51 protein-coding genes and 2 pseudogenes (2 of these 53 cut by a window edge) are annotated in these 56,927 nt (G+C 60.4%); 11 read left to right on the top strand and 42 right to left on the bottom strand.

Annotation, left to right across the window (positions count from 1 at the left end; genetic code table 11):
* The 24 genes and pseudogenes from ureC to cbiE all read right to left on the bottom strand — a co-directional run.
* Positions 1-972, bottom strand: partial view of an urease subunit alpha gene (gene ureC, locus BK662_RS14590; RefSeq protein WP_123358642.1) — the 5' portion only. Its footprint begins 729 nt before the window's first position; only the first 972 of its 1,701 coding nucleotides appear in the window; its start codon is at positions 970-972; its stop codon lies beyond the left edge, outside the window.
* Between the two features lie 163 nt (positions 973-1,135).
* A complete protein-coding gene (locus tag BK662_RS14585; protein WP_008011171.1) occupies positions 1,136-1,444 on the bottom strand; it encodes an urease subunit beta in 309 nt (102 codons plus the stop codon).
* On the bottom strand, positions 1,444-1,977 hold the full coding sequence (locus BK662_RS14580; protein WP_123358641.1) for a GNAT family N-acetyltransferase: 534 nt from the start codon (positions 1,975-1,977) through the stop codon (positions 1,444-1,446). The genes BK662_RS14585 and BK662_RS14580 overlap by 1 nt, the downstream gene beginning before the upstream one ends.
* Positions 1,978-1,982: 5 nt before the next feature.
* A complete protein-coding gene (locus BK662_RS14575) occupies positions 1,983-2,516 on the bottom strand; it encodes a GNAT family N-acetyltransferase (RefSeq protein ID WP_123358640.1) in 534 nt (177 codons plus the stop codon).
* A gap of 9 nt (positions 2,517-2,525) precedes the next feature.
* Complete coding sequence (gene ureA / locus BK662_RS14570; RefSeq protein WP_007937143.1) at positions 2,526-2,828, bottom strand: urease subunit gamma; 303 nt, start codon at positions 2,826-2,828, stop codon at positions 2,526-2,528.
* Positions 2,829-2,986: 158 nt separating this feature from the next.
* On the bottom strand, positions 2,987-3,826 hold the full coding sequence (locus tag BK662_RS14565; protein WP_123358639.1) for an urease accessory protein UreD: 840 nt from the start codon (positions 3,824-3,826) through the stop codon (positions 2,987-2,989).
* A 30-nt stretch (positions 3,827-3,856) separates the two neighbouring features.
* On the bottom strand, positions 3,857-4,555 hold the full coding sequence (urtE, locus tag BK662_RS14560) for an urea ABC transporter ATP-binding subunit UrtE (RefSeq protein ID WP_123358638.1): 699 nt from the start codon (positions 4,553-4,555) through the stop codon (positions 3,857-3,859).
* 131 nt (positions 4,556-4,686) lie between these two features.
* Entirely contained in the window at positions 4,687-5,559 is an 873-nt protein-coding gene (urtD, locus tag BK662_RS14550) for an urea ABC transporter ATP-binding protein UrtD (protein WP_123358637.1), read from the bottom strand.
* A complete protein-coding gene (gene urtC / locus BK662_RS14545; protein ID WP_123358636.1) occupies positions 5,556-6,635 on the bottom strand; it encodes an urea ABC transporter permease subunit UrtC in 1,080 nt (359 codons plus the stop codon). Before urtC ends, urtD begins: the two co-directional genes overlap by 4 nt.
* Positions 6,635-8,137 carry an urea ABC transporter permease subunit UrtB gene (gene urtB / locus BK662_RS14540; RefSeq protein ID WP_123358635.1) on the bottom strand — a complete coding sequence of 501 codons (1,503 nt, stop codon included), beginning with the start codon at positions 8,135-8,137 and terminating at the stop codon, positions 6,635-6,637. The genes urtC and urtB overlap by 1 nt, the downstream gene beginning before the upstream one ends.
* Before the next feature lie 164 nt (positions 8,138-8,301).
* On the bottom strand, positions 8,302-9,567 hold the full coding sequence (gene urtA / locus BK662_RS14535; RefSeq protein ID WP_007907378.1) for an urea ABC transporter substrate-binding protein: 1,266 nt from the start codon (positions 9,565-9,567) through the stop codon (positions 8,302-8,304).
* Between the two features lie 650 nt (positions 9,568-10,217).
* Positions 10,218-10,466: pseudogene (locus BK662_RS14530) on the bottom strand (DUF6124 family protein); the annotation flags it as partial.
* A gap of 572 nt (positions 10,467-11,038) precedes the next feature.
* Entirely contained in the window at positions 11,039-12,049 is a 1,011-nt protein-coding gene (locus tag BK662_RS14525) for a FecCD family ABC transporter permease (RefSeq protein WP_123358634.1), read from the bottom strand.
* On the bottom strand, positions 12,046-13,005 hold the full coding sequence (locus BK662_RS14520; protein ID WP_123358633.1) for an ABC transporter substrate-binding protein: 960 nt from the start codon (positions 13,003-13,005) through the stop codon (positions 12,046-12,048). The genes BK662_RS14525 and BK662_RS14520 overlap by 4 nt, the downstream gene beginning before the upstream one ends.
* A complete protein-coding gene (locus BK662_RS14515) occupies positions 13,002-13,790 on the bottom strand; it encodes an ABC transporter ATP-binding protein (RefSeq protein ID WP_123358632.1) in 789 nt (262 codons plus the stop codon). Before BK662_RS14515 ends, BK662_RS14520 begins: the two co-directional genes overlap by 4 nt.
* A 220-nt stretch (positions 13,791-14,010) precedes the next feature.
* On the bottom strand, positions 14,011-15,390 hold the full coding sequence (locus BK662_RS14510; protein WP_123358631.1) for a PepSY-associated TM helix domain-containing protein: 1,380 nt from the start codon (positions 15,388-15,390) through the stop codon (positions 14,011-14,013).
* A gap of 124 nt (positions 15,391-15,514) precedes the next feature.
* A complete protein-coding gene (locus BK662_RS14505; protein WP_123358630.1) occupies positions 15,515-17,632 on the bottom strand; it encodes a TonB-dependent copper receptor in 2,118 nt (705 codons plus the stop codon).
* Between the two features lie 84 nt (positions 17,633-17,716).
* A complete protein-coding gene (locus BK662_RS14500; RefSeq protein WP_123358629.1) occupies positions 17,717-18,166 on the bottom strand; it encodes a DUF2946 domain-containing protein in 450 nt (149 codons plus the stop codon).
* 21 nt (positions 18,167-18,187) lie between these two features.
* The gene (locus tag BK662_RS14495) at positions 18,188-18,667 is read right to left on the bottom strand and encodes a copper chaperone PCu(A)C (RefSeq protein WP_123358628.1); all 480 of its coding nucleotides are present in this window, start codon (positions 18,665-18,667) and stop codon (positions 18,188-18,190) included.
* A 48-nt stretch (positions 18,668-18,715) separates the two neighbouring features.
* A complete protein-coding gene (locus tag BK662_RS14490; protein ID WP_123358627.1) occupies positions 18,716-19,114 on the bottom strand; it encodes a DUF2946 domain-containing protein in 399 nt (132 codons plus the stop codon).
* A gap of 49 nt (positions 19,115-19,163) precedes the next feature.
* Positions 19,164-19,475: a hypothetical protein gene (locus BK662_RS14485; RefSeq protein WP_123358626.1), complete on the bottom strand. Its 312-nt coding sequence runs from the start codon at positions 19,473-19,475 to the stop codon at positions 19,164-19,166.
* Positions 19,476-19,726: 251 nt separating this feature from the next.
* Positions 19,727-20,440 (bottom strand): cobalt-precorrin-6A reductase, encoded by a 714-nt coding sequence (locus BK662_RS14480; protein ID WP_123358625.1) that lies wholly within the window; start codon positions 20,438-20,440, stop codon positions 19,727-19,729.
* Positions 20,437-21,534 carry a cobalt-precorrin-5B (C(1))-methyltransferase gene (locus BK662_RS14475; RefSeq protein ID WP_095052942.1) on the bottom strand — a complete coding sequence of 366 codons (1,098 nt, stop codon included), beginning with the start codon at positions 21,532-21,534 and terminating at the stop codon, positions 20,437-20,439. Before BK662_RS14475 ends, BK662_RS14480 begins: the two co-directional genes overlap by 4 nt.
* On the bottom strand, positions 21,527-22,738 hold the full coding sequence (gene cbiE, locus BK662_RS14470) for a precorrin-6y C5,15-methyltransferase (decarboxylating) subunit CbiE (protein ID WP_123358624.1): 1,212 nt from the start codon (positions 22,736-22,738) through the stop codon (positions 21,527-21,529). Before cbiE ends, BK662_RS14475 begins: the two co-directional genes overlap by 8 nt.
* A gap of 145 nt (positions 22,739-22,883) precedes the next feature.
* Here cbiE and cobG point away from each other — a divergent pair, with 145 nt between their 5' ends.
* Genes cobG through cobJ form a run of 4 tightly spaced genes read left to right on the top strand, consistent with a single transcriptional unit; the run spans position 22,884 to position 27,244 of the window.
* Entirely contained in the window at positions 22,884-24,191 is a 1,308-nt protein-coding gene (cobG, locus tag BK662_RS14465) for a precorrin-3B synthase (RefSeq protein ID WP_123358623.1), read from the top strand.
* Entirely contained in the window at positions 24,184-24,810 is a 627-nt protein-coding gene (locus BK662_RS14460) for a precorrin-8X methylmutase (protein ID WP_019650629.1), read from the top strand. Before cobG ends, BK662_RS14460 begins: the two co-directional genes overlap by 8 nt.
* Positions 24,810-25,541 carry a precorrin-2 C(20)-methyltransferase gene (locus BK662_RS14455; RefSeq protein ID WP_030128260.1) on the top strand — a complete coding sequence of 244 codons (732 nt, stop codon included), beginning with the start codon at positions 24,810-24,812 and terminating at the stop codon, positions 25,539-25,541. The genes BK662_RS14460 and BK662_RS14455 overlap by 1 nt, the downstream gene beginning before the upstream one ends.
* Complete coding sequence (gene cobJ, locus BK662_RS14450; protein WP_123358622.1) at positions 25,541-27,244, top strand: precorrin-3B C(17)-methyltransferase; 1,704 nt, start codon at positions 25,541-25,543, stop codon at positions 27,242-27,244. Before BK662_RS14455 ends, cobJ begins: the two co-directional genes overlap by 1 nt.
* Before the next feature lie 86 nt (positions 27,245-27,330).
* On the opposite strand, the pseudogene BK662_RS14445 reads toward cobJ, so the two are convergent.
* Positions 27,331-27,639, bottom strand: a pseudogene (locus tag BK662_RS14445) (transposase); the annotation flags it as partial.
* A gap of 21 nt (positions 27,640-27,660) precedes the next feature.
* The gene (locus tag BK662_RS14440; protein ID WP_123358621.1) at positions 27,661-28,413 is read right to left on the bottom strand and encodes a hypothetical protein; all 753 of its coding nucleotides are present in this window, start codon (positions 28,411-28,413) and stop codon (positions 27,661-27,663) included.
* A 256-nt stretch (positions 28,414-28,669) separates the two neighbouring features.
* Between BK662_RS14440 and BK662_RS14435 the strand changes: the two genes are divergently transcribed.
* Positions 28,670-29,461 carry a hypothetical protein gene (locus BK662_RS14435; protein ID WP_123358620.1) on the top strand — a complete coding sequence of 264 codons (792 nt, stop codon included), beginning with the start codon at positions 28,670-28,672 and terminating at the stop codon, positions 29,459-29,461.
* Positions 29,462-29,514: 53 nt separating this feature from the next.
* Here BK662_RS14435 and tspR read toward each other — a convergent pair whose 3' ends face one another.
* The 14 genes from tspR to gcbA all read right to left on the bottom strand — a co-directional run bounded on the left by tspR (position 29,515) and on the right by gcbA (position 48,209).
* The gene (gene tspR, locus BK662_RS14430) at positions 29,515-30,111 is read right to left on the bottom strand and encodes a type III secretion system genes modulator TspR (protein ID WP_123358619.1); all 597 of its coding nucleotides are present in this window, start codon (positions 30,109-30,111) and stop codon (positions 29,515-29,517) included.
* A gap of 64 nt (positions 30,112-30,175) precedes the next feature.
* Positions 30,176-32,953 carry a hybrid sensor histidine kinase/response regulator gene (locus BK662_RS14425; RefSeq protein WP_123358618.1) on the bottom strand — a complete coding sequence of 926 codons (2,778 nt, stop codon included), beginning with the start codon at positions 32,951-32,953 and terminating at the stop codon, positions 30,176-30,178.
* 99 nt (positions 32,954-33,052) lie between these two features.
* Positions 33,053-34,348 (bottom strand): phosphoribosylamine--glycine ligase, encoded by a 1,296-nt coding sequence (purD, locus tag BK662_RS14420; protein WP_123358617.1) that lies wholly within the window; start codon positions 34,346-34,348, stop codon positions 33,053-33,055.
* Positions 34,349-34,500: 152 nt separating this feature from the next.
* The gene (purH, locus tag BK662_RS14415; protein ID WP_123358616.1) at positions 34,501-36,108 is read right to left on the bottom strand and encodes a bifunctional phosphoribosylaminoimidazolecarboxamide formyltransferase/IMP cyclohydrolase; all 1,608 of its coding nucleotides are present in this window, start codon (positions 36,106-36,108) and stop codon (positions 34,501-34,503) included.
* Between the two features lie 81 nt (positions 36,109-36,189).
* A complete protein-coding gene (fis, locus tag BK662_RS14410; protein ID WP_007907419.1) occupies positions 36,190-36,510 on the bottom strand; it encodes a DNA-binding transcriptional regulator Fis in 321 nt (106 codons plus the stop codon).
* Positions 36,507-37,517, bottom strand: a complete 1,011-nt coding sequence (gene dusB / locus BK662_RS14405; protein ID WP_123358615.1) for a tRNA dihydrouridine synthase DusB — start codon at positions 37,515-37,517, stop codon at positions 36,507-36,509. The genes fis and dusB overlap by 4 nt, the downstream gene beginning before the upstream one ends.
* Before the next feature lie 185 nt (positions 37,518-37,702).
* Positions 37,703-38,923, bottom strand: coding sequence for a DUF3426 domain-containing protein (locus tag BK662_RS14400; RefSeq protein WP_123358614.1), 1,221 nt, complete (start codon positions 38,921-38,923; stop codon positions 37,703-37,705).
* A gap of 30 nt (positions 38,924-38,953) precedes the next feature.
* Positions 38,954-39,832: a 50S ribosomal protein L11 methyltransferase gene (prmA, locus tag BK662_RS14395; protein WP_123358613.1), complete on the bottom strand. Its 879-nt coding sequence runs from the start codon at positions 39,830-39,832 to the stop codon at positions 38,954-38,956.
* 328 nt (positions 39,833-40,160) lie between these two features.
* Entirely contained in the window at positions 40,161-41,519 is a 1,359-nt protein-coding gene (gene accC / locus BK662_RS14385; RefSeq protein WP_048396183.1) for an acetyl-CoA carboxylase biotin carboxylase subunit, read from the bottom strand.
* 17 nt (positions 41,520-41,536) lie between these two features.
* Positions 41,537-41,998 (bottom strand): acetyl-CoA carboxylase biotin carboxyl carrier protein, encoded by a 462-nt coding sequence (accB, locus tag BK662_RS14380; RefSeq protein ID WP_038978781.1) that lies wholly within the window; start codon positions 41,996-41,998, stop codon positions 41,537-41,539.
* 46 nt (positions 41,999-42,044) lie between these two features.
* Entirely contained in the window at positions 42,045-42,497 is a 453-nt protein-coding gene (aroQ, locus tag BK662_RS14375) for a type II 3-dehydroquinate dehydratase (RefSeq protein WP_123358611.1), read from the bottom strand.
* A gap of 132 nt (positions 42,498-42,629) precedes the next feature.
* Positions 42,630-44,369 carry a protein-disulfide reductase DsbD gene (locus BK662_RS14370; RefSeq protein ID WP_123358610.1) on the bottom strand — a complete coding sequence of 580 codons (1,740 nt, stop codon included), beginning with the start codon at positions 44,367-44,369 and terminating at the stop codon, positions 42,630-42,632.
* A 171-nt stretch (positions 44,370-44,540) separates the two neighbouring features.
* Positions 44,541-46,487 carry a methyl-accepting chemotaxis protein gene (locus BK662_RS36020; protein ID WP_123358609.1) on the bottom strand — a complete coding sequence of 649 codons (1,947 nt, stop codon included), beginning with the start codon at positions 46,485-46,487 and terminating at the stop codon, positions 44,541-44,543.
* A 51-nt stretch (positions 46,488-46,538) separates the two neighbouring features.
* On the bottom strand, positions 46,539-48,209 hold the full coding sequence (gene gcbA / locus BK662_RS14360; RefSeq protein WP_123358608.1) for a diguanylate cyclase GcbA: 1,671 nt from the start codon (positions 48,207-48,209) through the stop codon (positions 46,539-46,541).
* Between the two features lie 290 nt (positions 48,210-48,499).
* Here gcbA and BK662_RS14355 point away from each other — a divergent pair, with 290 nt between their 5' ends.
* The 6 genes from BK662_RS14355 (at position 48,500) to BK662_RS14330 (ending at position 55,270) form a co-directional block, all read left to right on the top strand.
* Positions 48,500-49,567, top strand: a complete 1,068-nt coding sequence (locus tag BK662_RS14355; RefSeq protein WP_123358607.1) for a DUF2333 family protein — start codon at positions 48,500-48,502, stop codon at positions 49,565-49,567.
* 3 nt (positions 49,568-49,570) lie between these two features.
* On the top strand, positions 49,571-50,140 hold the full coding sequence (locus BK662_RS14350) for an NUDIX hydrolase (RefSeq protein WP_007907443.1): 570 nt from the start codon (positions 49,571-49,573) through the stop codon (positions 50,138-50,140).
* Positions 50,141-50,414: 274 nt separating this feature from the next.
* On the top strand, positions 50,415-50,786 hold the full coding sequence (locus BK662_RS14345) for a translation initiation factor Sui1 (RefSeq protein ID WP_007907444.1): 372 nt from the start codon (positions 50,415-50,417) through the stop codon (positions 50,784-50,786).
* Between the two features lie 220 nt (positions 50,787-51,006).
* Positions 51,007-52,920: an arginine decarboxylase gene (gene speA, locus BK662_RS14340; RefSeq protein ID WP_123358606.1), complete on the top strand. Its 1,914-nt coding sequence runs from the start codon at positions 51,007-51,009 to the stop codon at positions 52,918-52,920.
* Positions 52,921-53,153: 233 nt separating this feature from the next.
* Positions 53,154-54,476: a type VI secretion system Vgr family protein gene (locus BK662_RS14335; protein ID WP_123358605.1), complete on the top strand. Its 1,323-nt coding sequence runs from the start codon at positions 53,154-53,156 to the stop codon at positions 54,474-54,476.
* A complete protein-coding gene (locus tag BK662_RS14330) occupies positions 54,473-55,270 on the top strand; it encodes a DUF4123 domain-containing protein (protein ID WP_123358604.1) in 798 nt (265 codons plus the stop codon). The genes BK662_RS14335 and BK662_RS14330 overlap by 4 nt, the downstream gene beginning before the upstream one ends.
* 12 nt (positions 55,271-55,282) lie before the next feature.
* Here the strand turns inward: BK662_RS14330 and BK662_RS14325 are convergent, their stop codons facing one another.
* Together BK662_RS14325 and BK662_RS14315 are read right to left on the bottom strand one after the other, a co-directional pair.
* Entirely contained in the window at positions 55,283-56,623 is a 1,341-nt protein-coding gene (locus tag BK662_RS14325; protein WP_123358603.1) for an MATE family efflux transporter, read from the bottom strand.
* Positions 56,624-56,785: 162 nt separating this feature from the next.
* Positions 56,786-56,927, bottom strand: partial view of a hypothetical protein gene (locus tag BK662_RS14315; RefSeq protein WP_008011267.1) — the 3' end only. The gene runs 152 nt beyond the window's last position; only the last 142 of its 294 coding nucleotides appear in the window; its start codon lies off the right edge, out of view; its stop codon occupies positions 56,786-56,788.

Genomic DNA, 56,927 nt, shown 5'->3' with positions numbered 1-56,927 from the left:
GCTCGGGTCCAGGTGGTGGCAGACCATCAGCATGTCGAGGTGTTCGTCGATGGTGTTGCGGGTGAACGGCCGGGTCGGGTTGGTCGAGCTCGGCAGCACGTTGGCGAAACCGCAGGCCTTGATGATGTCCGGGGCATGACCGCCACCGGCACCTTCAGTGTGGTAGGTGTGGATGGTGCGGCCCTTGAAGGCGGCAAGGGTGGTTTCGACGAAGCCCGACTCGTTGAGGGTGTCGGTATGAATCGCCACTTGCACGTCGTACTGATCGGCGACGTTCAGGCAGTTGTCGATACTCGCCGGGGTGGTGCCCCAGTCTTCGTGCAGCTTGAGGCCGATGGCGCCGGCCTTGACCTGCTCGATCAGCGGTTCCGGCAGGCTGGCGTTGCCCTTGCCGGTGAAGCCGATGTTCATCGGGAAGGCATCGGCGGCCTGAAGCATGCGCGCCAGGTGCCATGGCCCGGAGGTGCAGGTGGTGGCGTTGGTACCGGTGGCCGGCCCGGTGCCGCCGCCGATCATGGTGGTGACGCCGCTCATCAACGCCTCTTCGATCTGCTGCGGGCAGATGAAGTGAATATGGGTATCGATGCCGCCGGCGGTGAGGATCATGCCTTCACCGGCGATCACTTCGGTGCTGGCGCCAACCGCGATGGTGACGTTGGGCTGGATGTCCGGGTTGCCGGCCTTGCCGATGGCCGCGATGCGCCCGTCCTTGAGGCCGACGTCGGCCTTGACGATGCCCCAGTGGTCGATGATCAGCGCGTTGGTGATCAGGGTGTCGACCACTTCCGCGGCTAGCAATTGGCTTTGGCCCTGGCCGTCGCGAATGACTTTGCCACCGCCAAATTTCACTTCTTCGCCGTAGGTGGTGAAGTCCTGCTCCACTTCGATCCACAGCTCGGTGTCGGCCAGACGGACCTTGTCACCGACGGTGGGGCCGAACATGTCGGCGTAGGCCTGACGGGAGATCTTCATTGGAATTCCTTGCACAAATCTATTGTGGCGAGGGGGCTTGCCCCCGTTCGAGTGCGAAGCGCTCGCAAATTGACTGATGCGCTTTACCTGATAAACCGAGGTGGCTGGTTTGCGACCGCTGCGCGGCCGAACGGGGGCAAGCCCCCTCGCCACAGGGACGGTGTCAGTCGAGATCACCCATGATCCGCCCGGCAAAGCCGAACACCCGGCGATGGCCGGCCAGGTCCACCAGCTCGACCTCGCGGCTCTGCCCCGGTTCGAAGCGCACGGCGGTGCCGGCGGGGATGTTCAGGCGCATGCCGCGGCTGGCGGCGCGGTCGAAGGTCAGGGCGTCGTTGGTTTCGAAGAAGTGATAATGCGAGCCGACCTGGATCGGCCGGTCACCGCTGTTGGCCACCTTCAAGCTGAGGGTGCGGCGGCCGACGTTGAGTTCGATGTCGCCGGGCTGGATCTGGTATTCACCGGGAATCATCAATGGGCTCCTTGGAGAATCTTGTAGTAAAGGGCAGTCGGTTTGTACTGGCCGTTCGGGTCGCAGGCGTAGTCGGGAATTTCGCCGGCGCGGGTGTAGCCCATCGCCTTGTAGAAGTCTTCGGCGGGGGAGCCGGCCTCGGTGTCGAGGTAGAGCATGCCGCGTTTGTGCTGGCGGGCGGCGAGCTCAAGGGCATGCATCATCTGTTGGCCCAGGCCGCGACGACGGGCGTGTTCACGCACCAGCAGTTTCTGCACTTCGGCGCGGTTCAACCCATTGGCTTTCTGGCACAACGTCAGTTGCACGCTGGCCTGTACCTGTTCGTCCTTGACCACTACCCAGAGCAGCACGTTGCCTTTGTTCAGGTTCTCCTGGACTTCATCGAAGTAGGCTCGGGCTTGTGTCGCGTCCAGATCCGCCATGAACCCGACACTGGCGCCATAGCCGACGGCGTCGAGCAGCAAATCAATCAAACCCTGACGATAGTGCGCAAAGCTTTCAACATTGACGCGGCGCAGTTGGGCGGCGTTCATGGGTATCACTCCTTGTGGGGACCGGGCGGCATTGCGCCCGGGTCGAGGATCAGTTGCATGAAGGTCAGGTCCAGCCAGCGGCCGAACTTGGTACCTACCTGCGGCATTTGGCCGGTGACGACGAAACCGGCCCGGTCGTGCAGCCGAATCGAGGCGCCGTTACCGCTTTCGATGGCGGCGACCATCACGTGTTTGTTGCAGCCTTTGGCGCGTTCGATCAGCGCTTCCATCAGTTGCGGCCCGAGGCCATTGCCCCGCTGGTCGTTGCGCACATACACCGAGTGCTCGACCGTGTGGCGGAACCCATCGAACGGGCGCCAGTCACCGAATGAAGCGTAGCCGAGTACGCTGTCATCGCCGTCGACGATCACCAGGATCGGATAGCCCTGATCTTGCCGGGCGCTGAACCAGGCCTGGCGGTTGCCCAGGTCCACAGCCTGTTCGTTCCAGATCGCCGTGGTGTTGAGGACGGCGTCGTTGTAGATGTCGCGGATCGCTGGCAGGTCGGCGAGCAACGCATCGCGGATGTGGTAAGTCATGGCGCGGCCTCAGGCGATCGGTTGGTGAACGGTGACCAGTTTGGTTCCGTCGGGAAACGTCGCTTCGACCTGGATCTCCGGGATCATTTCCGGGATGCCTTCCATCACTTGTTCGCGGCTGAGCAGGGTGGTGCCGTAATGCATCAGCTCGGCCACGGTCTGGCCGTCACGCGCGCCTTCGAGCAGCGCCGCGGAAATATAGGCCATGGCCTCCGGGTAATTGAGTTTCACGCCGCGAGCCAAACGTCGCTCGGCCACGAGGCCGGCGGTGAAGATCAGCAGCTTGTCTTTTTCGCGTGGGGTCAGGTCCATCGTTTGGAATCCATCTGGGCAGATAAAAAGGTATTCGGATTTGTGAACGAGTTACCTGTGGGAGCGAGCCTGCTCGCGATGAGGTCATCACATCCAGCGAAGATGTTGACTGTGCGATCGCCATCGCGAGCAGGCTCGCTCCCACATAAAAGCATCATTCAGGTGGCCCATATTCTTGGTGGGACGGCTTCTCGCCCCAGCAATGCCGGGCGCAACAATCGCCACAAATCAATCAGCCAACCACGTGCCAACAGCGCTTCACTGGCCAGGCAGCGGGCGACCAAAAGCCCCGGTAACTGCGTCAGATCTCCATGCACGTCGTTGGTCAGCGAGCGGCACTTCTCCAGCAATTCGCTATCAATTTCACCCGTCACCAGCAACGTCGCAAACACCGGTTGGCCATCCAGGCCTATCGGCGAATCCAGCAAGCTATCACCCCCGACAATGCGCTGGCGTTCGTGCCAGAGCAACTGGCCGTCGCGGCGGATGTCCAGGTGCGCCTGAAAATGCCCGAGGTCGAAGCGCTCGCCGCTGGCCGGGCGACCCAGCGCCACCACGTCCCAGTAGAACAGCCGCGCATCGCCCTCAAGGTCGATACGGGTGCTGAGTTCCGCCTGAGCGTCGCTGAAGATAATCGTCTCTTGCGGCAGCCACTCCAACGTAGCACCGGCGGCCACCCGCAGGTCGAGTTTCTGATAAGCCGGCCCTGCTGCGCGATACCACTTGGCGGCGCCGGGGCTGGTGATTTGCGCCCAGGCGTCCCTGCCGACGCTGGCCGAGATGTCCAGCCGATCACCCCCGGCAATCCCGCCCGGCGGGTGGACGATGATGTGCTGACACACCTCGGGGCCTTCGGCGTACAAATGCTTCTGCACTCGCAGCGGGCCTTTGTGGCGACGCTGCACCGGGCGTGTGCTGTCGCCGAAACGGGCGTAGCCGAGTTCCAGCTCGGCATGCCAGCTGGGGGTGAACAGCGTGATGGGGGCAGGTAAATTCATGATTTCTAATGTTCGTCAGGACACTGCAGGTTAGATCGTAACCAGACCGCGTACACCCTCGGCCTCCATATTTTCGCCGCGACCCTGTTGCACGATCTCGCCCCGGGACATTACCAGGTACTGATCGGCCAGTTCGGCGGCGAAGTCGTAGAACTGCTCCACCAGCAAAATCGCCATGTCGCCACGGGCCGCGAGTTTTTTGATCACCGCGCCGATTTCCTTGATCACCGACGGCTGAATACCTTCGGTGGGTTCGTCGAGAATCAGCAACCGTGGACGACTGGCCAGTGCTCTGCCGATCGCCAGTTGCTGTTGCTGTCCACCGGACAAGTCACCGCCGCGCCGCTGTTTCATTTGCAGCAGCACCGGGAACAGCTCGTAGATGAACGCCGGGACTTCCTTCGCTTCAGCGCCGGGAAACCGTGAGAGGCCCATCAGCAGGTTTTCTTCCACGGTCAGTCGGCCAAAGATTTCCCGACCCTGAGGCACATAAGCGATGCCGGCATGCACCCGTTGGTGCGGCTTGAACGTGGTGATCGGTTTGCCTTCCCAGTTCACCGCGCCTTCCTTGGCCGGCAGCAAACCCATCAGGCATTTGAGCAGGGTGGTCTTGCCCACGCCATTGCGTCCGAGCAGGCAGGTGACTTCGCCGACCTTCACCTCAAACGTCAGGCCCCGCAGGATGTGGCTACCGCCGTAGTACTGGTGCAGCTTGTCGACTTGCAGCATGTTCTAAATTCCCCTCAATCCCCTGTGGGAGCGGGCTTGCTCGCGAAGACGGATTCAAATTCAACATTTGGGTCGCCTGACACACCGCCTTCGCGAGCAAGCCCGCTCCCACATTGGAATGTGTTTGCAATCTAACGACCGAGGTACACCTCAATCACCCGTTCATTGTCCTGCACCTGTTCCAGCGACCCTTCGGCCAGCACGTTGCCCTGGTGCAACACGGTGACGTGGTCGGCGATCGAGCCGACGAAGCCCATGTCGTGTTCCACCACCATCAGCGAATGCTTGCCCGCCAGGCTCTTGAACAACTCGGCGGTGAATTCGGTTTCGGCGTCGGTCATGCCCGCCACCGGTTCGTCGAGCAGCAACAGTTGCGGGTCTTGCATCAGCAGCATGCCGATTTCCAGAAACTGCTTCTGACCGTGGGACAACAAACCCGCCGGACGATTGACCGAGGCGGTCAGGCGAATGGTTTCCAGAACTTCAGCGATGCGATCTTTCTGCTCGCCACTGAGGCGAGCCCGCAGGCTGGCCCATACCGACTTGTCGGTCTTCTGCGCCAACTCCAGATTTTCGAACACACTCAGGGCTTCGAATACCGTCGGCTTCTGGAACTTGCGACCGATACCGGCCTGAGCAATCTGCACTTCACTCATCTGCGTCAGATCAAGGGTTTCACCGAACCAGGCCTTGCCGTGACTGGGCCGGGTCTTGCCGGTGATCACGTCCATCAGCGTGGTCTTGCCCGCGCCGTTGGGGCCGATGATGCAGCGCAATTCGCCGACGCCGATGTACAGGTTCAGATCGTTCAGCGCCTTGAAACCATCGAAGCTGACGCTGATGTCTTCCAGGGTCAGGATGGTGCCGTGTCGGGTGTTCAGGCCTTTGCCGGCGCTCTGGCCGAGGCCGATGGCATCGCGGCTGCTGCCGGCATCCCTGTTGGGCTCCAGCGGCGGAAAAAAGGCCGGCTCAAGCATGAATTCAGCCGTTGCAGTCACTCTCATTGCTCACCCCTTTTCTTCAGCAAGCCAATCACGCCTTTGGGCAGGTACAAAGTCACAACGATGAACAGCGCACCGAGGAAGAACAGCCAGTACTCCGGAAACGCCACGGTGAACCAGCTCTTCATCCCGTTGACCACGCCGGCGCCGAGCAGTGGACCGATCAGCGTGCCGCGACCACCGAGAGCTACCCAAACGGCGGCTTCGATGGAGTTGGTCGGCGACATTTCACTCGGGTTGATAATCCCGACTTGCGGCACATACAGCGCACCGGCCAAGCCGCACAGCACGGCGCTCAACACCCAGACAAACAACTTGAAACCGCGTGGATCGTAGCCGCAGAACATCAATCGGTTTTCCGCGTCGCGCAACGCGGTCAGCACCCGGCCGAACTTGCTTTGTGCCAGCCGCCAGCCGATGAACAGACTCGCCACCAGCAATACCACCGTGGCGAAAAACAGCACCGCACGCGTCCCCGGTTCGGTGATGCCAAACCCAAGAATGGTGCGGAAGTTGGTGAAGCCGTTGTTGCCACCAAACCCGGTTTCGTTGCGGAAAAACAGCAGCATCCCGGCGAAGGTCAGGGCCTGGGTCATGATCGAGAAATACACGCCCTTGATCCGCGAACGGAAGGCGAAGAAACCGAACACCAGCGCCAGCAGGCCCGGCGCCAACACCACCAGGCACATGGCCCAGAGGAAGCTGCTGGTGCCGGTCCAGTACCACGGCAATTCGGTCCACGACAGGAACGTCATGAATGCCGGCAAACCATCGCCCGAAGCCTGGCGCATCAGGTACATGCCCATCGCATAACCGCCGAGGGCGAAGAACAGACCGTGACCCAGCGACAGTAAACCGGCGTAACCCCAGACCAGATCGAGGGCCAGGGCGACGATGGCGTAACAAAGGATTTTGCCCACCAGCGTCAGGGTGTAGGCCGAGACGTGAAAGGTGCTGTCCGCTGGCAACAACGACAGCAATGGCAACGCGAGCAGCAGAGCGAGGATTACCCCACCGACGGCGATCGTGACCTTGGGGCCGGCCTTTTGTGTGGCCGTGAGCATCAGAGGCTGATTCATCAGTCGATCACCCGTCCTTTCAGTGCGAAGAGGCCTTGCGGACGTTTCTGGATGAACAGAATGATCAGCGCGAGGATCAGGATTTTGCCCAGCACCGCACCGATCTGCGGTTCGAGAATTTTGTTGGCGATGCCGAGTCCGAAGGCAGCGAGCACGCTACCGGCCAGTTGACCGACACCGCCGAGAACCACCACCAGGAACGAGTCGATGATGTAACTCTGACCGAGGTCCGGGCCGACGTTGCCGATCTGGCTGAGCGCCACACCGCCGAGGCCAGCGATGCCGGAGCCGAGGCCGAAGGCGAGCATGTCGACGCGCCCGGTCGGCACGCCGCAGCAGGCGGCCATGTTGCGGTTCTGGGTGACGGCACGCACGTTCAAACCGAGGCGCGTCTTGTTCAGCAGCAGCCAGGTCAGCACCACCACAAACAAGGCGAACGCGATGATCACGATGCGGTTGTACGGCAGCACCAGGTTCGGCAGCACTTGAATCCCGCCCGACAACCATGCCGGATTGGCCACTTCGACGTTCTGCGCGCCGAACACCAGGCGCACCAATTGAATCAGCATCAGGCTGATGCCCCACGTGGCGAGCAGGGTTTCCAACGGGCGACCGTAGAGGTGACGAATCACCGTGCGCTCCAGCGCCATGCCGATCCCGGCGGTGACGAAAAATGCTACTGGCAGGGCAATCAGAGGATAGAACTCGATGGCCTGCGGGGCGAAGCGCTGGAACATCAACTGCACCACGTACGTCGAGTAAGCGCCGAGCATCAGCATCTCACCGTGGGCCATGTTGATCACGCCGAGCAGGCCGAATGTGATTGCAAGACCCAATGCCGCCAGCAGCAGAATTGAACCGAGGGACATGCCGCTGAAGGCCTGCCCAAGCATTTCGCCGATCAGCAATTTGCGCTTGACCTGGGCCAGGCTGGTTTCGGCGGCGGTGCGCACGCTGGCGTCGGCTTCGACGCCGGGTTCAAGCAAACCTTCGAGGCGGGTGCGGGCCAGTGGGTCGCCGGTTTCACCGAGCAGACGCACCGCGGCGAGGCGCACGGCCGGGTCGGTGTCGACCAGTTGCAGATTGGCCAGCGCCAGGCTCAGGGCGGAATGAACGGTTTCGTCTTTTTCACTAGCCAGTTGCTGGTCGAGGAATTTCAACTGCGCGGGTTTGGCGCTTTTCTGTAATTGCTGCGCGGCGGCCAAGCGGATTTGTGCGTCGGCGGCGAGCAATTGGTGGCTGGCCAGCGCGGTGTCGATCAGACCGCGCAGACGGTTATTCAGGCGCAGGGTTTTCGGCTGGCCATCGACAGTCAATTCGCCTTGTTGCAGGGCGTTGATCAGTTCGATACGGGCCAGATCGGGCTGCGCGGCCCAGGCTTCGAGAAGTTTTGCTTGTTGCACGGGATTGGCTGCGACGAAGTCTTCGGCGTCGCTGGCGTGGGTGGCCATCGGCAATAACAGAGCGAGGGCGAGAATGAAGCGGTAAAGGGCGGTGGGCATATGCATGGCCTTGCACAGACTAAATGTGGGAGCGAGCCTGCTCGCGATAGCGGTCTGACATTCACCATCAATGTCGACTGTCATGGCCCCATCGCGAGCAGGCTCGCTCCCACAGGGATTTGTGTCGGCCTCGGGGTTGGTGCCCGAGGCCGACACCCAGTGGCTTAGTTGCTCTTCACCGCATAGTCCGGCTTCTTGTCGTTACCCTGAATGAACGGGCTCCACGGCTGGGCGCGGATCGGTCCTTCGGTCTGCCACACCACGTTGAACTGACCGTCGGCCTGGATCTCGCCGATCATCACTGGCTTGTGCAGGTGGTGGTTGGTCTTGTCCATGGTCAGGGTGTAACCCGACGGCGCGGCGAAGGTCTGGCCGGCCAGGGCTTCGCGGACTTTGTTGACGTCGGTGGACTTGGCTTTCTCGGCTGCTTGCGCCCACATGTGAATGCCGACGTAGGTGGCTTCCATCGGGTCGTTGGTCACCGCTTTGTCGGCGCCTGGCAAATTATGTTTCTTGGCGTAGGCCTTCCAGTCGGCGACGAATTTCTTGTTTTGCGGGTTCTCGACCGACTCGAAGTAGTTCCACGCCGCGAGGTTGCCCACCAACGGTTTGGTGTCGATGCCGCGCAGTTCTTCTTCGCCCACGGAGAACGCCACGACCGGAACGTCGGTGGCTTTCAGGCCCTGGTTGGCCAGCTCTTTATAGAACGGCACGTTGGAGTCGCCGTTGACCGTGGAGATGACTGCTGTCTTGCCACCGGCGGAGAATTTTTTGATGTTGGCCACGATGGTCTGGTAATCGCTGTGGCCGAACGGGGTGTAGACCTCTTCGATGTCCTTGTCGGCCACACCTTTGGAGTGCAGGAACGAGCGCAGAATCTTGTTGGTGGTGCGCGGGTAGACGTAGTCGGTGCCGAGCAGGAAGTAACGCTTGGCGCTGCCGCCTTCTTCGCTCATCAGGTATTCCACCGCCGGAATCGCCTGCTGGTTAGGCGCCGCGCCGGTGTAGAACACGTTCGGCGACATCTCTTCGCCTTCGTATTGCACCGGGTAGAACAGCAGGCCATTGAGCTCTTCGAACACCGGCAGTACCGATTTACGCGACACCGAGGTCCAGCAACCGAACACCACCGCCACCTTGTCCTGGGTCAGCAACTGCCGGCCCTTTTCGGCGAACAGCGGCCAGTTCGACGCCGGGTCAACCACCACCGGTTCGAGCATCTTGCCGTTTACGCCGCCCTTGGCGTTGATTTCGTCGATGGTCATCAACGCCATGTCTTTGAGCGAGGTTTCGGAGATCGCCATGGTGCCGGACAACGAATGCAGAATACCGACCTTGATGGTCTCGGCGGCCTGGACCGTCCAGGCCATGCCCATCGCGGCAATGCTTGCCGATAGTGTGAAAGCCTTGATCAAACTGCGACGCTTCATTGTGCGATCTCCATGAACGTTAAAGTTTTTTATGGTTGGCAGATGCGGACGACTGAAGGGTCTTTAGCAAGGGCTGTGCCCGGTCGGGGAAGGGCAAGGAAATGTCGTATTAGAGCGGTTGCGCGGGTTTGGCGGCGCACCATGAAGGATCGCGACTGGCGCGTTGGTGCGAAGAGATGCGCCAGATTGGGGCGCAGGCAGTGCAGACACCGCAGATCAAATGTGGGAGCGGCGAAAGCGGTGTCTCAGTCACTGTGATGTTGGATGTGCCGCCGTCATCGCGAGCAGGCTCGCTCCCACAGTAGATGTGTGTCGTGCGCGGAATCTGTGAACGACAATAATCCCTGTGGGAGCGGGCTTGCTCGCGAAAGCGGTGTGTCAGTTATTGTGATGTTGGATGTATCGCCGTCTTCGCGAGCAGGCTCGCTCCCACAGTAGATGTGTGTCGTGCGCGGAATCTGTGAACGACAATAATCCCTGTGGGAGCGGGCTTGCTCGCGAAAGCGGTGTGTCAGTCACTGTGATGTTGGATGTGCCGCCGTTATCGCGAGCAGGTTCGCTCCCACAGTTGATTGGTGGCGTACACCAAGCCTATGAACGGCGATGGTCCCTGTGGGAGCGAGCCTGCTCGCGATGAACGATAACGCGGTCTACGCCGGGTCGACGTTATCCAGCGCCCGGTTCACCGCCAGCTCCGCCAGCATGACGACCTGCTGAATCGCCAACGCCGTGTGGTGCTGCGGGCCGATCAGATTGTTGGCGAAGTCGCTGGCCAGGACACTCGCTGAGGCCAACGATTCGTAGGCGTGGGCCAGGAGGCTTTCGGTATCCATATTCGGGGCGACGATGAACATGGTGCTGGGGCGGCGGGGTTTTTCGGTGTATTGCGGCGGGGGATCGGGTACTGATTTCTTCATTTAAGTTCTCTGTCCATGCAGGGGCCATCACTTGCCGTTTCTCACACGGAAAGTGGTGGCAGCTATGTGCAGGGTGAGAAACCGGGAACAGAGAACCGGCCGGACCGAAGTCCGCCCGCACACAGCCGCCATAGAGCATTGCAGGCAGCGAATAGCTGGCGGCAATTATGGTGATACTGGCGGTAGATTCATACATCTCTGTTACCGGGTTCTCACACCCGATCGCTGAGTGTTCAGCGACAGCCCAAGACTAGAGGGCTCGCGTCCGACGAACAACCTGAAAAAAGCGTGGGAAAGTTCCCTGTTTTGACACATCCGTTAAACATTCAAAAACGGAACGCGGAGCGCCCCAGGCGACGCGGGAGCGTGGGAGCGATCAATCCCACGTCTGACACCGAATGCTCGTCTGACACGGGTTACCGTAGGAGCTGTCGAGTGAAACGAGGCTGCGATCTTTTGACTTTGATTTTTTAAGATCAAAAGATCGCAGCCTCGTTTCACTCGACAGCTCCTACAGTCCTACAGGGGCCTGTGTGCATTTCGCAGGGGAGAGGTTAGCGGCGGCGCATCAGACCGATGAAGAATAGGCCGCCAATGGCGGCGGTGGCGACGCCGATGGGCAAGTCTTCCGGGGCGATCAACGTTCGTGCGGCCACGTCGACCCAGACAAGGAACAGGCTACCCAACAACACGCACACCGGCAGCAACCGCCGATGCTCGGCACCCACCAACCGCCGCGCAATGTGCGGCACCATCAACCCGACAAACCCGATAGACCCACTGATCGATACCAACACCCCAGTCATCAACGACGCAATCAAAAACACCCGCAAGCGCACGGTGCGAGCATTCAAGCCGAGAGTCACAGCAGTCTGTTCACCCGCCATCAACGCATTCAACGGACGAGCCATCCCCAGCAATAGCACCAACCCAAGCAACACACTCACCGCCGGCACCGCGAGCAATTCCCAGCGCGCCAGCCCGAGCCCGCCAAGCATCCAGAACATCACCGCAGAACTGGCGCGATGGTCGCCGAGAAACAACAGCAAATTGGCGATCGCCATCATCACGAACGACACCGCCACGCCGCACAACAGCAGCCGATCACTGTCCAGTCGCCCATTGCGATTGGCGATCATCAGCACGATCAACATGCTCAACAACGCACCGATGAACGCCGCGATGGGCAAGGTCAGCAGCCCGACAATCTCACCGACATGCAGCACCACGATCACCGCGCCGAGGGTCGCGCCGGAGGTCACACCGAGCAGGTGCGGATCAGCCAGCGGATTGCGCGTCACCGCTTGCAGCACCGCGCCAATCAACGCCAGACCTGCACCCACCAGCGCACCGAGCAACATGCGTGGCACGCGGATCAGCCAGACGATGTGTTCCTGGCCGGCCGTCCAGTGCGCAACACCGACACCAAAAATCTTGTGCAGCAATATTCGCCACACCACCTCCACCGGCACCCGCGCCGGGCCGAAGCCCAGCGACACCACGCACGACACCAGCAACAACGCGCCGAGGGCAATCAACAACAAGGCATAGCGACGATCGATCATTCGCCGTGGAAACCCTTGGCCAGGGTTTCGACCGCCAGCACGTTGTCGATCCCCGGCGTGGCCTGCACGTACGGAATGACGATGAAGCGCTGGTTCTTGATCGCGTCTACCGATTGCAGGGCCTGGTTGTTCAGCAGGAATTGCTTCTTCTGCTCGGCGGTGACTTCGCCGTAATCAACGATCACGATCACCTGCGGATTACGCTCGACCACGTTCTCCCAGTTCACCCGAGTCCAGCTCGCCTCGACGTCGTCGAGAATGTTGCGCCCGCCGGCAGCGTCGATCAGCGCTTGAGGCATGCCGAGACGACCGGAAGTCATGGCCCGGTCCTCACCGCTGTCGTAGAGAAATACAGGTGGCTTGTCTGTCGGCAGATCCTTGCGCACCTCGGCGACCTGCGCCTGCATCTGTGCGATCACGGTGTTGGCGCGGTCCTGCACGTCGAAGATTTTTCCGAGGTTGCGCAGGTCGTTGTAAGTGTCTTCCAGGCTGGCGGGCGGGCGCTGCATGACGAAGGCGCAGGACTCGGTGAGTTCGTAGACGTTGATGCCCAGCGGTTGCAGGGTTTGCGGCGTGAGATCGCCACCGACGCGCATGCCGTAATCCCAACCGGCGAAAAAGAAATCGACGTTGGCGTTGAGCAGGGTTTCCACCGACGGGTACTTGGCCGCCAGCTCCGGCAAGCCGTCGAGGATGGTCTGCATCTCGGGCGTCACCGATTTCCATCCGGTCACGCCGCTGTAGCCGGCCATCCTTGGTTTGAGGCCGAGGGCGAGCATCATCTGGGTCATGTTGATGTCATGGCTGACCGCGTGTTTCGGTGCTGCCTTGAAGGTGACTTCGCGGTTGCAGCTTTGAATGGTCAGTGGGTAATGCGTGGCTTCGGCAACCACCTGGGCGCTGCCCAGCAATAGAGCAATGGTGAGGCTGGAGCGCAGCAGGGAACGCAAAGTCATGGTTGGGTTATCCAGGTGATTCGTGGGTAGCCGTGTAAGGGGTGGTCATCGATCAGGGCGCCGACGCCGAACACGTTGTGCAGCAGCTGTGTGGTCAGGACTTCTTTCGGTGGGCCGCTGGCCACGATGCGACCGTGATTGATCACGTACAGCCGATCACAGAAGGCCGCTGCCAGATTGAGGTCGTGGATGCTCGCCAGTGTGCCGATCTGCAGACGCTTGACCAGTTGCAACAGCTCCAGCTGATAGCGCGGGTCGAGGTGATTGGTTGGTTCATCGAGGATCAGCAATTGCGGTTGTTGAGCCAGGGCGCGGGCGAGGATCACACGCTGTTTTTCACCGCCGGAAAGGGTGGCGAAGGCGTGGTCTTCGAAGCCTTTGAGGCCGACCGATTCGAGGGCGTGGGTCGCGAGTTTTCGGTCTTCAAGGGTGTCGCCATCAAACAGGCCTTTGTGCGGCGTGCGGCCCATGGCGACCACTTCTTCGACGGTCAGGCCAAAGGCGTCGGGGAATTCTTGCAACACCACGGCGATGCGTTGCGCGCACCAGCGTGAGGATTGCTTCCAGACGTTGTGGTGGTCGAGTTTGACCTCACCGCTTTCCGGTTTGCTGAAACGATAGGCACAGCGCAACAGGCTGGTTTTGCCGCTGCCGTTGGGGCCGATCAACCCGACGAATTCACCGGCAGCCACGTGCAGCGATGCGTCACGCAGCTGGAACTGGTGATGGCAATGGCCGTGGCCCTGGGGTGTCCAGGCGAGGTTCGTGAGGTTCAGCGAGGTCATGCAGTTCTCTTGAGATTTCTGGTGCTGCGGATGGCGCCATCGCGAGCAGGCTCGCTCCCACAGGGACCGCATAAAACCTGTGGGAGCGAGCCTGCTCGCGATGGGTGCGACACGGTTTAAAACTGATACTCCGCTGTGACGAAAAACGATCGCGGTTCGCCGAGGATCCACTGCTGGCCCGCATTGTATTGGCTTTGGGCGAACTCGTATCTCACCTGCTTCATGATGAAACTGAAGTGGATTCAGTTTGCCGGCTCAAGCGCGACAGCAGCACCCGATCCAATACCCACACGGCCACCAGCGAAGCCCCCACCAACGGAAACATCACCGCCAGCCCGAACATGATGACCATCGCGGTTTTCCATTTCGGCAGATCGTGACGCAACGGCGGTACACCAAACTTGCCCTCTGGCCGGCGCTTCCACCAGATCACCACACCGCTAACCGCGCTAAGCAAAATCATCAGACAGATCAGCAGCACGATGATCTGATTGAACGGGCCGAACATCTTGCCTTCGTGCAGCATCACGCCGACTTCCGTAGCCCGGGCGACGTTGCTGTAATGTTGCCAGCGCACGTCGGCGAGGACGTCGCCGGTGTACTGGTCGACATGCAGGGTGGCGTCGTTGCGCGGGTCGTCGGCGAATACCGCGAGGGTGAACACGCCGGTGGCTGTGGTGGGGAAGGTGATGCTGTAGCCGGGCTCGACCTTGCGTTGCACGGCGATGTTTTGCACGTCTTGCAGGCTAATGGTCGGCGCTGCCGGACCGGCTCGCGTGCTGGTGTGAGCCATGTGTTCGGCATGGTCGCCGGACATCGGCATCGGCGTGTTTTCCATGGCCCATGGCACGGTCTGGCGCGTGGCGCTGTTGAGGCTGCGGGCCTCGACGTCGGACTTCGGCACGTCATTCCACATGGCTACCGGGAAGCGGTTCCAGAGGTCGGCGTATTGCTTGCCCCAGAACCCGGTCCAGGTCATGCCGCTGAGCAGCATCACCAGCAGCAATGCCGCGCCCCAGAACCCGGTCACCGCGTGCAGGTCACGCCAGAGCACTCGGCCGCGACTGTTCAAGCGTGGCCAGAGAATCCCGGCGGACTGGCCGCGTGGCCACCACAAAAATACCCCGGAGACCACCAGCACGACGCCCCAACCGGCAGCCAGTTCCACCAGTCGATCACCGACGGTGCCAATCATCAATTCGCCGTGAATCGAGCGCGCGACTGCTTGCAGATTCTTCTTCGCGTCTTGCTCGCCAAGGATGTCGCCGTGGTACGGATCGATGAACACGTTCAGTTCATGACCTTCGTTGATGACGACAAATTGCGCACTGCGTTCGGCGTTGACCGGCGGCAGGTATTGTTTGATCTGACCTTGTGGGTACGCCTCTTTCACCCGCTTGAGCAGGTCATCGGCGGAGACTTTGTGATGAGCAGCCGGGACGTTCAGCAGGCTGCTGTACATCAACGGATCGAGTTGCGGTTTGAACAGGTAGATGATGCCGGTCAGGGCCAGCATTACCATGAATGGCGCGACGAACAGGCCGGCATAGAAATGCCAGCGCCAGGCCAGGTTGTAGAAATTCGGTTTGGGCTGTTTCATTCGTGTGCTCCGCTAGGCGTAGATTTTTGTTGTTTAGTGCGGTTGCTGCGCAACCGATCGCGAGCAGGCTCGCTCCCACAGGTTCAACACTGTCCATGTGGGAGCGAGCCTGCTCGCGATGCTTTTAGAAACTCATATCCACCTTGGTCCAGAGCGTGCGCCCCGGTTCGTTGATGGCTTGCGGATCATTGGCCGGGAAGCCGAAACCGGCGTTGCCGGCCAGGTTCAAGTGTTCGGCGTAAGCCTTGCCAAACAAATTGTCGACGCCGCTGCTGACCTTCCAGTTCTTGTTGATCCGGTACGCGCCGTTGAGCGAGAACACGCCGAACCCAGAGCTCGTGTCGAAGTCTTTGCCGACCACGTTGCCCTTGTTCTGGTCGATGCGGTTTTGCGCCGCAACCACCCGCCACAAGGCGCCGGCGCTCCAGTTGTTTTCGCTGTAGGTCAGACCGAAACGTGCATCCAGCGGTGGCATCTGCGGCAGCGCGCTGCCGTCGCTGCTGTTCTTGCCCCAGGCGTAGGCCAGGGTCGCGTCGGCTTTCCAGTTGGCGGTCAGCTTGTAGGCCGCACCGAGTTCGCCGCCCATGATTCGCGCGTCGATGTTCTCGGCTTGCGAGGTCATGCCCATCATCCCCGGCGTGTAGTTGAACAGGATGTAGTCATGCACCTGCCCGACGTAACCCGAGGCCCAGGCTTCGAAGTCTTCGGTCTTGTATTGCAGGCCAAAGTCGAGCTGGGTGGTTTTCTCTGGTTTGATCGAATCGTAGGCATTCACCGAACCGGCGGGGCCGGATTTGGGCGAAAACAGCTCCCAGTAATCCGGGAAACGTTGGGAGTGACCGAGGCCCGCATACAGCGTGGTCGGGCTGTCAGCCAGGTCATGTTCGTAACGGACAAAACCGCTGGGCAGTGTGTCGGCGCGGGTGTCGTCGGCGGTCGGGTTGGGGCGGGCCATCATCCCGGAGCCGATGGTCTGCCGATAATCCTTGGCCGACGCGCGATCCAGTCGTGCCCCGGTGATCAGCCGATCACGGTCGGCGGCGTACCAGGTCAGTTCGCTGAACACGCCGTAGTTGTGGAAGTCGGCGTCCTTGTTGCGCGGCACATCCTTGTAGGCGTCGACGCCCATCGCGCTGCGTTGGCGATGTTCGTTGGTTTGCGCATCCAGGCCACTGATCAGTTGCACATCGGCCCAGCGCCAAGTGGCTTTGATCCGCGCGCCGAGGGTTCGGCGGTCGACGTTGGACGCCATGGGGCCTGCCATCATCCCGGTGCCGGACGGCGTGCGCAGGGTGTAGTTGTCCATCACGTGGTCGGCGTAGTTGTAGTAAACCTGCGCCTCGACCTTATCCAGCACCTCACCGATGTTTGATTGTTCGAAGCGCAGGCCCAGGCTTTCACGCAAGAACTGCGAACCGTCCATGCCGCGCCCGGCGTAACGGGCTTCGCCATCACCCTTGCCGGCAGTCAATTCCAGCAGGGTGTCGGCGTTCGGCGTCCAGCCCAGCGCTACATCTCCGTTCCATTTGTCGTAGCGCGAGGGCACGGTGTCGTTGTTACCGTCCTTGTAGTCGTCGGAATGCGCGGTGTTGCCGATCACGCGCACGTAACCCAGCGGCCCGCCGGCAGCGGCGTCCACCACTTTGTCGAAGCGGCCGTTGGAACCGGCCAATACGCTGGCATTCACCCGGGTGCCAAGTTCGCCGAAGCTTTCCGGCTCCCGGTCGAACAGGACGGTGCCGGCTGATGCGCCGGGGCCCCAAAGCACGGTTTGCGGGCCTTTGATGACGGTGAGTTTGTCGTAGGTTTCCGGTGAAATGTACGAAGTCGGCGCGTCCATGCGGCCGGGGCAGGCGCCGAGCATCATGCTGCCGTTGGTGAGGATATTCAGTCGCGAGCCGAACATGCCGCGCAGCACCGGATCGCCGTTGGTGCCGCCGTTGCGCACCAGCGCGAAACCGGGGATGGTCTTCAGATAATCGCCACCGTCGCTGGCCGGCACCGGCTGGCGCGGGTCCTTGGGGTTGGTGACGATGGTCAGTGGCGAACTCGGCGCAATGGCGGTGATCACCGTCGGGCTCAGTTCTTCGGTGTGGTCGGCGTGTTCATCGGCCAGCACCATCGGAGTCAGCAGCAAGCCGCAAAGAACGGCCGTGGCGTGCCTGAAACGAACGCGAGATTCGTTCAGGGCAAAAGAAGCCTGGGCAGCGCCCAAACGTGTGTCAGCAGAAAACCTGGACATGACAATTTCCATCGAACAGTCGTAAACGACACGGCCGGCAGCCTGCGGCTGTCTTCTAAACCGTGTGAAATTGGAAGTGGGTGTTTACGCGACGATGGGCGGCGCACGGGTGCGGGCGCCGGGGAAGAAGGTTTGCCGGGCGTGGCCCAAGCGGGTAGCGGGAGTGCTGAAAGTGGTTGTCTGTGGACTGTCGAAAGCGACGAAGGATTGACCGCCTGTGAGCGCCGGGCAATTGAACAGCAGGCTGCAATAGCCGCATTTTTCCCAGAGTGCGTGATGGTCGGCTTTGGGCGGACAGTGCTCGGCGGCGGGTTGCGCGCCATGCTCCATGGCCGACATGTCCATGGGCATGTCCATCGACATGCTCATGGATACTTTCATCAGAGCCGAGGCGCGTTGATCCATCGGCATCGACTGAGAAATCAGCGGGCCGATAAAGATCATCAGCATGGCGAACAGGCTGATCCAGCTGCCGCGTGTCAGACTCATTGGCTGACGGCGGTGCATGGATGACCGGGTGCCAAGCGGGCGCATGGGCGTTTTCAACGTGGGCGATTACTGGGCGTGCATGTGCTCTTGCATGCCGTCCGGCGCCTTTTTCTGCACCGTGACATCGACTGTCACATCGCCGGATTTTTCGAAGTGCATCGTCAGCGGGAAGCGCTTGCCGTCGCTCAACAGGCTGCGGTCTTTCAGCTCCAGCAGCATCACGTGATACGCCATCGGGGCGAAAGTGACTTCGCCGCCAGCCGGAATCTCGACGCTGGGCACTTGCTGCATTTTCATCAGATCGTTTTGCATCACATGCTCGTGCAGCTGGGCAACACCTGCGATTGGCGAGTCGACGCTCAGCAATCGGTCGGCGGTTTTGCCGCTGTTGTGAATCACGAAGTACGCGGCAACTGTAGGCGCGTTGGGCGGCAATTCTTGTGACCACGGATGGGCGATCTCAAGCTCGCCAGCCTTGTATTCGTGGGCATTGGCAAAACAGGCAGGCAGCAGCAATACAGCCAGAACGATGAGCTTGTTCAACATGGCAGTTCTCCAGAACGATTCAAAACGCAGGTCAATTGCGAGAAGGAATCACACCAGAGGGGAAGCGCGGGGGTTGAGACTCGGCCATTGCTGGCGCGGTGTAGGGATGTCGAGCGTGGCAGGCGGCAGGCTTCGATTGGCCTCGAAACGCGCAAAATACAACTGCGGCGCATGCCCCGGCAACGCCACCAATGGCGCAGAACCCGAGCAGCACCAGCAATGCTGCATGTTGGAATGATCGTCGCTCTGCGGAGCTTTCTGCTCGATATCGCCCAGGGAAATCGCCACCAGCTTGGTGCCGTTGGAAGAGCAGAAACTGCCCCACAACAATTGCTCTGCAGGCGATTTCGCCGTCTGCGCCATCGCTCCGGACATCGGCATGGCGAGCATGTTGAACAGCACTGCAAAGCAGGCGATCCAGGCAAATGCAAGCCGTTGTCGGGACATGAGGGCAGATCCGGTTGAGTGAGCAATCAGGCGCGGCTATTTAGCCTGATCAGGGGCGATAAGTAAAAAGGCCGCGTGCGGTGTGGTGTCGCAGTGCGTCAGTCAGCATGTCGAGCAACCGACGTGCAAGCTCAGCCTCGCCGTTTTGAAAGAGTGTAGCGACTTCAATTCTTAATGCTTGAGCGAATTGAGGGTCGATTTGGATTCTTGCCCGGATTGTGTGTTTGACGTCTCTGAGCGCCACACGATTCAAACTCCCATCGCCCGAGTCTTCCTCTTCGCAGGCCTTGATGTAGTTCGGCAAGTCGGCAGGTGTCAGGAGAAACTCAGTGATATCGAAGCGTGTGAATTTTTCAGACATCAGGGCCTCTGAGTGAAGTGTTAGCGGATGCTCAGGAATATAGGCTTGGAATTCGAGCTAAACCAGTCAGCCACTTTTGAGGGTGACGTGAGTTCGGTCTGCTCAACTTGTAGGAATTAGTTCGTCACCGAGATCCTTCCAGTGTGTTCGCTATCGCCAAGATCGCAGCCTTCGGCAGCTCCTACAGAAGTACGCATTCCAACTGTAGGAGCTGCCGAAGGCTGCGATCTTTTGAGGCCAGTAAAAGTTAATTACTTCAGCGCTTCCAATACCTGTATGACCGAACAAAACTCCCGCTCAACCCCCGGCAACACCGGCCGCTTCAACACCAGCACCGGCACTCCACGTTCCCGCGCCACTTCCAGTTTCGATTCAGTGGCGGCGCTGCCGCTGTTTTTGCTGATCAGCACGTCGATCTGCCGGCGCTCGAACAGCTCGCGTTCATCCTCGATCAGAAACGGCCCACGCGCGCCGATCACTTCGCAGCGCTCATTCCCGGGATAAACGTCCAGCGCACGCAATGTCCAGAATTGCTCTGGCGGGATTTCGTGCAGGTGCTGCAGCGGTTCGCGTCCGAGGGTGAACAGCGGTCGACGGAAAGGTTTAAGCGCTTCGATCAGTTCGGCCCAGTCGCTGACTTCGCGCCAGTCATCCCCGGCTTGTGGTTGCCAGGCCGGACGCCGCAAAGCCCAGCACGCAATGCCGCTCAACTTCGCGGCGGTGGCGGCGTTCTGACTGATTTGCGCTGCGTAGGGATGGGTCGCGTCCAGCAGCAGGTCAATGCCTTCATCCCGGATGAATTGCGCCAGACCTTCAGCGCCACCATAGCCGCCAACCCTAACCTGGCAGTTCAGATCCGTCGGCACGCGACCGACACCGGCCAGGCTATAGATGTGTTCCGGGCCCAGAGTCCGGGCGATGGCCAGGGCCTCCGTGACGCCGCCAAGCAACAACACGCGCTTCATTGAAAAACTCCTGCATGGCCGACAATCCCGCCCTGGCGATCGATGGCGAACACTTCGACCTGAACCTGCGCCGGCACCACGCTGCGAGCAAAGTCCAGAGCGTGCTGGCACACCGCGTCGCCGAGAGCGATCCCGGCAGCGCTGGCCATCGCCAACGCCTGCTGACTGGTATTGGCTTCGCGGATCGCCTGTTGCAACGCCTCATCGGCGCCGACCGCCGCAGCCCATTCGGCCAGTTGCGGCAGGTCGATGCTTGAATGCCGGCTGTGCAAATCCATGTGCCCGGCCGCCAGTTTGCTGATCTTGCCGAAGCCGCCGCAGAGGCTGAGTTTATCCACAGGCACTTTGCGCAGGTGCTTTAGCACCGCGCCGACGAAGTCGCCCATTTCGATCAGGGCGATTTCCGGCAGGTCGTACACTCGGCGCATGGTGTCTTCGCTGGCGTTGCCGGTGCACGCGGCGATGTGCAGGTATCCGTTGGTTTTGGCGACGTCGATGCCTTGATGGATCGAGGCGATGTAAGCCGCGCAGGAAAACGGCCGGACGATGCCGCTGGTGCCAAGGATCGACAAGCCGCCGAGAATCCCCAGTCGCGGGTTCATGGTTTTCAGCGCCAGGGCTTCGCCGTCCTCGACGTTTACCGTGACCTCGAAGCCGCCCGGGTAATCCAGCTCCTCGGCCAGCAGCGTCAGGTGCTCGCTGATCATTTTGCGCGGCACCGGGTTGATCGCCGGTTCGCCGACGTTCAGCACCAGTCCGGGCCGGGTGACGGTGCCCACGCCACGGCCGGCGCTGAAGCGAATGCCCGGCTCACTGTGCAGGCGCACCTGGGAAAAGAGCAGGGCGCCGTGGGTCACGTCCGGGTCGTCACCGGCGTCTTTGATCGTTCCGGCTTCGGCGCCGTCGTTCATCAACCGACAGAATTCCAGGCGCATTTGCACCCGTTTGCCTTTGGGCAAAATGATCTCGACGGCGTCCGCTTCGACGCCACTGAGCAGCAGGCGTGCCGCCGCGAGGCTGGTGGCGGTGGCGCAGCTGCCGGTGGTCAGGCCGCTGCGCAGCGGGGCGGGTTGTTCGGCGGTTTCGTCACGCATCGAGGGGTTTCGTCACGTCCAGCAAGGTAATCGGTAGCGCCTGACGCCAGGTGTCGAACTCGCCCAGCGGTTGCGCCTGAGCGACGTGAATGCGGGTCAGTTCACCGCCATGCCGTTCACGCCAGGCCATCAGGGTCATTTCGCTTTGCAGGGTGACGGCGTTGGCGATCAACCGGCCGCCGGGTTTGAGTTGGGCCCAGCAAGTGTCGAGCACGCCCTCGCGGGTGACCCCGCCACCGATGAAAATCGCGTCCGGGCGTTCCAGCCCATCCAAGGCTTGCGGCGCGCTGCCGCGAATCAATTGCAGACCGGGGACCCCCAAAGCATCGCGGTTGTGTTCAATCAATAACTGCCGACCTTCATCAGCTTCGACGGCCAGCGCTCGGCAGCTCGGATGAGCGCGCATCCATTCGATGCCGATTGAACCGCTGCCAGCGCCGACATCCCACAGCAGTTCGCCGGGTGTCGGTGCGAGGCGGGCGAGGGTGATGGCGCGCACATCGCGTTTGGTCAGTTGGCCGTCGTGCTGGAAGGCTGAGTCCGGCAGGCCGGCCAGTCGGGACAGGCGTGGCGTGTTCGGCTCTGCGATGCATTCGATGGCGATCAGGTTCAGATCGGCGATAGCCGGGTCAGTCCAGTCGTTGGCGACACCCTCGATGCGTCGTTCGGCTTCGCCGCCCAGATGCTCCAGCACGGTGAGGCGACTTGGCCCGAAACCGCGCTCGCGCAGCAACGCCGCGATGGCCGCCGGACTCCGGCGATCGTTGCTCAATACCAGCAAGCGCACACCACTGAACACATGGGCGTTGAGCGCGGCGATGGGGCGGGCGACTACTGAAAGCGTCACCACGTCCTGCAACGGCCAGCCCAGACGAGCGGCCGCCAATGACACGGAAGACGGGGCGGGCAGGATCAGCATTTCCGCGCCGGGCAGTTGCCGCGAAAGGCTGGCACCGACGCCATAGAACATCGGGTCGCCGCTGGCCAACACACACACCGGCTCGCCACGCAGTGCCAGCAACGGTTCAAGGGAAAACGGACTTGGCCACAATTGCCGCTCGCCGCGAATGCACACCGGCAACAAATCCAGTTGCCGCTGGCCGCCGAAGATCCGCGAGGCGCCCAGCAGGGCGCGACGGGCATTCTTGCCCAGGCCCTTGAAGCCGTCTTCACCGATACCTACTACTGTCAGCCAGGGTGACATCTGCCGTCCTCAAAAAAAGTCCACAAACGGACTGTTCCGACGGGCAGGCTTTTCATGCCGTCGGACAAAGCAGGCATAATACCGCGCCTTCGCCCGCGAAGCGCCTTTCCCCACACAGCCGGTCGCCCCCTTGAACGAACGCCCGATGTCCACCGCCTTACGCCCCTCGGCCTGCCCGGGGTTGCTGCGTATTGTTCCGGCGCTGGATGGCGGCATCTGCCGGATCAAATTGAACGGCGGCTCGATCAGTGCCGCCCAAGCTGAAGCGGTGGCCAGCGCGGCCGAGCGGTTTGCCGGGGGCGTGATCGAGGCGACCAACCGCGCCAACCTGCAGATTCGCGGGATTGGCAGCGAGCAGACGGCCTTGATCGACAGCCTGCTCGCCGCTGGATTGGGCCCGCGTACCGCGGCGGGCGACGATGTACGCAATCTGATGCTCAGCCCGAGCGCCGGGATCGACCGGCAGATGTTGCTCGATACGCGCCCGTTGGCCGAACAGATCCTCATCACCCTGCAAAGCCACGAACGTTTCCACGAACTCAGCGCCAAGTTTGCCGTGCAACTCGATGGCGGCGAAGGCCTGGCGATGCTCGAGCATCCTCATGACCTTTGGTTGAGCGCCGTTGAGCAAGAGGGCGAGTGTGTGCTGGCCTTCGGTCTGGCGGGTTGCCCGACGCAGACTCCGTCGGGCGCGGTGCGACTGGAGGACGGCCATGCGCTGGTGATCGCGGTGCTTGAGTTGTTCCTCGATCTGGCGCGTCCCGACCAGACGCGCATGCGTCATCTGCTGGCCGAATACCCGGTGACCGGGTTTGTCGCTCAAGTGGCCGAACGTGTGCCGCTACTGTCCATCGTGAGCGGGTCGCGCGCTACGAACTCGAGCGTTCCGCATATCGGCGCTCATCCTCAGCGTGAAACCGGCCGTGTCTATGTCGGTGCGATGCCGCCTCTGGGCCGACTCGATCCCGCCATGCTTCGGGGCGTGGCACAACTGGCCCGTGAATGGGGCAATGGCAGTCTTCGTTTCACGCCTTGGCAAAGTCTGCTGCTGCCCGATATCCACGAACGTGATGCCGCTGAAGTTATCCACAGCCTGGAAAACTTGGGCCTGCGCTGTTCGGCAGACGACGCCTTGGCGCATCTGATTGCCTGCACCGGTTCGGCGGGTTGCGGCAAAGGCCTGGCAGACACCAAAGGCGATGCGCTGCAACTGGCGGCGTTGCTGCAACGTCACGACCAAATCCTGAATGTGCATCTGTCTGGCTGCGCGCGTTCCTGCGCGGCGGCACACATCACGCCAGCGACTTTGCTGGCCGTCTCACCCGGTCACTACGACCTCTATTTTCGCGACACAGCGCAGCCGGGTTTCGGCGCGCTGCACGCACGCAACCTTACTATCGAAGCGGTCGCGGCCTTGCTCGACGCCCGCTCACGGAGCTCCCTTGATGCTTGATTACATCCGCGACGGTCAGGAGATCTATCGCAACTCCTTCGCGATCATTCGCGCCGAGGCCAACCTCGACCGAATCCCGGCCGATCTGGAGAAACTCGCGGTGCGGGTAATCCACGCCTGCGGCATGGTCGAGGCCATCGACGGGCTGCAATTTTCCGAAGGCGCCGGCAAGGCCGGGCGCGATGCGCTGGCGGCTGGTGCGCCGATTCTGTGCGACGCGCGGATGGTCAGCGAAGGCGTGACCCGCGCGCGTTTGCCGGCCAATAACCCAGTGATCTGCACCCTGCGCGACGACAGCGTCCCGGAGCTTGCCCGTGAGTTGGGCAACACCCGTTCCGCCGCCGCGCTGGAACTGTGGCGCCCGCACCTGGAAGGCAGCGTAGTGGTGATCGGCAATGCGCCGACCGCGCTGTTTTATCTGCTGGAAATGCTCGACGCCGGCGCGCCGAAACCGGCGCTGATCCTCGGCTTCCCGGTGGGTTTCGTCGGCGCCGCCGAATCCAAGGCGATGCTCGCGGCGGACAGCCGTGGCGTGCCCTTCGTCATCATGCAAGGCCGGCTGGGCGGTAGTGCCATGGCGGCCGCCGCCGTCAACGCCCTCGCCACGGAGATCGAATGATGCAGCAACCTGGACGTTTGATTGGCCTGGGCGTCGGCCCCGGTGATCCGGAACTGATTACCGTCAAAGCCTTGCGCCTGCTGCGCGAATCGCCGGTGGTGGCGTACTTCGTCGCCAAGGGCAAGAAAGGCAACGCCTTCGGCATCATCGAAGCGCACCTGCAGGACGCACAAACCCTGCTGCCGCTGGTGTATCCGGTAACCACCGAAGCGCTGCCGGCACCGTTGTCGTACGAACAAGTGATCAGCGATTTCTACGATGCGGCTGGCGAACAACTCGCCGCGCATCTGGACGCTGGCCGTGACGTGGCGGTGATCTGCGAAGGCGATCCGTTCTTCTACGGCTCCTACATGTACCTGCACGATCGTCTGGCCGAACGCTATGAAGCCGAAGTCGTGCCGGGCGTCTGCTCGATGCTCGGTGGTGCGTCGGTACTCGGCGCACCGCTGGTGTATCGCAATCAGAGCCTGTCGGTGCTCTCGGGCGTGCTACCCCACGAAGACCTCAAGCGGCGACTGGCTGATGCCGATGCGGCGGTGATCATGAAACTGGGGCGCAACTTTCCCAAGGTTCGTCAGGTGCTCGAAGAACTCGGTCTGGCCGAGCGTGCGCTGTACGTCGAGCGTGCGACCATGGCCAATCAGAAAATCGTGCCGCTGGATCAGGTCGAGCCGATGTCCTCGCCGTACTTCTCGCTGATCATCGTTCCCGGTGAAAGGTGGCAAGGCTGATGGCCCATTCCGCTCCGGCGATCGTCATTCTCGGCAATGGCAGCCTCGCGACCGCGCGCAAGATTCAGCAGGTGTATCCGGGCGCGCTGATCCATGGATTGGCCGAACGGGTCGAAGGTGCGGACCGTGTTTATCACGAGTTCGGCGCGACCCTGCGCGAGCTTTATCAGCAGGACACGCCGATCATCGCGCTGTGCGCCACCGGGATTGTGATCCGCACCCTGGCGCCATTGCTATTGGAAAAAGGTGCTGAGCCACCGGTGCTGGCCGTGGCCGAAGACGGTAGCGCGGTGGTGCCGTTGCTCGGCGGTCTCGGCGGAGTGAATGTCATGGCGCGCGAGATCGCCGCCGGCCTCGACGTCGCGGCGGCGATCACCACCAGCGGTGAATTGCGTTTCGGCACGTGCTTGCTCAACCCACCCAGCGGCTATGCCTTGGGCGATCTGGAACTGGGCAAGCGCTTTGTCTCGGACTTGCTGGCCGGCGAACACGTGCGCATCGAAGGCGCTGCGCCCTGGTTGGCGCAAGCACAGTTGCCAGAAGACCCTAAGGCTCATTTGTCGATCCATGTCGGCAGCGCCGAACGGACGCCAGCCGCCAATGAACTGTTGATCTACCCGCGCAGTGTGTTGTTGGCGGTCAGCGCCAGTGTGGCGGATTTGCCCCTGGCGATTCGCGCGGCGCTGCGTCAGGCGCAAATCGCCGTTCAATCGCTGGCGTGCCTGCTGGCACCAGCCACGGAAATGGCCAGCCCGGCGTTGCGCGAAGCGGCGCTAGAGCTGGGTGTGCCGCTGCGTTTTGCATCGGCTGCCCGCGATGTCAGCGAACTGGCTCGCGGGGCCGTTCCTGGCGCGACGATTATCCCGATCGACACGAATCTGGCGCTGGCAATCGCTGAACAACCGCTGGACATCGCACAGATCGGCCGCCCCCGTGGTCGGCTGGCGGTGATCGGTTTGGGCCCGGGTGCTGCGGAACTGATGGTGCCTGCGGTGAAGGCCGAACTGGCCAAAGCCACGGATGTGCTTGGCTATGAAACCTATGTGCGCATGGCCGGCCCGTTTCGTCCGGATCAAGTGTTGCATTGCACCGACAACCGCGAAGAGATGCAGCGTGCCCGTCACGCCTTCGAACTGGCGGCCCAAGGGCGTTCGGTGATTGTGGTCTCATCCGGTGACCCCGGCGTGTTCGCCATGGCAGCTGCCGTGCTGGAAGCCTTGCACGAGTCGAGTGAGTCGGCCTGGCACAGCGTCGATCTGGAGATCCTCCCTGGGGTTTCCGCTTCGCTGGCGACCGCCGCTCAGGCCGGTGCACCGTTGGGCCATGACTTCTGCGTAATGTCGCTGTCGGACAACCTCAAGCCGTGGTCGATCATCGAAAAGCGTCTGGACCTGGCCGCTGAAGCCGATCTGGCGCTGGCTTTCTATAACCCGATTTCACGTTCCAGGCCGTGGCAGTTGGGCCGTGCCCTGGAAATCGTCGCCCAGCACCGTACGCCGGAGACGCCGGTGGTTCTGGGCCGTGACATCGGTCGGCCCGGCCAGACGCTGCGGGTCACCACACTCGGTGCGCTCACGCCTGAACAAGTGGACATGCGCACCATGGTGCTGATCGGCTCGTCCACCACTTGCGTGTTCCCCCGCGCCGAAGGTGGTGAATGGGTTTACACACCGCGTTGGTATGGCACCAAGCCTGCCTCCTGAACCACAGCGGCCCCGTTGGGGCCGCTTGTCATTCTTTGGCTGCCTGCCCTTTGACTTCGATTGTTTCGCACCGGAGTCCCGCGCTTTAAGTAGAGGATCGGGCACAACGCGTCCAGCGATCGCGCCTGCCAGAGCTTGACCTCTTCGCTCACTGGTAATCGCCGAGATCAGGTTGGGAGAGACCTCCGTGCTGTACATTTTCTGCAAGTGCGCCTGGAGTTCTCTGACGCTCAAGCCGCGGGCGTAGAGGAAAATGACGTTGTCATCGAAGCCGGTCCAGTGCGTTTCATGCTTGGCACCTGTTGTGGCTCAAGGGACGCCTGCCGGTCGCGAGGGATGTCGAGCGGCAGTTCGCCGAAGTCGCCCTTCAGGGTTTTACCGCTGTGACCTTCCCTCAATCAATCATGCGGCCTCCCTCACAGACGCTCCGAATAAAACTCGAATATTGCGTCAGCGATAATGTCGAGTCGGTCATTTAACGTTGGACGGATCTCTTCAAACCTTGCTCTGTTCAGAGTGAACGGCACGGCACGATGCGTGAGCGTTACGTTGCCCTCGTTCCAGTCCCAAAACAGAAACTCTTCGCGCTGGACTAGCGCCCATAACGAATAATCATTCAAATCCAATGACAATCGCCCCTGGCTGTCATATTGAGCGGGCGCAATCGCAAACTCCTTGCCTCGCAGGCTATTTTTGGACAATGACCAAAGGGCTGATGTATTAGCCAATAGTGCGGCAAACATATCTCTTGTAACTTTTGCCATTTGACTGTTAACACCAGAAATCACATTCAAATAAGCCTGGCTTAGCTGGCCGGAGAAATTTCTGTAATATTTCTCGACGACCCTTTCGTCTTCGTACTCCCAGCCCATAGACCAAAGCGTGATGACAAACAGGGAGAACCAACCCTGGGGGTCTGTTTGACGATCGCGCTCCTGACTCGCATACCACTGCGCATACCGCACGCTGGCGTTGACGTCCCGTTTGTCCTGACGTGACACACCCCTTGCCGTGCTGATCAGATTACCCCCCAACAATGATCCGGCGGCCCCCGGTGAATTGAGCGTTGCAATTCTTTGACCAGTCTTTGTCTTCTTTACCGAGAAGTCACGTTCGAACGCTTCGGGATATGCCGTCAAGTCCAAGCGTCCTGTTTTCTTAAACTCCATAGTTAACTCCTTTTAAATCATTAAATAAATCTTGTAAGAAAGTTCAGGCTATACAATTTTGAAATCACCATCCACCACTTGGAGCAGCCAACTTAAAACATTCTATTACTCGCCTTCACTGCCCGACCGAACGTCAATTGTGGCCAAGTTACATTTTGGTTTTTTAATGGTGTTGAAAGACTTTGTTTGATGCGATAAGTTTTGTTGGTGATCTGGTTCAGGTTGCCTTGCTTGTTTAAATTAAATGGATTTAGAAATGAATAATATGAATGAAATTGAGTTGAATGCCTATTTTGATCAGTGCCTTGAACAGTGCCAGGCTAAACTAAAACTGCTTGGCCCAAAGATCCAGCCGCGTTCGGCAGGCTCGGCAGTGGAGTTACCAATTGATCGGGATGAATTGAATGCCGCGATCATGGGCAGCGGTATCGTTGGCTTTTTGGAGGGGATGACAAGACGCAACAAGCGCATCGTAAAAAATACATACGCTTATGCCGATATTGCTTCAAGGGTTTTGTTTTCAGAGAAAGTCGCCCGCTACGAATGTTTCAAAAAACTGATGTTCGCCACGGGCTGGACCCAGTATCTCGGTGCATTTACTCAGTACAAGTCCTCTACCTCCAAGTTGACGATGGATAACGTAGCACTGGATATTGTTCACTCTGCTATCGGTGGCGTGGCGGGTCCCGCTGGGAGTGCGTTGAAAGTTGTAGCGGGAAAAACCATTGAGGCGCTAAAGAAACAACCCGATGCGGTAAAACTGTTCGAGCGTCATGCAATTGAAGCCAGTGGCGCAAATTTTGGTATTTCCGTTTGCAAGCAAGACGATGACGCTGAAGTCACGATGGCCGTAGGTACTGTGCGCTACGACACATCGGCCAACAATACAAAAGTTATTTTTGTCGAATGGAACAGTTCTGATGTCGAGATCTATCAAGGCAAAGCACTCTTTACCATTCACGAAGAGGACTTGAGGAAAGAAGCTGAGTGCATCAAGTTCCTCGATGATCTCAGAGAAGCTATTTTTATGGAGTTTTCGCCGGTTTAAATCATTTCGGTTGCCAGAGGCGTCACGCCTCTGGCTTCTGGTGGTCGCTGCCGTTATGGCACCAGATAACCCTTCACCCCGGTAAAAATAATCTGCGCCGCCAACGCGCACACGAACAGCCCCATCAAGCGACTGACAATCTGCAACCCCTGATCACCCAGAATCCGCTCGATACGGTTCGACAGATATAGCACTACGCCGACTGTGAAACTGGCCAGCGCGATACTGAGAATCGCCGTGAGTTTGTCGTCCCAATGCGGCTGACTCACGCCCATCACCAGCAAGGCGCCGATGGTGCCGGGGCCGACCGTCAAGGGGATGGTCAGCGGGACGATGGTCACATCCTGTTGCACGTTATCGGTCTGCACCGCCGACTTACCTTGGGCCATGCCCAGCGCCGAGATGAACAGCACGCTGCCGGCGCCAATGCGGAAAGCGTCCACGGTGATGCCGAAGACATCGAAAATCACCCGCCCGAACAGGTACAGCAAAACGCTGGAAACCAGTGTGGCGGTTGCCACTTTCCAGGCCAGTCGACGTTGTTCCTTGTGCGAATAACCGCGGGTCAGGCTGATGAAACAGGACAACACGAAGAACGGGCTATAGAGCACCAGCATCTTCAGGTAAACGCTGAACAACACGTGGAGCATGGGGCAAGCTCACTGGCGAGGGAAGTCGAGGGGGAGTCTATCAGGCGCTATGGAGTCTGTCGGCTCAGGAGGTCTGAACCGCTGCACGGTTCTGTTGATCACGCTGGGCAACCCAATGCTCGATCAGGTCGCGCAGTTGCGACAGCTCGACTGGTTTGGCCATGTGCCCGTCCATGCCGGCTTGGCGCGCGCGTTCTTTGTGCTCGGCAAGGATGTGTGCGGTCAACGCCACTACGGGGGTGCGAATCCGCTGGTTGCCGACTTCCCAGGCACGCAGTTGCTGGGTGGCGGAGAAACCGTCGAGGATCGGCATTTCACAGTCCATCAGCACCAGGTCGTAGCGCTGGGCCTTCATCGCCATCAGGGCTTCTTCGCCATTGCTGGCGGTGTCCGGTTGCAGGTTGAGCTTGCCCAGCATGCCGCGTATGACCTTGGTCGAAATGCTGTTGTCTTCGGCCACCAGGATGCGGAAATCGCTGGGCACCTTGACCGGAAGGGTAGGGCCGGTGGGCAGCTGCTGCGAGACAGGCAAGCCTTTGTTGCGCTGGTTCAGCTCGTCCGCCAGGGTGGTCTTGAGTGTATAGCCGGCCACCGGTTTGGCGAGAATGCGCTTGATCCCGGAATTACGCGCGATGATCTTGCTCGGGGCATTGCTGATGCCGGTGAGCATGATCAGCAGAATGTCATGGTTCAGGCTCGGGTCTTCCTTGATCTTGGCGGCCAGTTGCATGCCGGTCATGCCGGGCATGTTCTGGTCCAGCAGGACCACGTCGAAGTAATCGCGCAGGTGGGCCTTGGTGCGCAGCAACGCCAGGGCCTCCTTGCCGGATGGCACGGCGCTGACATTCAGGCCCCAGGCGCTGCACTGCTGCACCAACACCTTGCGACAGGTGTCGTTGTCGTCCACGACCAGAACGCGTGCGCCTTGTAACGGGCTGTCCAGGTCCGAGGTCGGATGTTCGAGACGGTCCGGATCCAGCGGCAGGGTCAGCCACAATGTGCTGCCCTGGTTGGCACCGCTCTTGATGCCGAATTCACCCTGCATCAAACGGATCAGCTGACGGGCAATCACCAACCCTAGATTGCCCCCCAGGCTGGTGGCCGAGAGGAAGTGCTTGCTGTGCAGTTCTGCATGCATCAGCGCGTCTCGTTCTTCCGCCTCCATCGGCTGGCCGCTGTCCTGCACCGCGATGCGCAGTCGAGGTTTGGCGCTGCGTTCATCCAGAGCAACGACGATCAGGATCTCGCCTTCGTCGGTTTTCTTCAGGGCGTTCTCCAGCAGGCTCAGCAGGGTCTGGCGCAGGCGTGTCGGATCTCCGCTGATGACGCGGGGTACCTGCGGCTGGATAAAGCTGATCAGCTCGACGTTCTGCTGTTCAGCCTTGGCGCGGAAGATGCTCAGGCAGTCTTCGATCAGGGCGTTGAGGTCGAACTGCACGTCGTCGAGTTCGATCTGCCCGGATTCGAGTTTGGAAATGTCGAGAATTTCATTGATGAGTGTCAGCAGTTCGTTGCCGGCGCTATGGATGGTCTGCACATAGTCGCGTTGCTTGACCGACAGCGGTGTGCCCAGCAGTAGTTCGGTCATGCCCAGCACGCCATTCATCGGGGTGCGGATTTCGTGGCTGATCTTCGCCAGAAATTCGGCTTTGGCGTTGATCTCTGCGTTGCTGGCGGCCAGATCGCGACTGACGCTGAAACGGTCTTCGGTGATGCTGCGCTGTCGCTCGCCCAGGGCAATACTCATCAACAGGCCACTGATACAGATAAACACCAGCAAAATGATGATCAGGCCTTGCGGAGCGACAAGGGTCAGCCCCTGCAGTGCCGGCAGGATAATCAATGTGCCGAGGTTGAATACCACCATGGCCGCCACGAACAGGCGCGCCGGGCGATAACCTTTTTGCCAGTGATGGGCACTGACGAACAACATGCTCAGACCGGCCAGAGCAACCAGCCCATACGTGATCAGGTTCAGTGGCAATGTGTTGACGAACAGCAACAGCAGGCCGCAGGCCATGATGAACAGGATGTCCCCCAGCAGCAGTTTGTTCAGCGGGTGCGGGCCGAGCGGGGCGAAGAAACGGTAGGCGAACATCAAACCGCAAGGCGCGGTCATCAGCAAGGCGAGGTAGGCACCGGGTGTCTGCACGGCGGACCAGTTCGGCAACCATGGCCGGGCCAGGTTCAGTAGCAACACCAGGCTGAGCATCAGCAGCCCTTCGCATGCTGCCAGCCAGAGGCTGCTGCGCGAGCGGGTGTAGATGTAACGGGTCAGGTTATGCAGGATCAGCATCCCGAGGCAGCCAAAAAGCAAGCCGTAGATCAGCGTCTGGTACTGAGTGGCCGCGGTCATGACCGCCGATTGCAGGGTGATGTAGGGCCGAAACTGGTGTTCGGAAACCAGCCGCAGGTAGACGTCGAGGGTTTTGTCGCTTTGTGATAGCGGCAACATGAAGTCGCTGCTGGGGAGGGGGCGCTTAGCCTGGAGCTGCCCGATACCGGTATTCAATTGATCGATCAGCTGGTCGCCGTCGAGCACATACAGATTGAGGTGCGACAGGTCTGGTGCGAACACTCGCAGCAACTGTTCGTGCTTGCCGGGTGCGAGCCTGAAACGCAGCCATAGCGCACCTTCGGGCGCGGCCGCAGTGAGGCGGTCGAGTTCGACGGGGCTGAATTGATTGGTGTAGCGGCTGGAGCGGATGTCGCTCAGCTGCAGGTCGCCCTGTTCGTCGAGCAATACCGCCCAGCCACTGCCTTGCGCGGCTTGGGCCGGGAGCATGCAGAGCAAGGTCAGCAGAGTGACGGTGAAGCCTATGGCAATCCTGAGCCAGCGCACGGCGAAATCCCTTCATAGGTTGATGCCAGAGTATAACTATGCGCGGCGCCGGAATAGTCAGGCAAGGACCGCAAGCCCTTGCCTGGCCTAATGGATGGCTTATTCCTGATTTTCGCCACGCTCGCGGGCAATGGCGCGGTAGCCAATGTCCTTGCGGTAGAAGCAGCCTTCCCAGTCGATTTTAGCCGCCAGTTTGTAAGCCTGCTGCTGGGCTGCATCGACGCTGGTTCCCATGGCGGTTGCACACAGCACCCGACCACCGGCGGTGACCACCTGACCGTCCTTGAGCGCAGTACCGGCATGGAAGACTTTGCCTTCCAGTGCGGCGGCTGCATCCAGGCCATTGATGGCGACGCCTTTGGCGTAGTCACCTGGATAACCGCCAGCGGCCAATACGATGCCGACGCTTGGACGTGGATCCCATTGCGCTTCGACCTTGTCCAGCGCTTGCGCCAGGGCCGCCTCGACCAGCAATACCAGGCTCGACTGCAAGCGCAGCATTACCGGTTGGGTCTCAGGATCGCCGAAACGGCAGTTGAACTCGATAACTTTTGGGTTACCAGCCTTGTCGATCATCAGGCCGGCATAGAGGAAACCGGTGTAAACGTTGCCTTCCTCGGCCATGCCACGTACGGTCGGCCAGATCACCAGGTCCATGACCCGCTGGTGGACTTCGGCCGTGACGACCGGGGCCGGAGAGTAAGCGCCCATGCCGCCGGTGTTCGGACCGGTATCGCCGTCGCCGACGCGTTTGTGGTCCTGGCTGGTAGCCATCGGCAGCACGTTCTTGCCATCGACCATGACGATGAAGCTGGCTTCTTCGCCGTCCAGGAATTCTTCGATCACCACGCGGGAACCGGCGTCGCCAAACGCATTGCCGGCGAGCATGTCGCGCACCGCGTCTTCGGCTTCGCCGAGGGTCATGGCCACGATCACGCCTTTACCGGCGGCCAGGCCATCGGCCTTGATCACGATCGGTGCGCCTTTTTCACGCAGATAAGCCAGGGCCGGCTCGATCTCGGTGAAGTTCTGATAGTCAGCAGTCGGGATCTTGTGGCGAGCCAGGAAGTCTTTGGTGAAGGCTTTCGAACCTTCCAGTTGCGCAGCACCAGCGGTCGGGCCGAAGCAATCCAGGCCACGGGAGCGGAACAGATCGACGACACCGGCGACCAGCGGCACTTCCGGGCCGACGATGGTCAGAGAAACGTTCTTCTCGGCAAAATCAGCCAGTTGCTCAAGCGCCAGCACGTCGATAGCGACGTTCTCGCACTTGGCTTCAATGGCGGTGCCGGCGTTGCCCGGGGCAACGAAAACTTTCTGCACGCGCGGATCCTGAGCCACTTTCCAGGCCAGGGCGTGTTCACGGCCACCGCTGCCAATGATCAAAACATTCATTTCAAAAACCTCGGATGACGCTAATTCTGGATAGCACCGATGGTGCTTTGTGTGGGAGCGGGCTTGCTCGCGAAAGCGGTCTGTCAGTCACATCAATGCTGGATGTGCCGCCGTCTTCGCGAGCAAGCCCGCTCCCACATTCGATCGTCGTATCAGTGACGGAAGTGGCGCATGCCGGTGAACACCATGGCGATGCCAGCTTCGTCGGCTGCAGCAATCACTTCAGCATCACGCATCGAGCCACCTGGCTGGATCACCGCAGTGATGCCGACCTTGGCTGCGTTGTCCAGACCGTCGCGGAACGGGAAGAACGCATCCGATGCCATTACCGAACCGGCTACTTGCAAACCGGCATGTTCAGCCTTGATCGCAGCGATACGCGCCGAGTTCACGCGGCTCATCTGGCCGGCGCCGACACCGATGGTCTGACGGTTCTTGGCGTAGACGATAGCGTTGGACTTCACGTACTTGGCGACTTTCCAGGCGAAGATCAGGTCGTTGATTTCCTGTTCGGTCGGGGCGCGCTTGGTCACGACTTTCAGGTCTTCGCTGCCAATCATGCCGATGTCGCGGCTCTGCACCAGCAAACCGCCATTGACGCGTTTGTAGTCCCAGGCCGGAGCGCGATCAGCCGACCACTCGCCGCAGGCCAGCAGGCGTACGTTGGCTTTTGCAGCGACGATAGCGCGAGCTTCTTCACTGACGGACGGGGCGATGATCACTTCGACGAACTGACGCTCGACGATGGCCTTGGCAGTTTCAGCATCCAGTTCGCGGTTGAACGCGATGATGCCGCCAAACGCCGATTCGGTGTCGGTGGCGTAGGCCAGTTCGTAGGCCTGACGGATGCCGCCTTCAGCGTCCGGGCTCACGGCCACGCCGCACGGGTTGGCATGCTTGACGATCACGCAGGCCGGCTTGACGAAGCTCTTCACGCATTCCAGCGCGGCGTCGGTGTCGGCCACGTTGTTGAACGACAGCTCTTTGCCTTGCAATTGGGTCGCGGTGGCGATGCCGACTTCGGCAGGCTTGGCTTCGACATAGAACGCCGCGCTCTGGTGCGGGTTCTCGCCGTAGCGCATTTCCTGAGCCTTGATGAACTGGCTGTTGAAAGTGCGCGGGAATTCACTGCGACCTTCGGTGCTGAGGGTTTCAGCCGCCTGGTTCACGGTGCCCATGTAGTTGGCGATCATGCCATCATAGGCGGCGGTGTGTTCGAAGGCCTTGAGCATCAGATCGAAACGCTGAGCATAGGTCAGGCCGCCGGCCTTGAGGCTTTCCAGGACGTTGGTGTAATCGCTGGCGTTCACCACGATGGCCACATCTTTGTGGTTCTTCGCTGCCGAACGGACCATGGTCGGGCCGCCGATGTCGATGTTTTCGATGGCGGTCGGCAGGTCGCAGCCTGGCTTGTTGATGGTGGCTTCGAACGGGTACAGGTTGACCGCTACCAGATCGATCGGCTTGATGCCGTGCTCGTTCATGATGGCGTCGTCGATACCGCGGCGACCGAGGATCCCGCCGTGAATTTTCGGGTGCAGGGTTTTCACCCGACCGTCCATCATTTCTGCGAAACCGGTGTAGTCCGCGACTTCCACTGCGGCAACGCCGTTGTCGCGCAGCAGCTTGAACGTACCGCCGGTGGAGAGGATCTCGACGCCCAGGGCTTCAAGTTCCTTGGCGAATTCAAGGATCCCGGTCTTGTCGGAAACGCTGATCAAAGCGCGGCGGATCGGCAGGCGGGTAGTCTGGTCGGTCATTTCAATTTCCATCAAAAGCAAAGGAGTCAGCAAAAAAGGCGACCGGTTTTACGCGGGCGCCTTTCTGGTTTGATTGAATGCTTACAGCAAATCGTACTGCTTGAGTTTCTTGCGCAGGGTGCCCCGGTTCAGCCCGAGCAGCTCACTGGCCTTGGTCTGGTTGCCCTTGACGTAGTTCATCACGCATTCGAGCAGGGGAGCCTCGACTTCGGAAAGCACCAGGTTGTACACATCCGTGACGGCAGCGCCCTCAAGGTGGGCGAAATAATTGTGCAGCGCCTTCTCGACACTCCCGCGAAGGGTCTGACCTTCTTCGCTCGGCGTATTGAGGTGCTGTTTCAAATTCACGTTGTCGCTCACGGGTGTTGTTCCACTCACTAAAGTCTCGGTCATCATCGTCATGCAGCCACCCCTTCTCCGTCCCCTGTCAGGCTCTTGTAGCGTTCGGCGAAGAAGGCCCGAACGTAGGCGCATTGTGCTTCCGTATCTTCCAAACGATTGAAGTGGGCGCGGAACTCCCTGGCGCCCGGCAAGGTTGCGAGATACCAGCCCACATGCTTGCGAGCTATGCGCACGCCCATGACGTCGCCATAGAAGGCATGCAGCGCGGCCAGATGCTCAAGCAGAATACGTTCCACCTCGATCAGCTCCGGTGCCGGGAGTTTTTCGCCGGTACGCAGATAATGGTCGATTTCACGAAAAATCCATGGCTGCCCCTGAGCAGCCCGACCCACCAACAGGCCATCGGCACCGGTCGCGTCGAGCACGTACCGGGCTTTCTCGGGCGAATCGATATCGCCATTGGCGAAGACCGGAATCGACACTGCCTGCTTGATCGCGGCAATGGTGTCGTACTCCGCTTCACCGGTATACAGATCGGCACGGGTGCGGCCATGTACCGCCAACGCCGTAATACCTGCCTGTTCGGCGATCTTCGCCACCGTCAGGCCGTTCTTGTTCGCCCGGTCCCAGCCGGTGCGGATCTTCAGGGTGACCGGTACATCGACCGCGGCCACCACGGCCTGCAGGATCTCGGTCACCAATGCTTCATCTCTCAACAGGGCGGAGCCGGCGGCCTTGTTGCAGACCTTCTTCGCCGGACAGCCCATGTTGATATCAATAATCTGTGCGCCCAGTTCGACGTTGGCCCGGGCTGCATCCGCCAGCATCTGCGCATCTCCGCCAGCGATCTGTACCGAGCGGGGCTCGGGATCACCTTCGTGGATCATGCGCATCCGCGATTTGCGGGTGTTCCACAAGCTCATGTCGCTGGTGACCATTTCCGAGACTACAAGGCCCGCGCCCAGTCGCTTGCACAGCTGACGAAAGGGCTGGTCGGTGACACCCGCCATGGGGGCGAGAATCAAGCCGTTGTGCAATGTATATGGACCGATGCGTACCGCCGACATAGGACTTCCCTGTTGTGGGGCCGGATCATGAGAGTTCGAAAAAGGGTTGGCATGATACCCGCTCTCGATGACTGGATAAAGGCTGAATTGGATAAAATCTGAACAGTTAATTCGTTATCGCCAGCGGTTTGGTTGGAACGGTCAAAGTCAGAAAACTGCCGTCAAGCCTGTAACACTCGAGCGTTTCACTCGGGGGAATGGAAGCTCAGGCTGTAGTTCACCGCTTTGGGGCCTGGATCGAGAATGTCCAGCGCGATGTGGATTGGCGTTTGTGGCGGCATTTCCGCGAGGCCTTCGAGGTCGCCGCTGAGGTACTCGCCGGGCTTGAAGCGACGGCTGGCGATCAGGTGACCGTTGAGGTCGGCAAAGCGCAGTTCCAGCAACGGGAAGGGCTGGGAGAAGGGCGCGCGATTGTAAATGATGGCATCGACCACCAGGGCGCCGTTGAAGTCCGGGTGGCTGCGGACTACCAGATTGCTGCTTTTGACTTTCGCGATGTCGACTTTGGACGGCACGGTGCAGCCGATCTGCGGACAAAGTTGCTGGAACCACGGACGGTACTGGTCCTGGCGTGCCAGTTCGTCGAAGTGGTAGGCGACGTATTGCCCAGCGAGGCCGGCGGCGCCGAGCAGGATCAGCAGCAGCCAGAAAAAGCGCCGGCCCCAGGGGGAACGACGTTTTTGCCAGTCCAGTTGCAACGGGTCATCGCTCAGGTCCTCCAGCACTTCCGCGCGCAGGGCCGGTCCGCTGCGTTCGCGTCGCTTGCGCAGGGGCTCGACCGAGGGCAGGTCGTCGTCGGTCTCATCAGTGGTCGCCGACAGGCTTCCAAAGGGGATCGGGGCGTCGAGCGGGTCGTGCAGGCGCAGATGTTGTATCTCGGGCTCGTCGTCCAGATCCGCGGGTTCCAGCGACAGCGAAGGCTCGGTGCGCGAATGTTTGCTCGGCTCGATCGTCGGTTCTGGCGTGGGTGTTTCGACGGTTTGTGCGCGATCGGCGGCCGATTCACTGAAGAGGCTGTCGGACCAGGGCTCCTGATCGTGCTCGGTGGTATCGCGGCGAGCGCTGAGGCTGTCTTCGCGGGGCCGAGTGAATTCCGTTGTTGGCTGGATTTCCCGCTGTTCAAGCCGGGCGAGCTCTTCGTCCAGATCCAGGCTGTCCAGATCCATTTCTGCAGCGGTCCATTGCTTTTGGCTGATGGCTCGCTGCACGGTCGGTTCGACGGGGGGCGGTGCAACCGGTTTGACCGTCTCCTTGCCGGCCCGCTGCTCGAGTAATTGCTTGGCGGCGTTGAACACCTGCAAGCACGAGCCGCAACGAACCACTCCACGGGCCACGCTCAATTGAGCATGGCTGACGCGGAAGCTGGTTTGGCAATGCGGGCACTGGGTGACGAAGCTGTCGGTCATGCGGCAATCCGGTTTATGCAGGCGCTCATTCTAGCGCCGACGGCCAGTAATGCGTACCCAGCCGTCGCGATTGGCAATCGGGTCCAGATCGAAGTCCTGAGCGTAGGCTGCGGCGACTTCTTCACCTTGTTCGGCGAGGATGCCCGACAGCGCCAGGCGACCGCCCGGCTTGACCAGGCTGGACAGTTGCGGCGCCAGCGAAACCAGCGGGCCGGCAAGAATGTTGGCCACCAGCACGTCGGCCTGAACCTGTGGCAGGTCCTGCGGCAGATACAGCGGGAAGAGTTCGTCGGCAATGTTGTTGCGCCCGGCATTGTCGCGGGAGGCTTCCAGCGCCTGCACGTCGATGTCGGTGCCGACGGCTTGCTTGGCGCCCAGCAACAGCGCGGCAATCGCCAGAATCCCCGAGCCGCAACCGAAGTCGAGCACGTTGCAATCTTTCAGGTCCTGACTGTCGAGCCATTCCAGGCACAGTGCGGTGGTCGGATGAGTGCCGGTGCCGAACGCCAGGCCTGGGTCCAGCAGCAGGTTCACCGCGTCCGGCTCAGGCGCGGCGTGCCAGCTCGGGACGATCCACAGGCGCTGACCGAAGCGCATCGGCTGGAAACCGTCCATCCAGCTGCGCTCCCAATCCTGGTCTTCGATCACTTCGCTGTGATGCTCGGGCAGCGGGCTGCCGGTCAGCAACTCAAGGTGGGCCAGTACGCTGGCGGCTTCGGTGCCACCTTCGAACAAGGCCAGCAGGTGAGTGTGCGACCACAGCGGGGTGGTGTTGAGTTCCGGTTCGAAGATCGGCTGATCTTCGGCGTCCATGAAAGTCACCGACACGGCGCCCACTTCAAGGAACGCGTCTTCGTAGGTTTCGGCTTGTTCTGGGCTGATGGCGAGACGGACTTGCAGCCAAGGCATGGCGGGCACCTTTGAAAAATATAGATTGCAGCCTAGCGGGCTGCGAGAAGCGCGCAAGTTTACGCGAGCGCGAGGCAGAAGACGACCGGGTAGGCTGAGTTCGGAATTGGACGAATAACTTGTGGCGAGGGAGCTTGCTCCCGCTGGAGCGCGAAGCGGTCCCAAAATGGCCGAACCGGATCTGTCTGATACCGCGCAGTTGAATGGTCTTGCGGTCGCTGCGCAACCGAGCGGGAGCAAGCTCCCTCGCCACAAGGGTTTTGCGTGCAGCCAATCTCCAGAAACAACAAAGCCGCTCGAAAGCGGCTTTGTTGGTATGGATCACTGCTTAATGCTTTTCGCCAGCCAGCTTGTGTTCCAGGTAGTGGATGTTGACTCCGCCTTCGCAGAAGCCAGCATCACGGACCAGATCGCGGTGTAGCGGGATGTTGGTCTTGATCCCGTCGACAACGATTTCGTCCAGCGCATTGCGCATGCGCGCCATGGCTTCGTCACGGGTTGCGCCGTAGGTGATCAGCTTGCCGATCAACGAATCGTAGTTCGGCGGAACGGCATAGCCACTGTACAGGTGCGAATCGACGCGAACGCCGTTGCCGCCCGGAGCGTGGAAATGCTTGACCGTGCCTGGGCTAGGCATGAAGGTTTTCGGGTCTTCGGCGTTGATCCGGCATTCCAGCGCGTGACCGCGGATAACGACGTCATCCTGGGTGTACGACAACTTATTGCCAGCGGCGATGCTGAGCATCTCCTTGACGATGTCGATGCCGGTGACCATTTCCGAAACCGGGTGCTCTACCTGGACACGAGTATTCATCTCGATGAAGTAGAAGTGGCCGTTTTCGTACAGGAACTCGAAGGTGCCAGCGCCACGATAGCCAATGTCGATACAGGCCCTGACACAGCGTGCGAGGACTTCCTCGCGCGCGTTCTCGTCGATGCCCGGTGCCGGCGCTTCTTCGAGAACCTTCTGGTGACGACGTTGCAGCGAGCAATCGCGGTCGCCCAAATGGATCGCGTGACCCTGGCCATCGGAAAGCACCTGAACTTCCACGTGACGTGGGTTGGTCAGGAATTTTTCCAGATAGACCATCGGGTTGCCGAACGCTGCGCCCGCTTCGGAGCGGGTCAGTTTCGCCGAAGAGATCAGGTCTTCTTCCTTGTGAACTACGCGCATGCCGCGACCACCACCGCCGCCAGCGGCTTTGATGATCACCGGATAACCGACTTCGCGACCGATGCGCAGAGCGGTTTCTTCGTCTTCAGGCAGTGGGCCGTCGGAACCCGGAACGGTTGGAACACCAGCAGCGATCATGGCGTGCTTGGCCGATACCTTGTCGCCCATCAGGCGAATGGTTTCGGCTTTCGGGCCAATGAACGCGAAGCCGGAGTTCTCGACCTGTTCGGCAAAGTCGGCGTTTTCCGCAAGGAAACCGTAGCCTGGGTGAATGGCGGTAGCGCCGGTCACTTCAGCCGCGGCGATGATGGCCGGAATGTGCAGGTAAGAGTGCGCGGCCGATGCCGGACCGATGCAGACGGATTCGTCTGCCAGGCCCAGGTGCATCAGCTCTTTGTCGGCCTTGGAGTAAACGGCGACAGTCTTGATGCCCATCTCTTTGCAGGCACGCAGAATCCGCAGGGCGATCTCACCGCGGTTGGCGATCAGAACTTTTTCCAACTTCGCAGTCATCAAAGTTTCTCCGCGGTTCAAACGATGGTGAACAGCGGTTGGTCGTACTCAACCGGCTGGCCGTCTTCGACGAGGATGGATTCGATCACACCGCTGGCTTCAGCTTCGATGTGGTTCATCATCTTCATGGCTTCGACGATGCACAGAGTGTCGCCTTTTTTCACGGTCTGGCCGACTTCAACGAAGGACGGCGAGGACGGCGAAGATTTGCGATAGAAAGTACCGACCATCGGCGAACGGGCAACGTTGCCGTTCAGCACAGGCGCAGCCGGAGCTGCAGGAGCAGCGGCGGCAACCGGAGCAGCAGCGACAGGCGCAGGCGCCGGAGCATGCATAGGCGCGGGAGCGTAGTACTGCTGAGCCGGCGTCTTGCTGTGACGGCTGATGCGTACGGACTCTTCGCCTTCCTTGATCTCGAGCTCGTCGATACCGGATTCTTCCAGCAATTCGATCAGTTTCTTAACTTTACGGATATCCATGAATCATCAACTCCCAAGGGTCGGTCAGGGGCGTTACGCTTGTTGTTCAAGCTGTTGCCGGTCTTTCAAGCTGCTCTAGGGCGGCCTCCAGGGCCAGTCGATAACCGCTGGCGCCAAGGCCGCAGATCACTCCCACCGCAACGTCGGAGAAGTAAGAGTGATGGCGGAAAGGTTCGCGTTTGTGCACGTTAGACAAATGCACTTCGATGAATGGGATGCTCACTGCCAGCAGCGCGTCACGTAATGCGACACTTGTATGCGTAAAAGCTGCTGGATTGATCAGAATGAAGTCCACACCTTCGCCGCGAGCAGCGTGGATGCGATCGATCAATTCGTACTCGGCGTTGCTTTGCAGGTAGAGCAAATGGTGGCCGGCATTGCGCGCCCGCTGTTCCAGATCCTGATTGATCTGCGCCAGCGTTGTTGCACCGTAGACACCCGGTTCCCGGGTGCCGAGCAGGTTCAGGTTGGGGCCGTGTAAAACCAATAGGGTCGCCATCTGCTGCTCCTTTGTCATCTGTGTGCAATTGTCAGAACCCGGCGACTATGCCGCAAAGCCTTTGTGACTGTCCAGTTCTATGCAATAGCCAGCACGATGGCCGATGTTTGCGCGAAATATGTGACCGGGTGATTAAATCCGGTCATTTGCTTTCACAACACGTTCGGCGAAGTTTTTCGCGTTGATCTCGCCGATCACCCGCACATCGGCACGTTCGACGCCATCTTTGCCAAAAAACATCAGCGCCGGAGGACCGAATAACGTGTAGCGGTCGAGCAGGGCGCGTTGTTCGGCGTTGCTGGCGGTGATGTCGAAACGGATCAATCGATAGCCTTTGAGGCGTTCGATGACATTGGCATCGTTGAGGACTTCGTGTTCGATGACTTTGCAACTGATGCACCAGTCGGCATACCAGTCGAGCAGCAACGGCGTGCCGGAGGATTTGGCTTCGGCGAGGACGCGATCCAGTTCGGCTGGCGTGGTAATGGTTTGCCAGTTGCCGACGATTTGCGGTTGACCGTTGCCGGCGGCAATGCGCGGTTGGCCAATGGGGTTAAGCGGATCAGTCTGGCCACTGAACGCGCCATACCAACAGACCAGGGCATAAAACAGCAGAAGCATCCCGAGCAATTGCCCGAGGCGTTTTCTCGGTGGTTTATAGACGAATTCCAGCGCGCCCATAAACAACCCGACGCCACCGGCGAGCAAGCCGATCAATAGCAAGGTGATCTGGCCCGGCAATACGCGGCTGAGCAAAGCGATCGCCAGCCCCAGTAGCAGCACCCCAATCGCGTTTTTCACGTAGATCAGCCACGGACCGCTTTTCGGCAGCCAGGCCGCGCCGCCGGTCGCCACCAGCAGCAGTGGCGCACCCATGCCCAGGCCGAGCATAAACAATTTCAATCCGCCGCCCAGAGCATCGCCGCTGGCGCTGATGTACAGCAGCGCGCCGGCCAGTGGTGCCGAAACACAAGGCGAAACCAGCAGGCTCGACACCACGCCCAGCACCGCCGCGCCCCACAGTGAGCCGCCTTCAGTACGCCCGGCAATCCGGTCCAGGCGGCTGCTGATGGCGTAGGGCAGTTTCAGTTCGAAGACGCCAAACATGGCCAGGGCAAACACCGCGAAAAACATCGCGAATGGCACCAGCACCCAGGCTGACTGCAAGCGCGCCTGGAGATTGAGCTGTGCGCCGAACATGCCCATCAACGCACCGAGCAGGGCGAAACAGACAGCCATCGGCAGCACGTAAGCCAGCGACAGGTTGAAGCCGCGTAAACCACCAACCTGCCCGCGCAGAACCACCCCGGAGAGGATCGGCAGCATCGGCAGCACGCAAGGGGTGAAGGTCAGGCCAACACCTGCGAGGAAAAACAGCGCCAGTTCGCGCCAGCTCCAGGCGGTGGTCGCGGCGCCGCTGCCCTCAATGCTCAGGCGCTCGGTCTCGGGCGGGTAACACAGGCCTTTGTCGGCGCAGCCCTGATAGGTCACGACCAGCGTAAAGGCGCGGGAATCAGTGCGCGGCAGTTCTATATCGAGAATGCCGTGGTAAACCTCGACATCGCCGAAGTACTCATCGTGTTTTTGTTCGCCCTTGGGCAGTTGCGCCGCGCCGAGGCCTACATCGGCCGGGTCGGCGCGAAACTGGAAGCGATGGCGGTAGAGGTAATAACCCTCGGTGGCGACGAAACGCAACTTGATCGATTGCGGTGTGCTTTCTACCAGACTCAACTGAAAGGCTTCGCGCACCGGCAGGAAGTCTGCGCTGTTGTTGATCGAACCCAGGGTGGAACTGGGCCGACTGTCCAGCAACCCGGCGGCGGAGGCCGGCAGGGCGAGCACTAAAAACAGCAGGCAGAGCAAACGGCGCATGACAATCTCGCGTATCGAAAGTGTGGGCATGATAGCGGACAGTGGGCGGGTGTGCAGGCGGGAGCCCTGCGGCGATTGTTCTGGGGCCATCGCGAGCAGGCTCGCTCCCACATTGATCTGTGATCGACGCAGAACCAATGTGGGAGCGAGCCTGCTCGCGATGGCGGTTTGTCAGACGCGGAAGGCCTGAACGGCTGTATGCAACCGTCCACCCAGCACCAACAAATTCTCCCCTTGTTCACGTCCCTCGCCAATGCGCAGCAAGTTATCCCCACCCAATTGGTGAATTCGCTCACTGTGATCGCGGATTTCGCTGACAGCGCCACTCTGCTGGGCGGTGACATCGGCGATGCGCACGGCGGTGTCGGAAATGGTCTGGATCGCCCCGACGATTTTATCCAGCGCACCGTCGGCAGCCTGGGCCTGATTGGCCGTGGCTTCGGCATGTTCGACCTGGGTGCGCATGCCTTCGACCGATTGCCGCGCGGCGGTTTGCAGGCCGGCGATCAGTGTCTGGATCTCGGCCGTGGCCCCGGCGGTGCGTTGCGCCAGCGAGCGAACCTCTTCGGCGACTACCGCAAACCCTCGGCCCATTTCTCCGGCGCGGGCCGCTTCGATGGCGGCGTTCAGGGCCAGCAGGTTGGTCTGGTCGGCAATCGAGCGGATCACCGTGAGCACACCGCCAATGGTCGCCGACTCTTCGGCCAGATGTTCGATCATCTGCGCGTTGCCTTGCACTTCGCCCACCAGCGCATGCAGCCCGGTGAGGCTCAGGCCGATCACTTTCTGACCGTGCTCCACTGCCAGTCCTGCATGACGACTGGCATCGGCAGCCTGACTGGCATCGCCGGCGACTTGTTGAATCGTCGCCTCGAGTTCACCAAGAGAATCGCGGATCAGTGCTGTGTCGCCAGCCTGATGCTCGGCGCCACTGTGCAGATCATTGCTCAATTCGGCCAACGTTCGGCTGCTGCCGGCGACTTGCTCGGCGTTGAGGCGAATGGTGCCTACCAGGTCGACCAGATAGGCGCGCAAGCGATTGAGCGAGGCTTGAATGTCATGCAGTTCGCGGTTGGTCGCGCCCAGTTGAATGTCGCGGCTGAAGTCACCTTCGGCCCAGGTCGACAGCGCAGGGGCGAGGTTGGTCAGGGTTCGTGCCAGGCGTCGCTGCAAAGTATCGATGAGCAATGCGATCAGCAGAATCAGCCCGATCATCACCCCTTGCATCAACCGCACTTCGCTCTGGATCTGCCCGTGCTGGGCGCGCACCACCGGTTCCAGCCCGGCGATGGATTGCTGCACGGCGGCGATTTTCAAGTGCGTCGCGGTGCTGAGGTCAGCGCGTTTCTGGATCTGTTCGCGAGTGCGCGCCAGTTCCGAAGGGTAGCGGGTGAGCAGGCTGTTGAATTCGCGTTTGAGGCCGACGCCGGCATCTTCGGCGACGGCTTTTTCAGTGTTCTCTAAACCCATCATCGCTGCGAAATCATCGGTGTTCGATTCGGTGCTGGCGGTCACGCCAAGCAGCGGTAAAGCGTCCAGTTGCTCGGCTTGAGTGCGGATGTTATCGACTTCGCGTTCGACATCGGCGGCCAGTTCGCTGCGCCCGCTGCTGACCAGTTTGTCCCGGGCCAGGGACAGTTTGCCCACGTGTTGGGACGCAGTGAGCAAAGGCGTCAGGTACGCCGCATTACCGCCGGCGTATTGGCTGAGCTGATCGAGGCTGGCGCCGAGTTCGCGTTCGGCTTGCAGCAGCAATGCTTGCGGGTCGCCCGCGAGTTTGCCGGCAGCCAGCAGGTCGGTTTTGCTGAATTCAGCCAGGTTCGACAGGCTCGGACGCAAGGTGTCGGCCAATGCCGGTGGCAACTCACCGAGTTCCTTTTGCAAGGCATCGATGGCCTGGCTGGCGCTGCTCAGGCGCAGGGCATCGCCGCTGGCCAGGTAATCCTCGACGTTGCGCGCCACTTCATTTTGAAATTGCTGAGACAGTCCCAGATAACGCTCCATCAATAGATAGGGGCGTTCCAGGGCTTTTTGCGACCACCAGAGCGTGACGCCAAGGGCCACACACACGGCGACCAAAAGGAGGGTATTGAGGTTGGTCAACAGCTTCAGGCGCATCGTGGTCTACCAACGGCAGAATGGTAAGTGCCTGAAGTTATTGCGTTTCCGTTACAAAGTTATGACCGAATGGGTCGATTCCGATGAAAAAGTGGCACTTTGCTTTGATTCTCGCGCGGCTTGTACGCGGTTACGTCCGGCGTTCTTCGCACGGTACAACGCCTCGTCCGCCTGGCTGGCCATCAGCAGGCTGTCAGAGTCTTTGCGCAGTTCTACGACGCCGGCGCTGAAGGTGCACCAGAGGTCCTGGGGCTGAGCGGGGTAGTGAATTTCGGCAAAGCGCTGACGGATTTCATCGAGCACCTTGTAGGCCGATTCGATATCAGTGTCCGGCATGACGATGGCGAACTCTTCACCGCCGTAACGGCCGATGAAATCGGTCTTGCGCAACCGTTGCTTGAGGAACAGCGCCAGGCTCTTGATCACCCGGTCGCCCATGGGATGGCCGTGGCTGTCGTTGACCCGTTTGAAGTGGTCGATGTCGAGCATCGCAAAGCTCAGCGGCTTACTTTCGCGACGGGCACGGAATGAACAGTCTTCGAGCAATTGCAGAATGTGGGTGTGGTTGTACAAGCCGGTCAGGCTGTCGCGCACCATCCGCGCCTTCAGATTGCGCGCCCGCGCCGCGCGGTTGCGCACCGTGGTGATCAGGTGCCGTGGCTTGATCGGCTTGGTCAGGAAATCGTCGCCGCCCTCGCTCATGGCGTCGAGTTGCTTGTCCAGGTCGTCTTCGGCCGACAGATAAATGATCGGCACGCTGACATAGCGGTCGTTATGCCGGATCACCTTGGCCAGTTCAGTACCGGTGCAGGCCGGCATGTACATGTCGAGGATGATCAGGTCCGGCTGGAAATCCGCCAGTTCGGCCATGGCCTGGATCGGTTCGATCAGGGTCCGCGTGACGATCCCGGCGCTGTTGAGCAGGCGTTCGGTGTGCAAGGCCTGGGCGCGGGAGTCGTCGATGATCAGCACTTTATAAGGTTCGTACTGGGCGACGCAGGTCAGGACTTCGATCTTTTCCAGCAGGCTCGAGGCTTCGAGGGTGCCGGTGAGGAATTCCTGGCCTCCGGCACGCACGGCGGCGAGGCGGGTCGGGGTATCGGTTTCGTGCAGGCTGAAAAACAACAGCGGCAAGGGCTGGTCGAGGCCTTCCTGGGCTTCGGCTGCCAGTTTCAGGCCGATGCCGGCGCCACTGAAGTCGACGTCCATGACAATTGCCGCCGGCAACCGCTCGACCATCGAGGAGCGGAACGCGGCGACACTGTCGAGGGATTGAGCGCTGAGCCCGAAGAATTCAAGTTGCTTGGCCAGCCGCTCGGCCCGGTCGTGATCCTGCAACATCACGTAGATCGGTTTGCGCAGCGGCGGCAGAAAGGTCTGTTCCAGCTGATCGCCATGGCGCAAGCCGGTGCGGGACAGGCGTTGCATCAGGCGATTGAGGTCAGTGATCAGTCCGCTGCTCAGGCGTCCACGATTGGCATCGACCGCCTCCAGCGACTGGCCGATGTGGCGCGCCAGCTGGGTATGTTCCGGTTGTTCGAAACGTTCGGCAAAGCGCAGCAGGCGCAGATTGGCCTCACTCAGCTCCGATAAGTCGGTGGTGGACCATTCGTTGCGTTGCAGGCGTTGCCATATCTCAAGAATCTGACGTGCCTGATGAATTACCCGCTGGGCAAAGTGGTGCTTGAGGCGCTCACGGCTGGGGTCTTCTGGCTCGGTCATATCCTGACTACTAGTTAGGGTGCATGCTGAGATCGACTGGTGGCTCTATGCTAGCACCTCTTTTCGATTGCATGAGTGTCGTATGTCAATAATCTGCAAAGCGACTTCATTCAGTTTCTGACCGACTGGTCGCATAGGCTCAACGCTGCGCTTCATTTATAGTGGCAGCTCCATTGCGGTCATTGTGTGGCTCGCCGTGACGCGCAGGATTTTAATGCGCGGCAAATGACGCACGATGGCGTAGGGTTGTGGTCGAACCGATGAACTCAAGTGATTGAAAGGATACCGCCATGCTGGACTGGAAGAACCGCACAGGCAGCGCGCCTGAGCGTGCCGCTGAACCGAAATCGGCCACCCGCAGTTATTTTGGCGGCCTGTTGTTCAGCCGGGCGCTGGCCACTCTGATTGTTCTTTACCTGTTGGTGGCGATTGCGTTGGGCTGGTACTGGAGCCAGGAGCCGGCGCTGTTCCCGGTTCAGCAGAATGCCCAAATGGCGGCCGAGAAAGAAGGCAAGCAGATGGTTGTCGGGTACACCACGGTGGAAACCCTCAAGTCCGTCGCCGGCACCTTGCTGACCAAACCGGGTGGTTATATTTCCAACGACCGTTTCCCGCCGGGGCTGTGGATGGATAATACGCCGAGCTGGGAATATGGCGTGCTGGTCCAGGTCCGCGACCTGAGCCGTGCGCTGCGTAAAGACTTCGCCCGCTCGCAGTCGCAGTCCACCGAAGACGCCGACCTGGCCAAGGCCGAGCCGCGTTTCAACTTCGACAACAAAAGCTGGGTGCTGCCATCCAGTGAGTCCGAGTATCAGGAAGGCATCAATTCCCTGAGCCGTTATCAGGCGCGCCTGTCCGATCCAAGTCAGAAAAGCGCGCTGTTCTATGCCCGCGCCGACAACCTGAATAACTGGTTGGGCGATGTCGGTACCCGTTTGGGTTCGCTGTCGCAGCGGCTGTCGGCCAGCGTCGGCCGGGTCAAGCTCAACACCGCACTGAAAACCGAAGTCCTGGCCCCGGGTCAGGTGCCACAGGTCGACGAAGAAATTGTCGAGACCCCGTGGCTGCAGATCGATAACGTGTTCTACGAAGCACGCGGTCAAGCCTGGGCGTTGTCCCACCTGCTGCGCGCTATCGAAGTCGACTTCGCCGATGTGCTGGCCAAGAAGAACGCCACGGTCAGCGTGCGCCAGATCATTCGTGAACTGGAAGCCTCGCAAGAACCGGTCTGGAGCCCGATGATCCTCAACGGTAGCGGCTTCGGTGTGTTGGCCAACCACTCGCTGGTCATGGCCAATTACATCTCCCGGGCCAACGCAGCGGTGATCGATTTGCGTCAACTGCTCAATCAGGGCTGAGTCATGGTCGATAGCTCCGTTGATGACATGCGTGAGGCCGCCCATCGTGCGGCCTCCGATGCCGAACAAATCGCCTGGGTCGACGAGCAGGATAACCTGCTCGGCGCTCTGGTCCGCTCCGAGCTGCGCGAACGCGAGCTGATCGGGCGCGGCACCTACATCATGCTGTTCAATTCTGCCGGTGAACTGTGCGTACATCGGCGCACCCTGAGCAAAGCGATATACCCCGGTTACTGGGACGTGGCGGCCGGCGGCATGGTGCTGGCCACTGAGACTTACGCCGAATCGGCGGCCCGTGAGCTGGAAGAGGAGTTGGGCGTGAGCGGTGTGGAACTGACCGCCCATGATCACTTTTTCTTTGAGGACACCGGCAACCGACTCTGGTGTTCGGCGTTTTCGGCGGTGTGGGACGGCCCGTTGATCCTGCAGCCGGAAGAAGTGCTTGAAGCGCGCTTCATCCCGATCGATCAGGTTCTGCTGGAAATCACGCAGAAGCCTTATTGCCCGGACTCTCTGGCGGCCTTGCAGCGCTATCTTCGCGCCCAAGGGAATAACGTCGCAAAAGAGCTATAAATTGGCGCCGATTGGCTCTTAGCAATCGGCGTTTTTGCCGTTACACTGCGCGACCTTTTCAAGCTGAACCGGTAATGCTTGTTGTAGGAGCTGCCGCAGGCTGCAATCTTTTGACTTTGGCTTTTGAGTCAAAATCAAAAGATCGCAGCCTCGTTGCACTCGTCAGCTCCTACACCGGGTTTTCCGTTTCAGTAGCGCTGCCCCTGCCTGAGTGGGGCTTCGCGGTCGATGGCATCTGCCACGACCAGTCTTTGTCCTCCCAAGAGGATTGCCGGTGGCCAAAAAAGCCGCATCCTTCGCCGCCCTTGGTGGCCTGGTATTTTCCACCGATGCAGGTCGTCATTGCCCGGATTGCAGTCAACCGGTGGATGCCTGCATCTGCAAACAAACCGTTATCCCGGCCGGCGACGGCATCGCTCGCGTGCGTCGCGAAAGCAAGGGTCGTGGCGGCAAGACGGTGACCACCATCACCGGCGTGCCGTTGGCCGAAGACGCGCTCAAGGATCTGGCCACCACGTTGAAAAAACGTTGCGGGACCGGCGGGGCGTTGAAAGACGGAATCATCGAAATCCAGGGCGATCATGTCGAGCTACTCTTGGCCGAGCTGATCAAACACGGTTTCAAGGCGAAGAAGTCCGGCGGCTAGCAGCCTCTGTGAAAACCACCCGCGGCTTGATCCAGTCCCGATTTCATTCAGGTCTGGTGTCGTCTCCATGGTTTTCACAGAGCCTGTTCATGACCGGTTTCTAAACTCACTGCGGTCAGCGAGGTCTACCCCCTCGTTGACGAACCGTCATTTTCATTCTTTAGACTGCGCCGGCCTGAACTTAAGGCGACGCTCTATGACTTCTTTATAGGGGACTTCGATGTCCGTACGACGCACACGCAAAGACGATGGCAGCCAATGGACAGTTGCGGACAGCCGCAGTGTTTACGGGATTCGCCATTGGGGGGCCGGGTATTTCGCGATCAATGACGCCGGTCGCGTCGAAGTTCGTCCGAACGGCCCGACCAGTTCGCCTATCGACCTCTTCGAGCAAGTCGACCAACTGCGCAAAAGCGGTTTGTCCTTGCCGTTGCTGGTGCGTTTCCCAGACATCCTGCAAGACCGCGTACGTCAGCTGACCGGTGCGTTCGACGCCAACATCGAGCGCCTGGAATACCAGAGCAAGTACACTGCGCTGTACCCGATCAAGGTCAACCAGCAGGAAGCGGTGATCGAAAACATCATCGCCACCCAGAACGTTTCCATCGGTCTGGAAGCCGGCTCCAAGCCGGAACTGCTGGCGGTGCTGGCGCTGGCGCCGAAGGGCGGCACCATCGTCTGCAACGGTTACAAGGATCGCGAGTTCATCCGTCTGGCGCTGATGGGCCAGAAGCTTGGTCACAACGTGTTCATCGTGATCGAGAAAGAATCCGAAGTCGGTCTGGTGATCGAAGAAGCGGCGGCGCTCAAGGTCAAGCCGCAGGTCGGCCTGCGCGTGCGTCTGTCATCCCTGGCGTCGAGCAAGTGGGCAGACACCGGTGGTGAAAAATCCAAGTTCGGCCTGTCGGCGGCGCAACTGCTGTCGGTGGTCGAGCGTTTCCGCGCTGCCGGTCTGGATCAGGGCATTCGCCTGCTGCACTTCCACATGGGCTCGCAGATCGCCAACCTGGCGGACTACCAGCACGGCTTCAAGGAAGCGATCCGTTACTACGGTGAGCTGCGCAACCTTGGCCTGCCGGTCGATCACATCGACGTCGGCGGCGGTCTGGGCGTGGACTACGACGGTACTCACTCGCGTAATGCCAGTTCGATCAACTACGACATGGACGATTACGCCGGTGTCGTGGTCGGGATGCTCAAGGAGTTCTGCGACGCGCAGAGCCTGCCGCACCCGAACATCTTCTCTGAAAGCGGCCGCTCCCTGACCGCTCACCACGCCATGCTGGTGGTTCAGGTAACCGACGTCGAAAAACACAACGACGACGTGCCGAAGATCGATAACAAGGACGAGCTGCCGGAAACCGTGCAGTGGCTGGTTGATCTGCTCGGCCCGACCGACATCGAAATGGTCACCGAGACCTACTGGCGCGCCACGCACTACATGAGCGACGTGGCCACCCAATACGCCGATGGCAAGCTGACCCTGGCGCAAAAAGCCCTGGCCGAGCAATGCTACTTCGCCGTTTGCCGTCGCCTGCACAACTCCTTGAAGGCCCGTCAACGTTCCCACCGTCAGGTGCTCGACGAACTCAACGACAAGCTGGCCGACAAGTACATCTGCAACTTCTCGGTATTCCAGAGCCTGCCGGACACCTGGGCCATCGGCCAGGTCCTGCCGATCCTGCCGCTGCACCGTCTCGACGAAGAGCCATTACGCCGTGCGGTGTTGCAAGACCTGACCTGCGACTCCGACGGCAAGATCAAGCAATACGTCGACGAGCAGAGCATCGAGACCAGCTTGCCGGTACACGGTCTGAACGAAGGTGAAGACTATCTGCTGGGGATCTTCCTGGTGGGGGCCTACCAGGAGATTCTTGGCGACATGCACAACCTGTTCGGTGACACCGACTCGGTGAACATCTATCAGAACGCCGACGGCAGCGTGTACCACGCCGGTATCGAGACCCACGACACCATCGAAGACATGCTGCGTTACGTACACTTGTCGCCGGAAGAACTGATGACCCACTACCGCGACAAATGCGCCAGTGCCCGCATCAGCGCCGCCGAGCGTACCCAGTTCCTCGATGCCTTGCGTCTGGGCCTGACCCGTTCGTCTTACCTGTCTTCTTGAGGTAAGGCACCGCGCCCATCGGGTTGTCTGAAAATTCTCCGCGCGTTGCGGAAATTTCAGATGACCTGGTGCGGAGCTTCTCTTTTTTCAAGCGAAATGACCCACATACTGGGCTATCCAAGCGATGTGGTCTTCTTTTCACGTAGGTCATTTCCTAAGTTGTACTTCGGCACTCTACTCGGCCATGTCTCTCAGCGAGAATCCCCGGCCGCCCCTCCTGTAGAGAATCGCCGATGTTCGATCCAGTCAACGAACCGTCATTTCGTCTGGATATAGCGGGTCTTCCCGACTCCTTTGAGGTCTTGGCCTTTACCGGTAGTGAAGCCATCAGCGAGCCTTTTGTGTTCGACGTGGATCTGCTGAACGATGACCCGACGCTGGACCTCGCAAGCCTGCTGTATCGCTCGGCCTTTTTGCACTTCGGGCCCTTGGGGCAGGGTGTTCACGGGCAGTTGCTTGGCCTCGTTCAGCTCGGCCATGGTAGTGAGCCCAGTCTATGTCGTGTCCGTCTGGGCCCCAGGCTGGCGTGTCTGGCGCAGCGATTCAATCAGCGAATCTTCAGCCAGCGCTCGGTGCCGGAGATTCTCGCTCAGGTGCTCAAGGAGCACGGCATTGCCGGCAAGGATCGGCGCTTCGACCTGAACGGCGATTACCCGTCCCGTGATTTCTGTACGCAGTACCGGGAATCAGACCTGCAATTTCTCCAGCGTCTGTGCGCCCAGGAGCGGCTTCATTATTACTTCGAACACTGCGCACGCGGACACTGTCTGGTTTTCGGTGATGGCCTGGGGCAATTCAGCCGTGGCGAAGAGAGCGTCTTCGAGGGTGAGAACGAACGGCCAGGTGTGCATCAGTTCAAGCTTCACGGCTGCGGGCAAATCGCCGAAGGCCAGACGAATCTGGCGACGCTGCACAGCGGTCAACTGATGCCGTTGTCCGGCCATCCGTGTATGGACTGGAATCGTCTCTGGCTACTGACCCATGTAGAGCATCAGGGTGGACAGGAACCGGGGCTTCCTTATAGCAACCAAGTGCGCGCCGTTGTGCAGGAAATGCCTTTCGTGGCGCCTCATTCGATCGTCAAACCCAGGATGCATAGTCTGCAGCGGGCGTGGGTGGTCGAGGTCGATGAGTCTCAACCGGATCTGGCCAGACCGGTTGCCGTGCAGTTTGACTGGCTTTACCAAGGGGAGGGCGCAGCGCCCAGCCACTGCTGGTTGCCATTGGCTCCCGAGCTGGAAGGCGCGGGCACCCTGCCGTTGAGTGAAGGGGCGCAAGTGCTGGTGAGCTTTATCGAAGGCGATCCGGATCAACCCTTGATCAGCGGATTTCTTCCCGGCGCAGCCTCCAGTGCAGAGCCGGTCATACCCGACCTGCAACCCTCCTTGACGACCGATGCCAGCCCGGCGCTCGAGGGCTTGCAGGGCTTGCTGCAATCCAGCGAACCCTTGGTGCTCCTGTGCCTGCTGCCAGGCGGCGGCAGTTTCAGTCATTGCGCGCAGTCTTTTTGTACCTGCCGGGCGGCGCTGCAGCTCGGCCAGAGCGGTGCGGCATGATCGCCGCTCAAGCGGTCGACCCGACCCCGCAATGGCTGTTGCTCGACGTGCCGGGCGTGCCTCAGGCCGGCGCGAGTTTGCGGCAACAGTTTGCTCATGCCCGATGGTTCCGTCTGTTCGAAGGCACCGAATTTCACCCCTTGCGTGAGCACGGGCCAGTGTTGGTCGACCTTCGCGAATGCCCGGCACTGGCCGAGCTGTGCCAAAGTGCGCCACATGCCTGGAGCGGGTTGCTGCTGGTCAGTGAAGCCTCTTCATCGCAGCTGCTGGAGCATTTGCGACGCATGCTCGCGGTCACCTTGGGTCTGCATCACCGGGCCTTGTTGAGTTACTACAATCCACACACGGCGAGTTATTTTTTCGATGCCTGCGATGCGCAGGAGTTGAGTCGCTGGCTCGGTCCGATCGATCAGTTGCGCTGGTTCGGCGGCACCTGGGCCGACCGGGCCATAGGCTGTCAGGGCTGGCAGCAGCTGTTCAATCCGCGGCTTGCCGTCCGGCCGCTGGCCATCGAAGAAAACCTCAGCCTGCGTCAGCGAGACACCTTGCAAACCTGCCTGCTGGAACAACACACCTGGCGCTGGAGCCGATCCACCGGTTCCGACTACAACAGCTTGTGGACTTACCTGCAGGAAGGGCTGGCACTGGGTTTCAGCGAACGTGCGGTGCTCGATGGCTGGTTATGGTTGCGCTTGCAGCACCCCAACGCAGTGCCCGTGCAGTCGTTGCCGGGATTCACCCAGCAAGAGCGTCTCGATAGCCTGCGCAACCTGTGGCAGACCGATCAACCCTGAAGCTGACCCTCGTCATCCGGCGAACCAACTGTCGTGCTTGCGCAAGTACCAGGCGAACGCGCCCAGGGTCAGGCTGCGCAGCAACATGAACAACAGGAAAGTTATCCACAGTCCATGGTTGCCCAAGCCTTGTAGCGCCCAGGCGAAGGGCAGCAGCAGGATCACCGTCAGCAGCATGGCGTTGCGCATTTCCCGGGCGCGGGTGGCGCCGATGAACAGGCCGTCGAGCAGGTAACTCCAGACAGCAATCAGCGGCAGCACCGCGAGGTAAGGCAGGTAAAGGAAGGCGGTGTCGCGCACGCTCTGGATGTCCGTCTGCATCTCGATGAACAGGTGCCCGGCGAACAGAAACAACAAGGCAAACCCCATACTCGCCAGCAACGACCAACCGCACGCCACCACCAGTGAGCGGCGCAGGGCCTCGCGGTCGCGAGCACCTATGGCGTGTCCGCACAGTGCTTCGACTGCGTGGGCCAAACCGTCCAAGGCGTGGGCGGTCAGCAGCAGACCGTTGAGCAGTAACGCATTGGCGGCGACCGTAGCATCGCCCAGCCGCGCGCCCTGTACGGTGATCAGGAAAAACACCGACTGCAGCGCCAGGCTACGGATGAAGATGTCGCGATTGACCGCCAGTAATGGGCGCCAACTCTGCCACAACGCCAGCGCAGCCCAAGCGATATGGCCGGGGTAGGCGCGCAAGGCTTTGCGGGTCATGAACAGGCCGATCAGCGCGCCGGTCCACTCGGCGATCACCGAGGCCCGGGCCGCGCCGACCACGCCCCACTCCAGGCCGAGCACGAACCACAGGTTCAACGCGATGTTGACCAGGTTGGTGCTCAGGAGAATCGCCAGCGGAGCCCGAGCGTTCTGGGTGCCGAGGAACCAGCCCACCAGCGCGTAGCTGGCCAGCGCCGCCGGCAAGCCGAACAGCCGTGTGTGGAAGAACTCGCGGGTGAGGTGATCCAGCTCCGCCGACGGTTGCATGAAGTGCAATGCGACTCCGCTCAACGGCACGCCCAATGCGCCCAACAAAATGGCCAGGCCCATGGCCAACAACAGACCCTGGAGCAAAATCTGCCGTAACGCTGCGCCATCCCCGCGCCCGGCAGCCTGGGCGGCGAACCCGGTGGAGCCCATGCGCAGAAAGCCCATGGCCCAGGCAAGAAAGGTATACAGACTGGCGCCCACCGCGACAGCGCCGAGTTGATGAGCATGGGGCAAGTGGCCGACGACGGTACTGTCGACCAGCGCCACCAGCGGTACGGAAATGTTCGAGAGAATCATCGGGGCGGCGAGCGCCCAGACTCGACGATGGGTCGGACGGTCGCGCCAGTCGGCAATCAGATTGGACATGCAGGCTCCTTGGGGGCGGCTGCATTGTAGCGACACATTCGCAATCTACATCGATCCATTGTGGGAGCGAGCCTGCTCGCGATAGCGGACTGACAGTCAACTCGGATGTTGAATGTGCCGGCGTCATCGCGAGCAGGCTCGCTCCCACAGGGGACGGTGGGGTTAGTGAACAATCCAGCTCAGCAACCACAATCCCAGCAACAACCAGATAATCCCCATGATAATCGACGCGTTCATGAAGGCGCGGATCGCTGCCCACAGCAGCATCAGCCCGATGATCAGCGTGATGATGCTGACGATCGAA

It is taken from the genome of Pseudomonas frederiksbergensis (genome assembly GCF_003732275.1).
GTDB lineage: Bacteria > Pseudomonadota > Gammaproteobacteria > Pseudomonadales > Pseudomonadaceae > Aquipseudomonas > Aquipseudomonas frederiksbergensis_H.
The sequence above is the reverse complement of the archived record's forward strand: the minus strand, read 5'-3'. Positions and strand labels throughout refer to the sequence as shown.

Excerpts from the sequence above, each read along its gene's own strand:
- purH (WP_123358616.1), bottom strand. The coding sequence starts at position 36,108 with ATGACCGACCAGACTACCCGCCTGCCGATCCGCCGCGCTTTGATCAGC.
- BK662_RS14400 (WP_123358614.1), bottom strand. The coding sequence starts at position 38,923 with ATGACCGACAGCTTCGTCACCCAGTGCCCGCATTGCCAAACCAGCTTC.
- BK662_RS14565 (WP_123358639.1), bottom strand. The coding sequence starts at position 3,826 with ATGAATTTACCTGCCCCCATCACGCTGTTCACCCCCAGCTGGCATGCC.
- gcbA (WP_123358608.1), bottom strand. The coding sequence starts at position 48,209 with ATGACCGAGCCAGAAGACCCCAGCCGTGAGCGCCTCAAGCACCACTTT.
- BK662_RS14575 (WP_123358640.1), bottom strand. The coding sequence starts at position 2,516 with ATGACTTACCACATCCGCGATGCGTTGCTCGCCGACCTGCCAGCGATC.
- accC (WP_048396183.1), bottom strand. The coding sequence starts at position 41,519 with ATGACTGCGAAGTTGGAAAAAGTTCTGATCGCCAACCGCGGTGAGATC.
- urtE (WP_123358638.1), bottom strand. The coding sequence starts at position 4,555 with ATGCTGCAAGTCGACAAGCTGCACCAGTACTACGGCGGTAGCCACATC.
- tspR (WP_123358619.1), bottom strand. The coding sequence starts at position 30,111 with ATGCTCCACGTGTTGTTCAGCGTTTACCTGAAGATGCTGGTGCTCTAT.
- BK662_RS14515 (WP_123358632.1), bottom strand. The coding sequence starts at position 13,790 with ATGACCTCGCTGAACCTCACGAACCTCGCCTGGACACCCCAGGGCCAC.
- purD (WP_123358617.1), bottom strand. The coding sequence starts at position 34,348 with ATGAATGTTTTGATCATTGGCAGCGGTGGCCGTGAACACGCCCTGGCC.
- BK662_RS14330 (WP_123358604.1), top strand. The coding sequence starts at position 54,473 with ATGATCGCCGCTCAAGCGGTCGACCCGACCCCGCAATGGCTGTTGCTC.
- urtC (WP_123358636.1), bottom strand. The coding sequence starts at position 6,635 with ATGAATCAGCCTCTGATGCTCACGGCCACACAAAAGGCCGGCCCCAAG.
- BK662_RS14580 (WP_123358641.1), bottom strand. The coding sequence starts at position 1,977 with ATGAACGCCGCCCAACTGCGCCGCGTCAATGTTGAAAGCTTTGCGCAC.
- urtA (WP_007907378.1), bottom strand. The coding sequence starts at position 9,567 with ATGAAGCGTCGCAGTTTGATCAAGGCTTTCACACTATCGGCAAGCATT.
- BK662_RS14485 (WP_123358626.1), bottom strand. The coding sequence starts at position 19,475 with ATGTCTGAAAAATTCACACGCTTCGATATCACTGAGTTTCTCCTGACA.
- BK662_RS14325 (WP_123358603.1), bottom strand. The coding sequence starts at position 56,623 with ATGTCCAATCTGATTGCCGACTGGCGCGACCGTCCGACCCATCGTCGA.
- urtD (WP_123358637.1), bottom strand. The coding sequence starts at position 5,559 with ATGAGAGTGACTGCAACGGCTGAATTCATGCTTGAGCCGGCCTTTTTT.
- prmA (WP_123358613.1), bottom strand. The coding sequence starts at position 39,832 with ATGCCTTGGCTGCAAGTCCGTCTCGCCATCAGCCCAGAACAAGCCGAA.
- BK662_RS14440 (WP_123358621.1), bottom strand. The coding sequence starts at position 28,413 with ATGGAGTTTAAGAAAACAGGACGCTTGGACTTGACGGCATATCCCGAA.
- BK662_RS14460 (WP_019650629.1), top strand. The coding sequence starts at position 24,184 with ATGCTTGATTACATCCGCGACGGTCAGGAGATCTATCGCAACTCCTTC.
- BK662_RS14435 (WP_123358620.1), top strand. The coding sequence starts at position 28,670 with ATGAATAATATGAATGAAATTGAGTTGAATGCCTATTTTGATCAGTGC.
- BK662_RS14525 (WP_123358634.1), bottom strand. The coding sequence starts at position 12,049 with ATGATCGATCGTCGCTATGCCTTGTTGTTGATTGCCCTCGGCGCGTTG.
- BK662_RS36020 (WP_123358609.1), bottom strand. The coding sequence starts at position 46,487 with ATGCGCCTGAAGCTGTTGACCAACCTCAATACCCTCCTTTTGGTCGCC.
- BK662_RS14510 (WP_123358631.1), bottom strand. The coding sequence starts at position 15,390 with ATGAAACAGCCCAAACCGAATTTCTACAACCTGGCCTGGCGCTGGCAT.
- dusB (WP_123358615.1), bottom strand. The coding sequence starts at position 37,517 with ATGTCGGCGGTACGCATCGGTCCATATACATTGCACAACGGCTTGATT.
- urtB (WP_123358635.1), bottom strand. The coding sequence starts at position 8,137 with ATGCCCACCGCCCTTTACCGCTTCATTCTCGCCCTCGCTCTGTTATTG.
- aroQ (WP_123358611.1), bottom strand. The coding sequence starts at position 42,497 with ATGGCGACCCTATTGGTTTTACACGGCCCCAACCTGAACCTGCTCGGC.
- BK662_RS14455 (WP_030128260.1), top strand. The coding sequence starts at position 24,810 with ATGCAGCAACCTGGACGTTTGATTGGCCTGGGCGTCGGCCCCGGTGAT.
- cbiE (WP_123358624.1), bottom strand. The coding sequence starts at position 22,738 with ATGTCACCCTGGCTGACAGTAGTAGGTATCGGTGAAGACGGCTTCAAG.
- BK662_RS14355 (WP_123358607.1), top strand. The coding sequence starts at position 48,500 with ATGCTGGACTGGAAGAACCGCACAGGCAGCGCGCCTGAGCGTGCCGCT.
- ureA (WP_007937143.1), bottom strand. The coding sequence starts at position 2,828 with ATGGACCTGACCCCACGCGAAAAAGACAAGCTGCTGATCTTCACCGCC.
- BK662_RS14490 (WP_123358627.1), bottom strand. The coding sequence starts at position 19,114 with ATGTCCCGACAACGGCTTGCATTTGCCTGGATCGCCTGCTTTGCAGTG.
- cobJ (WP_123358622.1), top strand. The coding sequence starts at position 25,541 with ATGGCCCATTCCGCTCCGGCGATCGTCATTCTCGGCAATGGCAGCCTC.
- BK662_RS14335 (WP_123358605.1), top strand. The coding sequence starts at position 53,154 with ATGTTCGATCCAGTCAACGAACCGTCATTTCGTCTGGATATAGCGGGT.
- BK662_RS14505 (WP_123358630.1), bottom strand. The coding sequence starts at position 17,632 with ATGTCCAGGTTTTCTGCTGACACACGTTTGGGCGCTGCCCAGGCTTCT.
- accB (WP_038978781.1), bottom strand. The coding sequence starts at position 41,998 with ATGGATATCCGTAAAGTTAAGAAACTGATCGAATTGCTGGAAGAATCC.
- BK662_RS14480 (WP_123358625.1), bottom strand. The coding sequence starts at position 20,440 with ATGAAGCGCGTGTTGTTGCTTGGCGGCGTCACGGAGGCCCTGGCCATC.
- cobG (WP_123358623.1), top strand. The coding sequence starts at position 22,884 with ATGTCCACCGCCTTACGCCCCTCGGCCTGCCCGGGGTTGCTGCGTATT.
- BK662_RS14520 (WP_123358633.1), bottom strand. The coding sequence starts at position 13,005 with ATGACTTTGCGTTCCCTGCTGCGCTCCAGCCTCACCATTGCTCTATTG.
- BK662_RS14475 (WP_095052942.1), bottom strand. The coding sequence starts at position 21,534 with ATGCGTGACGAAACCGCCGAACAACCCGCCCCGCTGCGCAGCGGCCTG.
- speA (WP_123358606.1), top strand. The coding sequence starts at position 51,007 with ATGTCCGTACGACGCACACGCAAAGACGATGGCAGCCAATGGACAGTT.
- BK662_RS14370 (WP_123358610.1), bottom strand. The coding sequence starts at position 44,369 with ATGCGCCGTTTGCTCTGCCTGCTGTTTTTAGTGCTCGCCCTGCCGGCC.
- BK662_RS14585 (WP_008011171.1), bottom strand. The coding sequence starts at position 1,444 with ATGATTCCCGGTGAATACCAGATCCAGCCCGGCGACATCGAACTCAAC.
- BK662_RS14495 (WP_123358628.1), bottom strand. The coding sequence starts at position 18,667 with ATGTTGAACAAGCTCATCGTTCTGGCTGTATTGCTGCTGCCTGCCTGT.
- BK662_RS14500 (WP_123358629.1), bottom strand. The coding sequence starts at position 18,166 with ATGCGCCCGCTTGGCACCCGGTCATCCATGCACCGCCGTCAGCCAATG.
- fis (WP_007907419.1), bottom strand. The coding sequence starts at position 36,510 with ATGACGATGATGACCGAGACTTTAGTGAGTGGAACAACACCCGTGAGC.
- BK662_RS14350 (WP_007907443.1), top strand. The coding sequence starts at position 49,571 with ATGGTCGATAGCTCCGTTGATGACATGCGTGAGGCCGCCCATCGTGCG.